The sequence below is a fragment of the Micromonospora chaiyaphumensis genome, from assembly GCF_900091435.1.
Classification (GTDB): Bacteria; Actinomycetota; Actinomycetes; order Mycobacteriales; family Micromonosporaceae; genus Micromonospora; species Micromonospora chaiyaphumensis.
Map to the genome: position 1 here is coordinate 1 of NZ_FMCS01000017.1, position 55641 is coordinate 55641.

The following is a 55641-nucleotide window of genomic DNA, read 5'->3' on the forward strand; positions in this document are numbered from 1 at the left end:
AGGCCGAGACCTGCACGGTCTGCGCGGCCTCGGTCAGCGGCATGTCCTGCCAGCCGTCGACCTGCTTCAGGCCCTTCAGGAAGGCCAGGGTCGAGTACTCGGGGTCGGTGATCTGCTCCGGCGTGCCCCAACCCGAGCTCGGGCGCTGCTGGAACAGGCCCAGCGAGTCGTGATCGTTCTTGTCGCCGAGGTGGCCGAGGTTCTCCAGCTTCGACTCCTGCAGCGACGTGGCGATCGAGATGACCGCGGCCCGCTCCGGCAGACCGGCCTTCTTCGTCGCCGCGATGATCGCCTTCGCGTTCGCGGTCTGCTCACCGTTCAGGTCGATCTTCGACTGAGCGCCCTGCACCGTCGCGACCGCGACCGGCCTGCCCTCGACGGGGCGGGCGTCGGCGTGAGCGGCGACCGGACCGGCGAACACGCCACCGGTGAAAGCCAGACCAGCAATACCCAGCACGCTCTTACGCAGCATCGAGTTCATGACAAAGCTCCTTGGGGGTTGGCGCACACGCCGATGGGGGTCGGCCGTGCGCAAGCACCGTCAGGCGCTCAAAGAAAGTCTTGGGGGATCATCCAGCGCGCGGGGCTTAGGCCTCTTCGTCGCGCCGGGACCATGTACAACGACCGGCGGCCCACCATCATTCCGGGCCCGGCACACCCACCTTGATTGGCGGGGCGGTTCCCGGAGGGGCCGGTCACCCCGCTGGGCGGGGCGCCTTCCTCGGTCGTGCACCGGGTACAACGACCCCCGCCCACCCACCATTCCACCGCCGGGGTGCCACCGGTCACCCCCACGAAACGGACACACCGCCCAGATCACGACGGTCGGTGGAACACCATGGGTGGATCCGGGCCCCGGAGACACCCACAGCGTTCCACTCACCGCCCGAGGGACGGCGCGAAACGGACAATCCGCCGGGGCTCAGACCGGTCGGTGGAACGGTGTGGAGGTATCCCGGCCGCGGAGACCTCCATGGCGTTCCACTTAGCCGCCGGGTGATGGCAGGCAACGGACATTCCTCGCGCCACCCCGCGATGGGACGTGATCGACACCAGGTCGCCGGGATGGCGGTGACCACGCATGCGGGACACCGCCACCTCGGCGAGGTGGAGTGGATCAAGGCTCGGCTTCTGCCGTCGGCAGATCCGCTCACCGTGAACATCGCTCACGGAAGGGCGCCGGCGGGGCAGGGTGGGACGCATGAGAGTTCTGATGCTGGGCGGTACGGGATTCGTCGGTGGGGCCGTGGTGACAGAGGCGGTGCGCCGCGGCTGGTCGGTGACGGTGTTCAACCGGGGGCTGCACGGCAGCGCGCCCGAGGGCGTACACCGGTTGCGGGGTGACCGCACAGCGCCGGACGGGCTGGCGGCCCTCGCCGGCGGCGAGTGGGACCTGGTGGTCGACACCTGGGACGGCGCGCCCCGGGCGGTCCGTGACGCGGCGCGCGCCCTGGCCGGCGCCGTGCCGCACTACGTCTACGTCTCCAGCGGCTCGGTCTACGCGCCGCCGGTCGGGCTGGGCACCGCCGAGGACGCGCCGGTCTTCGAGGCCGGGGCGGACGCGGGTGACGGGGACTACCCGCAGAACAAGGCGGGCGGGGAGCGGGCCGCCGTGGAGGTGTTCGGCGACCGGGCGCTGCTGGTGCGGGCCGGGCTGATCCTCGGGCCGGGCGAGGACATCGGGCGGCTGCCCTGGTGGCTGCACCGCGTCGCCCGGGGCGGGGAGGTGCTGGCTCCCGGCCCGCGCGACCTGCCGGTGCAGTACGTCGACGCGCGGGACCTGGCGATCTGGTTGCTGGACCGGGGGAGTGAGGGCGCCGGTGGGGCGTACAACGTGGTCAGTCGGACCGGGCACACGACGATGGGTGAGCTGCTCGACGCGGCCGTGGCGGTGACCGGCGCGGACGCGACGCTGCGCTGGACGGACCCGGACGCGCTCCTGGCGGCGGGCGTCGAGCCGTGGAACGACCTGCCGATCTGGATCCCGCTCGGGCACGAGTACCGCTGGTTGCAGGAGCGGGACGTCGAGCGGGCCCACGCCGCGGGCCTGGCCTGCCGGCCGGCGGCCGAGACGGTCGCGGACACGTGGCGCTGGCTGCGCGAGGTGGGCCAGGTGCCGGCCCGGGCGGGACGTCCGGCGCGGGCGCCGGTCGGCCTGGCCCCGGAGCGGGAGGCGGCCCTCCTGGCCGCCCTGCGGGCCTGACCACCGGCAACGAAGACCGGCGACGACGCCCGACGACGACGGGCGATGCCGACCGGCGCGACCGCCGGCCGTCAGCGCACCACGGGCAGGTCGAGCACGGCGTCGACCGGCCGGCGCGGGGTGGTGCGGCCGGGCTGGCCGTACCCGATCCGCATCACCATCTGCGGTGTGCCGAACCGGCCCAGGGACAGCCGCAGCGCCTCCCGCGCCCCGGGCACCTCGATCGGCTGGGAGAGCATCGACACGGCCAGGCCGGCGTCGGTCGCGGTGAGCAGCACCCGTTGCAGGGCCTGCCCGGCGACGATCTGGTCGGTGGCGGTGTTGCCGGTCGAGCCGAGCACGGCGACCAGCGGTTCCGGCTCGAAGTCCCGGCCGGGGGCGCGGTTGCGGCCGCCGAAGCCGCGCTGCGGCAGCAGGTCCTGCGGTTCGCTCTGCGGCCCGCCCGCGGCGGCCGGCACGCCGTCGGGGGACGGCTCGGAGCGGATCCACCGGGTCCGCTCGGTGACGTACGCGGAGTCACGCTCCAGCACCCGGTGCGCGCTGCGGGCGATCTCGGCGAAGGCGTTGACGGCCGTGGTGCCGATGACGAGTTCCAGCCAGCACTGCTCGGCGCGGGCGGCCTCGACGAGGCGCCAGCGCGCGTCGGCGGGGACCGGATCGGGCCAGAAGGGCGCGCGGTTGCTGAACCGGCGGGCGATGGCGCGGTGCAGGCTCTGCTCGGCCGGGGTGGGCCGGCGCGGCACGTCGGGGACGAGCCGCGCCACCACGTCCGGGTCGCCGGGGTACGGGCGGAGCCGCACCGTGGCCGGTGTGCCCGCCGTGGCGAGGGCCAGCCGCAGGTTGCACAGGGCCGCCCCGCAGGCGATCCGGGTGCCCCAGCCGCTCGGGTCGCTGGCGGGCAGCCGGCGCCGCGGGTCGACGGCGAGTTCGATCCCGCCGTCGACGAGGCGGAACCGCCACGGCTGGGTGTTGTGCAGCGACGGCGCGCGCACCGCGTCCGCGGCGGCTTTTCGCAGCTGGTCGACCGTGTAGCCCGTGGTCATGGCTGGCTCCCTCCGTGCGGGCCGCCCTGCCGGCCGGTCCGTCTCCACCGTCCGTCACCGGGTGGGGCGGCGAGCAGGGCCGGAGGTCCCCACCTGGGCGGGTCCGTCTGCCCGCCGCGGCCGCGTGCCGGTCGGGACCTTCGGCCCGTGCGGGACCTCCGGGCGGGAGGGTAGAAAGGACGGATGATCCGGGTGTTCCTGCTCGACGACCACGAGGTCGTCCGTCGTGGCCTTGCCGACCTGCTGCAGAGCAGCGGCGACATCGAGGTGGTCGGCGAGTCCGGCTCGGCGCAGGAGGCGTCCCGCCGCATCCCGGCGCTCCGCCCCGACGTGGCGATCCTCGACGCCCGGCTGCCCGACGGCAACGGCATCGACGTGTGCCGGGACATCCGCGCCGTGGACTCGTCGATCAAGGGACTGATCCTCACCTCGTACGAGGACGACGAGGCGCTCTTCGCGGCGATCATGGCCGGTGCCGCCGGTTACGTGCTCAAGCAGATCCGCGGCACCGACCTGGTGGACGCGGTCCGGCGGGTGGCGGCCGGGCAGTCCCTGCTCGACCCGGCGATCACCACCCGGGTGCTGGAGCGGATCCGCAGCGGCGTCGAGCAGCCGCGCGAGCTGAAGTCCCTCACCGAGCAGGAGCGGCGGATCCTGGAGTACGTGGCCGAGGGGCTCACCAACCGGGAGATCGCGGGCAGGATGTTCCTCGCCGAGAAGACGGTGAAGAACTACGTCTCCAGCGTGCTGGCCAAGCTCGGCCTGGAGCGGCGTACGCAGGCCGCGGTGCTGGCCACCCGGCTGCTCGGCAAGAGCCACTGAGTCCGGGCGTCCCGCCCGGTCAGTCGCGCAGCGGGACGCTCCAGCGCAGCTCGGTGCCGTGCGGCGCCACCCGGCCGAGCTGGAAGTCGCCGCCCAGCCGTTCGGCCCGCTCGCGCAGGTTCACGAGGCCGCTGCGGGCCGCCTCCGGGTCGCAGCCCACACCGTCGTCGGTGACCGTGACGCTCACCCAGCCGGCGTCGACCTGCACCCGCACCGACACCCGGTCGGCCCGCGCGTGGCGTACCGCGTTGGAGAGCGCCTCGCGGAGCACGGCGGTGAGTTCGGGGCGGAGCTGGTCCGGGACGGCACTGTCGATGGGGCCGACGAGGTCCAGGCCGGGCCGGTAGCCCAGGGACTCGGCGGCCGCCTCGATGGCCTCGCGGATCTCGGTGCGCAGCGCTGCGCTCATGGGGGTGCGCAGCTCGAAGATCGTGCGGCGGATGTCGCGGATGGTGGCGTCCAGGTCGTCGACCGCCTGGTTGATCCGCTTGGCCACCTCGGGGCGGGCGTTCATGGCGCCGCTCTGCAACTGCAGGCCGGTGGCGAACAGCCGCTGGATCACCACGTCGTGCAGGTCGCGGGCGATCCGCTCGCGGTCCTCCAGGACCACCAGCAGTTCCCGTTCCTCCTGGCCCCGGGCCCGCTCCATGGCCAGCGCGGCCTGGCCGGCGAAGCTGCCGAGCAGGGCCACGTCGTCCTCGGCGGCGGGACCCCGGTCGGGCCGGTGCGCGACGACCAGCACGCCGTGCAGGGTGTCCGCGGCGGCGAGGGGGGACACGACGGCCGGGCCGGCGACGACCGGGTGCGGCCAGGGGGCCGCCTCGGCGAGGTTCTCCAGCAGCTCGTGGCGGCGATCGGTGACCGAGCCGGCGAAGGTGGTCTCGCCGGCGGGCAGCACCGCGCCGATCAGCTTCCGGGCGGTACTGCCGTCGGCGCCGTCGACCACCTCGACGGTGAAGTGGCGCTCGTCCTCGTCGTAGAGCAGGACGAGGGCCAGCACGGCGTCGGCGACCTCGCGGGCCCGCCGGGCGACAAGGGTCAGCGCGTCGGTGCGGCGGACCTCGCCGAGCAGCACCGAGGTGATCTCGGCGGTCGCGGCCAGCCAGCGTTCCCGCCGGTGGGCCAGGGCGTAGAGGCGGGCGTTCTCGATCGCCACACCGGCCGCCGCGGCGAGCGCGACCACGATCTCCTCGTCGTCCTCGGTGAATTCGGCGGCGCCCTGCTTCTCGGCCAGGTAGAGGTTGCCGAACACGTGGTCCCGGATGCGTACGGGGACGCCGAGGAAGCTGTGCATCGGCGGGTGGTTCGGGGGGAAGCCGTAGGACCGGGGGTGCCGGGTGATGTCCGGCATGCGCAGCGGGCGGGGGTCGTCGATGAGCAGGCCGAGCACGCCACGCCCGTGCGGCAGCTCACCGATCTCGGCGTGCAGCTCGTCGCTGATGCCGTGGACGATGAAGTCGTGCAGCAGCCGGTCCGCACCGATCACACCGAGCGCGCCGTAGCGGGCGCCGACCAGCTCGCAGGCCGACGCCACGATCCGTTGCAGGGTGCTGCGCAGGTCGAGGTCGGAGCCGATGCCGACGACCGCGTCGAGCAGGGCGCGCAGCCGCTCCCGGTTGGTGACCACCTCGCCGACCCGGTCCAGCATCTCCTGGAGCAGCTCGTCGAGCCGCACCCGGGACAGCGGCGTCAGCCCCAGCGAGGGGGTGACGTTCTCGTTGCGTGGATTCGGTGCGCTGGCCACCGGGCGATGCTATCGCCCGGTGGCCGCCGGGCCGAAGATCCGTCAGGAGAGCTGGCCGCGCACCGCCGACGTGTCGACGGTCTGCGCGACGTCCAGCCGCGGGGTGTGCGGGGGGCCGGCGTGCGTCGGGTCGGCCAGACCGAGGCGCATCGAGATGTACGGGAAGCCGAGGCCGGACAGCATCTGCCGGAGCGTCTGGCGGGTGCTGTCGACCTCGACCACGCCGGAGAGCGGCACCAGGGAGACGCCGTGCCGGGTGGCGGTGAGCCAGGCGGCGGAGAGCGCCTCGCCGGCGCGCAGCCAGCTGTCCGGCTCGTCCTCGGTGCCCCAGAGGATCCCGTAGACGGCGGCCCGGTCGTGCCCCTCACCCACCGGCAGCGTGCCGTAGCCGAAGTCGCGGGCCGGAACGGTGGTCTCCGGAGCCCGCTCCGGCACGACCTCCGGCGGCAGCCCGGTGCCGGCGCGGGCCCGGCTGGTCCAGTACGCCAGCTCCTCCAGCAGGTCCGGGCTGTCCCTCTCGACGGCGGCCGCCTGCTGGGCGGCGGCGGCCAGCTCGATCTTCTGGTCGTCGTCCAGCACCTGCAGGTTGACGCCCTCCCGGGTGGCCGCCCGGTCGATCTCGCCCAGCACGGAGGTCGGGATCGGCTCGTCGCTGACCGGCCGGCGGTCGGTGTGGCGGACCTGCATGCACTGCACCGTGCGCATGGCGTCCGGGTCCGCGCCGGTGGGCTTGAACCCGGTCAGCCGGGCGACCAGATCGGGCTGGCCGGGGTCGGGCACGCGCTCCACCACCGGGGTCCAGCCCTCGGCGGCCAGCGCCACCCGGGCGTGGTGCAGCGCGACGCCGCAGCTCAGCACCAGCAGCCGGCCCTCCGGGTCCAGGACGCTGAGGTGCCGCTCCCGGACCACGCGCAGCTCCAGCGTGTCGGGCAACACCGTCCAGTGCCACGGCTGCGTGTTGTGCACCGAGGGAGCATGGCCGGCCATTCCGGCGGCCTCCGCGAGGGCGGTGGTCAGCGGGCGGTCCGTGGCCGGCTTCTCGTGGCTCATCGTCACGACCTTCCTGTCTCTCCCCATCGTGCCCCACGCCCGGGTCACCCGGGTGGGGTTGCCCGCTCCATCCTCGGCCATGTCCGCGGTGGTCGCACGCGTCCGACGTCCCGCGCGCACGGGCCCTTCGACCCGTCGGATCACCCAGGTCTGCCCTACCCGGGCCGCTGCGACGCGGAGACGGCCGCGGGCCAGCTCAGCGTTCGCGGACCACCGCGACCGGGCACTGGGCGTGCTGGATGAGTTGCTGGCTGACCGAGCCGAGCAGCATCCCGCGCAGCCCGCCCCGGCCCCGGCTGCCCACGACCACGAGCTGGGCCGACCGGCTCTCCTCGACCAGCAGCGCGGCGGGGCTGCCCGGGTTGGCCACCACCTCGACCGGCACGTCCGGGAAGGCCTCCCGCCAGGGGACCAGGTCCGCCTCGGCGGCGGCCCGCTCGGTGGCGGCGGCCTCCTCCGGGTCGAAGCCCGGCGGCACCCGCCCCTCGCCGGGCGGCTCCCAGACCCGCAGCGCTCGCAGGGGCACGTCCCGCTGGGCGGCACGCTCGACGGCGAAGCCGAGCGCCTGCACCGACGACGGGGAGCCGTCCGTGCCGACGACCACCGGACCGGACGTGGCCGGCCGGCCGTCCCGGACCACGATCACCGGGCAGTGCGCGTGCGCCGTGACGCTGACGGCGGTGGAGCCGGTGAGCAGCCCGGCGAAGCCGCCGTGGCCCCGGCTGCCGAGCACCAGCATCCCCGCCTCGGCGGAGCGCTCCTGGAGGACCAGCGCGGGCGGGCCGTCGAAGACCTCGCCGTGCACGGTCAGCCCCGGCCGGTCCGCGGCGGCGTCCGCCGCCGCCCGGCGGACCAGGTCCTCGACCTGCCGCCGGGCGGTCTCGTCGGGCCAGACGCCGGGCGCCACGCCGGGACCGATCCAGCCGGCCACGGTCAGCCACTCGAAGACGTACGCCAGCCGGACCGGCCGGCCCGAGCGGCCCGCCTCGTCCAGCGCCCAGTTCAGGGCCACCGTCGCGTCGGCGGAGCCGTCGTAGCCGACCAGGATCTCCTCGCCGTTCATGCCCCGCTCCGCACGGCCGGGTCGGTCTCCCGGATCCAGCGCCACTCGGCGACCCGGGGGTCGTCCTCGCCGTGCTGCCGGGTGTAGTCGCGGCAGGACTGCCGGAGGTCCACCATCTCCTGGCGCAGGTGGGCGGCGCGCGAGCGCAGCCCGGGCAGCCGGTCGATGACGTCGATGACCAGGTGGAAGCGGTCGAGGTCGTTGAGCATCACCATGTCGAACGGCGTGGTGGTGGTGCCCTCCTCCTTGTAGCCGCGCACGTGGAGGTTGTCGTGGTTGGTCCGGCGGTAGGTGAGCCGGTGGATCAGCCACGGGTAGCCGTGGTAGGCGAAGATGACCGGCTTGTCGCGGGTGAAGATGGTGTCGAACTCGCTGTCCGGCAGGCCGTGCGGGTGCTCCGACGGCGGTTGCAGGCGCATCAGGTCGACCACGTTGACGAGCCGGACCTTGAGGTCGGGCAGGTGCTGGCGGAGCAGGTCGGCCGCCGCGAGCGTCTCCAGGGTCGGCACGTCGCCGGCGCAGGCGAGCACGACGTCGGGCTCGCTGCCGTCGTCGGTGCTGGCCCAGTCCCAGATGCCCAGGCCGCGGCGGGTGTGCTGGATGGCCTCCTCCATGGTCAGCCAGTTGGGCGCCGGCTGCTTCCCGGCCACCACCACGTTGATGTAGTGCCGGCTGCGCAGGCAGTGGTCCATGGTGGAGAGCAGGGTGTTGCCGTCCGGCGGCAGGTAGACCCGCACCACCTCGGCCTTCTTGTTGACCACGTGGTCGATGAAGCCCGGGTCCTGGTGCGAGAAGCCGTTGTGGTCCTGCCGCCAGACGTGACTGGAGAGCAGGTAGTTCAGCGACGCCACCGGCGCGCGCCACGGGATCTGACGGGTCACCTTGAGCCACTTGGCGTGCTGGTTGACCATCGAGTCGACGATGTGGATGAACGCCTCGTAGCTGGTGAAGATGCCGTGCCGGCCGGTCAGCAGGTAGCCCTCCAGCCAGCCCTGGCACAGGTGCTCGGAGAGCACCTCCATGACCCGGCCGTCGGGGGACAGGTGGTCGTCGCCGGGGAGCCGGCTGCCGACGAATGCCCGGTCGGTGACCTCGAAGACGGCACTGAGCCGGTTCGAGGCGACCTCGTCGGGGCCGAACAGGCGGAACGTCTCCGGGTTGCGGGTGATCACGTCGCGGACCCAGGGGCCCAGCGCGCCGGTGGCGCCCGCCATCGGCGTGCCCGGTTCCTTGACGTCGACCGCGTAGTCACGGAAGTCCGGCAGCTCCAGGTCGCGCAGCAGCCGGCCGCCGTTGGCCACCGGGTTGGCGCTCATCCGCCGGTCGCCGGTGGGTGGCAGGTTTGCCAGGTCGGGGACCGGCGCGCCGGTGGCGTCGAACAGTTCCTCCGGCCGGTAGCTGCGCAGCCAGCGCTCCAGCTCGGCCAGGTGCGCCGGGTTGTCGCGTACCCCGTCGATGGGCACCTGGTGGGCGCGGAAGGTGCCCTCGACCTGCTTGCCGTCGACGTCCGCCGGGCCGGTCCAGCCCTTCGGCGTACGGAGGATGATCATCGGCCAGCGGGGGCGCTCGACCTCGCCCCCCGTGCGGGCCCGGCGCTGGATCTCGGCGATCTCGTCGACCACCCGGTCCAGGGTGGCGGCGAGGGTCTGGTGCACCCGGGCCGGGTCGTCGCCCTCGACGACGTACGGCTGGTAGCCGAAGCCGCGCATCTGGTCGAGCAGGTCCTCGGCGGGGATCCGGTCGAGCACCGTCGGATTGGCGATCTTGTAGCCGTTGAGGTGCAGGATCGGCAGCACCGCCCCGTCCCGGGCCGGGTTGAGGAAGACGTTGGACAGCCAGCTCCCGGCCAGCGGCCCGGTCTCCGCCTCGCCGTCGCCGATCACGCAGGCGACCAGCAGGTCCGGGTTGTCGAACGCGGCGCCGTACGCGTGGCTCAGCGCGTATCCCAGCTCGCCGCCCTCGTGGATCGAACCCGGCACCTCCGGCGCCACGTGGCTGGGGATGCCGCCGGGGAAGGAGAACTGGCGGAACAGCCGCTGCATGCCGGTCTCGTCGCGGGCGATGTGGTGGTAGAGCTCGCTGTAGGTGCCCTCCAGCCACGTGTTGGCCACCAGGGCGGGGCCGCCGTGGCCCGGGCCGGTGACGAAGATGGCGGATAGGTCCCGGCCGACGATGATCCGGTTGAGGTGCGTGTAGAGGAGGTTGAGGCCGGGGCTGGTGCCCCAGTGCCCGAGCAGTCGGGGCTTGATGTGCTCGGGCTTCAGCGGCTCACGCAGCAGCGGGTTGTCGAGCAGGTAGATCTGCCCGACGGTGAGGTAGTTGGCCGCCCGCCAGTAGGCGTCGAGCCGGCGCAGCTCGTCCTCGGTCAGTGGGCTGTGCAGGTCCAGAGCGGTGTCCATGCTGCGTTAGCCTCTCGCGGCTCGGGGTCTTCTGCCACCCGGGAGCGGATCGGCCGCCCCCGGCACGTCCAGCCTCGTCCCTCGGCCGGCGCGTCGATCAGGGCCGTAGGTCCCGGACCGGGCGGGCGTCATGACCCGTCCTCGTCGTCGGGGTCGAGTCCACGGACGACGATCACCGGGGCCGGCGAGTGATAGAGCAGCGTCTGGCTGACCGCGCCCAGCATGCCCCGCAGCGGCTCGTCACCGCGCGCCCCGACCAGCGCCACCTGTGCCGAGCGGGACTGTTCCAGCAGGACGGCACCGGGATCGCCGCTGATCGTGTGGCACTCGACGGCCACCCCGGGATGCCGGGCACCGTACCGGGAGACGGCCTCGTCGAGCAGGCCGTCGTCGCCGTCGGGGTGGTGGCTGGGCTCCGTCACCCGGATGGCGAGCAGCCGGGTGCCGCGGCTCTCGGCGCAGTCGAAGGCGTACGCCAGGGTGGCGTGCGAACTCTCCGACCCGTCGAAGCCGACCAGCAGGGGCCCCTGCGGGGGCGGCTCGATCCGGGCCACCAGCACCGGGCAGCCGGCCCGGGCGGCGAGCTGCACGGCCGGCACGTCGGCGGGTACGCAGGACGCGCAGCCGGCCATGCCGCCGTCGCCGACCGCCAGCAGGAACGCCGAGTCGGAGGCGCGGACCAGCCCCTCGATCGGGTCGCCCTCGACGATCTCGTCGGTGACCGGCAACCCCGGCGCGGCCTCGGCGGCCACCCGCCCGGCCTTCTCCAGCAGCTCCTCGGCGGCCGCACGCGGGCCGCTCACCGAGAACGACTCCAGGGCTGCCGCCCAGTTGAAGGCGTGCAGCAGGTGCAGCGGCCGGTCGTGCGCGGCGGCCTCACCGGCGGCCGTCCGGACCACCTCGAGGTCCTCCGCCGAGCTGCCCACGCCGACCACCACCGCGCCATGGGTGGGTGCGGGCATCCCGGCTCACCTCCCGACCGCGCTCTCCTCACCCACGGTAGTCGTGCGGGTGTCCGCCGGGACCCGGTCGGCGGAACTGGCGTCGACGGGAGGGATCAGCGTGGGCTGGGCAGGGCCGGGTGGACGCGGACGACCACGGCCGTGGCGTTGTCCTCGCCGCCCTCGGCCAGGCTCGCGGCGAGCAGGGCCGCCGCGGTCCGGGCGGGGTCGCGGCGCGCCGCCAGCAGGTCGCGCAGCCGGTGGTAGCCGAGCTGGTCGCTCACCCCGTCAGTGCAAAGCAGCCAGGTGTCGCCGCTGCGCAGCGGCACGGCGAGCAGGTCCGGCTCGGGCTTGTCCGGGTGGCCGACGTAGCGCAGCAGCTGGTAGCGGGCCCGGGCGGCCTCCGGCGAGTCGGGCGGCCACCAGCCGTGCAGCAGGCCGAGCCAGGCCATGCTGTGGTCGACGGTCACCAGTTCGAGCAGCCCGTCGCGCAGCCGGTACGCCCGTGAGTCGCCGAGCTGGACCAGCCAGCCCTGCCCGCCGTCGGGCTCGGCGACCAGGGCGGTGAGGGTGCAGCCGGTCAGCCCGGCCAGTCCCGCCCCGGCCCGGCGTACCCGGAGCTGGGTCTCGGTCGTGGCGGCGCGCAGCCGGGCGGCGTCGACGGCCGGCCAGCCGGCGCGGACCTGCGCCACGAAGGTGGTCATGGCGGTGGTGCCGGCGACCCGGCTGCCCTCGCCGTCGCCCATGCCGTCGGCGACCGCGGCCAGCGGCAGCTCCGGGTCGACGTGCAGGACGTCGAAGTTCTCCGCGTAGCGGTGCCCGACCACGCTGCCCCCGGCGATCTCCAGGGTGAGCCGGCCGACGGTCAGCCGGCGGGTGGCCTGGACCGGCTGGTCCAGCGGGCGGCGGCGGAACACCAGCGGACCGTAACACCGGTCGGGGTCGCGGCTCGGCAGGTCGCGGTGACGTGTCGGATTGTCAACCGGGGTTGACAAAGGGCCTTCCGTCAACCAAAGTTGACAACATGAGTCAGGCGACGGAACTCGCGGCGGCGGCCGGCAGCACCGACCCGAAGGTCGGGCTGCGGGCGGTGCTCGCCCTGCGCCGGCTGCTCGAACGGCTGGAGGTGGTCCAGGTGGACAACGCCCGACGGCAGGGCTGGTCCTGGCAGGAGATCGCCGACGCCCTCGAGGTCAGCCGGCAGGCGGTCCACAAGAAGCACGCCGGGCGACCGGCGGTCCGCGGAAGCTGGGAGGCGTGATGTTCGAACGGTTCACCGACCGGGCCCGCGCGGTGGTGCACCACGCGGTCGACGAGGCGCGCACCGAGGGCCGGCGCCCGGTCGGCACGGAACACCTGCTGCTCGGCGTGCTCGCCGACGGCGACAACCTGGCCGTCCGGGTGCTCTCGGCCGGCGGCATCCGGGCCGAGGACCTGCGCGCCGCCGTGGCCCGGCACACCGCGCACGGTGTCGACGGCCTCGGCGCGGCGGACGCGGCGGCGCTGCGCGAGATCGGCATCGACCTCGCCGCGATCGTCGCGCGGATCGAGGAGTCCTTCGGCCCGGACGCGCTGCGCGAAGCGGCCCCGGCGCCCCGCCGGTGGTGGGGTCGCCGCCCCGACAGCGGCCGGTTCTCCCCCCGCGCCAAGAAGGTGCTGGAGCTGTCCCTGCGGGAGGCGCTGCGGCTGCGCCACCGCCACATCGGCACCGAGCACATCCTGCTCGGGCTGCTGCGGGAGGGCAACGGGCTGGCCGCGCTCGTGCTCACCGAGGCCGGTGCGGACCTCGACGACCTGCGCCGCCGGGTCGAGGCGGCGCTGCGCACGGCGGCCTGAGCGGCCCGGCCGGCCGCCGCCACGGGTCCGGCAGCGGATCAAACCTGTTTGCGGTCCTCGCAACGTCGGCCGGTGTCGGGTCGCTGAGCCGCCCCGCTTGCTGCACACTTGCGCCGTGGACGGTGGAGACGAGAAGAGCCCGTTGACCGCGGACAACCCCGCACCACGCTCGGCCGTGGTGGTCAACCCGACCAAGGTGACCGATCTCGACAGGTTCCGCCGGACGGTGGACGGCGCCCTCACGGCCGCCGGCTGGCCCGCGCCGGCCTGGTACGAGACCACGGCGGAGGACCCGGGCCGGGGCCAGACCGAGGCGGCCGTCGAGGCCGGCGCCGAGGTGGTCTTCGCCTGCGGCGGCGACGGCACCGTGATGGCCTGCGTGACCGCGCTCGCCGGCACCGACGTGGCGCTCGCCGTGCTGCCCCAGGGCACCGGCAACCTGCTCGCCGCCAACCTCGGCCTCTCCGGCGACCTCGCCGCCGGGCTGGAGGTCGCCGTCGAGCGCGGCGTACGCCGGCTCGACGTGGGCGCGGTCGGCGACCGGTGCTTCGCCGTGATGGCCGGGATGGGCTTCGACGCGCAGATGCTCGACTCCACCTCCGAGACGACCAAGAAGCGGTTCGGCTGGCCGGCCTACGTGGTGGGGGCGGCCAAGCACCTGCGGGACCGGCCCATGCGGGTCTCGATCCGCATCGACGGCGGGCCGTCGCTGCGCCGGCGCGCCCGTTCGGTCCTGGTCGGCAACGTCGGCCGGCTCCAGGGCGGGGTACGCCTGCTCACCGACGCCGAGCCGGACGACGGCTGGCTCGACGTGGCGGTGCTGACCCCGCGGACGCTCGGTCACTGGCTCGCCCTCGGCTGGGCGGTGCTGCGGCGGCGGGGCAGCGTGCCCCGGATGGAGGTGTTCCGGGCCCGGAAGGTCGAGATCACCAGCAACCGGGCCCAGCCCCGGCAGCTCGACGGCGACCTCATCGAGCCGGGCCGGTCCCTGAAGATCGAGATCCGGCCCGAGTCGCTCTGGCTCTGCGTGCCGCGGCCGGCGCGCCACCCCGACCTGTCCGTCGACGCCGACGCGGCCGCCGAGCGCGGCGAGCGGCTGGTCGAGGAGGCCCGGCATGAGTAGCACCAAACTGGTCCCCGAGACCCGGCTGATGGCGAAGGAGGAGCTCTCCGCCGACGACGCCTGGCACACCCTGCGCCGCCACGGCGGCTGGCACCTGCTCCGGGACGCCTTCATCCGGTTCCGCTACGGCGACGGCTTCAGCCACTCGCGGGCCCTCGCGCTGCAGCTCTGCCTCGCCGTGGTGCCGTTCCTCATCGCGCTCACCGGCCTGATCACCGACCTCGGCGTCGACGAGGGCGGCAAGGTGGTCGCCGACACCGTGCTGGCGATCACCCCGGGCCAGAGCGAGTCGATGGTGCAGGAGCTGCTGGCGGACACCGAGCGCACCGAGGACGCCGGTGAGCTGGCGCTGACCCTCGGCCTGCTGACCGGCCTCGTGGCGCTCACCACCACGATGGCGCAGATCGAGCGGGGCGCGAACCGGATCTACGGCGTCGAGCGGGACCGCCCGGCCCTCTTCAAATACCTGCGGGCCGCGGTCCTCGCGCTGGTCGCCGGCGTGCCCGCGCTGGCCGGGTTCCTGATCCTCGTCGGCGGCCGGGCCATGGGCGACTCGGTCCGGCGGCACTACGAGTGGGGCGACCTCGCCCACGGCGCCTGGGACGTGGTCCGCTGGCCGCTCAGCCTCGGCCTGACCGTGCTCGCCGTGGCGGTGCTGTTCCGGCACGCGCCCCGGCGTAACCAGCCCGGACTGTCCTGGCTCTTCTTCGGCGCCGGCATCGCCACCGCGCTCTGGTGGCTGGCCAGCCTGCTGCTCGCCGCCTACGTGAAGTACAGCGGCGGATTCGGGCAGACGTACGGCGCACTGACCGGCATGATGGCCCTGCTGATCTGGGCCAACCTGACCGGGATGGCGCTCTTCGGCGGGCTGGCGTTCGCCGCCCAGTTGGAGGCCATGCGGATCGGGGTGGAGGAGCCCGCCCAGCCCGACCTCTGGGAGCCGGAGGCCGAGCGCGAGGAACTCCTCGACACCGGCGACATGACCGCCCTCTGACGTCGCACCGGCCTCCGGCGTGTACGCGGAGTCCGAATCGGGTACCGCACGCCTCGCAGCAGACGAGGGAGGTGCGGGGTGACCGCGGTCAAGGAGGCGACGCGCCGCCCGCTCGGCCATTTCGCCGAGCGGAGCCTGGCGGGCCTGCTCGTCGTGGCCGGCGCGGGAGTCGGTTTCGGCGTGCTGCTCATGCTCGTCCGGTTCCACTGGGGCCCGCTCTACCGGGCCGACCACGAGGCGGCCGAATGGTTCAACCACCTCGTGGCGCCGCACCACCCGCTGGTCACCGTGCTCCAGGCGGTCACCGACCTGGGCGGGCGGCCGGTGCTCATCTGGCTGGTCACCATCGCGGTGGTCGGCCTGCTGATCCGCCGCCAGTCCCGGCTGGCCGTCTACCTGATCATCACCGGGGCGGGCGGGCTGATCCTCGACCCGTCGCTCAAGGCGCTGGTGGGCCGGCTGCGCCCGGTCGTGGACGTGCCGGTGGCCCACGCACCCGGCAACAGCTTCCCGAGCGGCCACGCGCTCGGCTCGTTCGTCGCGTACGGGGCGCTGCTGCTGGTGTTCCTGCCGGCCGTGGCGCCGCGCTGGCGCAAGCCGGCCATCGCCGTCGCCGGCCTGCTGGTCGTCCTCATCGGGCTGACCCGGATCGCGCTGGGCGTGCACTTCGTCTCGGACGTGCTGGGCGGCTGGCTGCTCGGCGCGGCCTGGCTGGGCGTGACGGCGTACGCCTTCCGGCTGTGGCGGCGCGAGCGCGGCCGGCCGGTGCCGCCGCTCACCGAGGGCCTGGAGCCCGAGGCGGGGGAGGAGATCACGCCCGCCCCGGCCGAGGAGCACGTGCTGGAGCACCCCCGCTCGTCCGTGGCCGAGCTGCTGGTGGGCTGGGTGCTCGTGTTCGGCGCCCTCTACGCCTTCGGCATGTACGTCAGCTACCACGCCAAGGGCACGATCTTCGACACCCTGGACACGGAGGTGCCGCAGTGGTTCGCCGACCGGCGTACCGACGCGCTCACCGACCTGAGCTGGTGGTGGAGCAAATTCGGTGACACCCACGCCATCCTGCTGGTCTCGCTGGTGTTCTGCCCGATCGTGCTGGCGATCTGGAAGCGGTGGCGGCCGGTGCTCTTCGTGGTGCTGGCGATGTTCGGGGAGCTGAGCCTGTTCCTGGCGACGGCCCGGGTGGTGGAGCGGCCCCGCCCGCCGGTGGAGAACCTGGACGGGCAGATGCCCACCTCGTCCTTCCCGTCCGGGCACATCGCGGCGACCATCTGCCTGTGGACCGCCATGGCGATCATCGTGCTGCCGCGCACCGACCGCTGGTGGCGCTGGCTCTTCGTGGCCATGGCCGTGATCATGCCGGTCGGGGTGGCCACCTCCCGGATGTACCGGGGCATGCACCACCCGACGGACTTCATGGGCGCGATCCTGCTCGGCGCGCTCTGGCTCACGCTGCTCTGGTGGGTGGTCCGGCCGAACGCGGACGTGCGCCAGGGCAACCGGCCGGCCATCGAGTCGGAGCAGGTGCACGAGCTCGACGACGAGCTGGCGAAGGCCGGCCGGGAGGACTGATCGGGCGCCGATGCTGCGGGCGATGACCTGGAACATCCGGACCGGCGGGCGGGACCGCGACGGCACCGACCGCCGGGACCGGATCGCCGCCGTGGTCGCCGACCAGCGCCCCGACCTGCTGGCCCTCCAGGAGCTGCGCGGCCTGGACTCCGACGGCGGGCTCGCCGAGCTGGCGGAGCGGGTGGGCATGGCGCCGCACCTGGCCCGGTCCTGTTTCGGGCAGCCCGTGGCGGTGCTGGTCCGCCCGCCGCTGCGGGTGCTGCGGGCGAGCCGGGTGCGCCGCCCGTTCCACCACGCCGCCGCGCGCGTCGAGGTGGCCACCGCGGCCGGCCCGCTGACCGTGTTCAGCACCCACCTGAACCCGTACTCGGGCGGGCGGCGGCGGATGGAGGCCGACTGGCTGGCGGCGGCCGTGCGGCGGACCGGGGGCGACCTCGCCCTGCTCGCCGGTGACCTGAACACCCTGGAGCCGGCTGTCGACCACACCGCCCGGCTGGCCGGCCTCGCCCCCCTCTACCGGCGGCGGCACGTGCGCCGCGACGGCCGTACCGTCGACACCCGCGCGGTGGCCCGGCTGCTCGACGCGGGCCTGGTCGACCTCTGGCCGCGCGCCGGCGGCGGCGAGCCGGCCGGGCTGACCGTGCCGACCCGGCACGGCGGGGCGGAGTTCGCCGGGATGCGGCTGGACTACCTGCTCGCCACCCCGGCGCTGGCCGCGACCGCCCGCGCGGTCCGGGTGGTCCGCGGCGGCGACGCGGACAGCGCCTCCGACCACTACCCGGTCGTCGCCGACCTGGCGCTGGCGCCCGGCTGACCCCGCACTGTCCGACGGCGCCCGGTTCAGACGAGCAGGTTCAGCAGCACGGTCAGGACGACCGACGCGACGATCGAGAAGAGGATCATCAGCAGGCAGCCGAGGCCGCCGCCGACGGGCCGGATCTCCGTGTTTCCGATGCGCATGGACTCACCTTCGCAGGACGGGCGCCAGCAGGTCGCGGATCGCGTCGGCGACCTGGCCGGGCGCGGTGGTGGCCACGTTGTGCGCGGCGCCCGGCACGGCGGCCGTCCGGGCGTCCGGCACCAGGCGGGCCGCCTCCGCGCGCCAGCCGGCCGGGACGACGGTGTCGCGGGTGCCGGTCAGCACCAGAGTCGGCGCGGTGACCCGCACCAGGTCCGCCTCGATCGTGTTGCGCACCGAGTGGGACAGGGTGGCGAACACCCGCCACGGGCGGGCGTCGAGGACGTCGCGCAGCAGGATCGGCGCCTGCCACTTCGCCTCCCACAGCGTGTCCAGCAGCCACCGGCCGATCTGGCCGCGCCGGGAACGGGCGGCCGGGTCGCTGGTCGGGCCGGCCAGCACCAGCGCCCGGACCAGGTCCGGGCGGCGGGCGGCGAGCGCCGCGACCACCTCCGCGCCGAACGAGTGGCCGAGCAGGCAGACCGGCCCCAACCGGTACGCGGCCAGCCACTCCGCCAGGAACGCGGCGTGCCGGGCCACGTCGTACGCCGTGCCCGGCCGCTCGGTGAGCCCGAAACCGGGCAGGTCCGGCACGTACACCGGGTGGGTGGCCGACAGGGCCACCGCCAGCGGGGTGAGGTAGCGGTGCGAGACGGCGAGGCCGTGCACCAGGACCACGGGCGGCCCGTCGCCGCCCGGGTCCGCCGCCCGGCGGGTGTGCGTACGCAGGCCGTCGATCAGCCGGAACTCGCTGGTGAGGCCGGCGGCCGGGCGGGGTGCGGCCAGGGCCAGCCGCAGCTCCGCCGGCCCGAAGCGCCCCGGTGGCGAGGGCCGGACGGCGGGACCGGTCACAGCTCGCGGAGCCGGGGCAGCAGCTCCTCCTGCGCCCAGTCCAGGAACATCGGCTGGCTGTCCGCGCCGACCTGGACCAGCGCCACATGGGTGAACCCGGCGTCGACGAACTTCTTGAACGCCTCGACGTGCCGGTCCACGTCCGGCCCGCAGGGGATCCCCTCGGCCACGTCCTCCTCGCGGACGAACTGGGTGGCCGCGGCGAAGGCGTCCGGGCCGGGCAGGTCGGCGTTGACCTTCCAGCCCAGGCCGAACCAGCGGAACTGGTCGTGCACGATCTTGCGGCACTCGGCCTCGTCCGGGCCGTAGCAGATGGCCACCTGCCCGTAGCGGGGCCGGCCCGCGCCGCCGGCCTCCTCGTACATCTCGACCAGGTGCGGCAGCGGGTCGGTGGCGATCATGGCGTCGGCGTAGTCGGCGGCGAGGGTGGCGGACTGCCGGCCGGAGGCGGCCACGGCCATCGGCACCGGGCGTTCCGGCCGGTCCCAGACGTAGGCGTCGGGCACGTCGAAGTGGTTGCCGGAGAACGTCAGCGTCTCGCCGTTGAGCAGGGGCCGGATGATCTGGAGCGCCTCCTCGAACATCTCGTGCCGCTGCTGCACGTGCGGCCACCCGCCCACCACGTGCTCGTTGAGGTTCTCGCCGGCGCCCAGGCCGAGGGTGAACCGCCCGTCCGACAGCACCCCGATCGTGCTGGCCTTCTGCGCCACCACGGCCGGGTGGTAGCGCCGGATCGGGCAGGTCACGAAGGACATCAGCTCGGCCCGGCTGGTGGCGTGCGCGACCGCACCGAGCACCGACCACGCGTACGGGGAGTGGCCCTGCGAGTCCAACCAGGGGTAGTAGTGGTCGGACATCACGAGGTGGTCGAAGCCGGCGGCCTCGGCGCGGACGGCGTGGTCGACCAGCTGCTTGGGGCCGGCCTGTTCGCACATGAGGGTGTAGCCGACGTTGACCATGGCACAGCTCCTTCCGGGCGGATCGTCCTCGGATACCCCGCGCAGCGGCGGTCAACCCTGGTGTCCGCTTCGGCGGCCGCCGTCTTGACGCGGGTGCGGATGCTGCCGGCAGTCGGGCTTAACCGGTTCAGACTCCGGTGGCGCACCATCCTGTGGTGGGGATGACCGCCCCTGCGGCGGCCCATGGCGACATGGGTCGGCGCAGGGCGCCGCCCCGAACGGCCGCTCTGCTTAACCGGTTGCCTTCCGCGATCCATCGCCCTACGCTGATGCCTGCGTCCGCCGGGAGTCGGGCGGCGGCTGCCGGGCTCAGCCGCCACGCCCCTCGTCACCATCACCGCACCCCTTGGGCACGGGGCAGACCTCCCTGAGGACAGCCATGAAGAAACTGCTCTCCGTCGCGGGCGCCGCCCTGCTGACGGTCCTCGCCGCCGTCTTCGCCTTCGGGCAGCCGGCCCACGCCGCCGCCGGCTTCTCCGTCGCGAACGGCCGGCTCTACGACGCCAACGGCACCGAGTTCGTCATGCGTGGGGTCAACCACGCGCACACCTGGTACGCGCAGCAGACCACCTCGTTCGCCAACATCAAGGCGCTGGGCGCGAACACGGTCCGGGTGGTGCTGGCCAGCGGCGACCGCTGGCCGAAGAACAGCGCGGCCGACGTCGCCAACGTCATCTCGCTCTGCAAGGCCAACCGGCTCATCTGCGTCCTGGAGGTGCACGACACCACCGGGTACGGCGAGCAGAGCGGCGCCATCACCCTGGACCGGGCGGTCGACTACTGGCTCAGCGTTGCCAGCGCGCTCCAGGGCCAGGAGAAGTACGTCATCGTCAACATCGGCAACGAGCCGTACGGCAACCAGGGCTACGGCACCTGGGCCACCGACACGGCCAACGCGGTCAAGCGGCTGCGGGCCGGCGGCCTGACCCACACGATCATGGTGGATGCCCCGAACTGGGGCCAGGACTGGTCGTTCACCATGCGCGACAATGCCGCGTCGGTCTTCGCCGCCGACCCGCAGAAGAACACCGTCTTCTCGATCCACATGTACGGCGTCTTCGACACCGCCGCCGAGATCACCGACTACCTGGGCCGGTTCCGCACCGCGCGGCTGCCCATCGTGGTCGGCGAGTTCGGCTTCAACCACTCCGACGGCAACCCCGACGAGGACACCATCCTGGCGTACAGCCAGGCCAACGGGATCGGCTACCTCGGCTGGTCGTGGAGCGGCAACGGCGGCGGCGTCGAGTACCTCGACATGGTCACCAACTTCGACCCGAACCAGTTGACCACCTGGGGTCAGCGGATCTTCAACGGCGCCAACGGCATCAAGGCCACCGCCCGGGAGGCCTCGGTCTACGCCGGCACGTCGCCGAGCCCGACCACCAGCCCGACGACCAGCCCGAGCCCGACGACCAGCCCGACCGGCGGCCCCACCCCACCGCCGGCCGGCTGCACCGCCGTCTACACAATCGTCAACTCCTGGCAGGGCGGCTTCCAGGGCGAGGTCAAGGTGACGGCCGGCGCCGCCGTGATCAGCGGCTGGACGACGAAGTGGACGTTCGCCAACGGCCAGACCGTCAGCCAGTCCTGGAACGCCGCGGTCAGCGGCAGCGGCGCCGCGTACACCGCGCGCAACGTGGACTGGAACGGCCGGCTCGGCGCCGGCGCCAGCACCTCGTTCGGCTTCCTCGGAACCTGGAACGGCAGCAACGCGATCCCCGCGGTGACCTGCACCGCGAGCTGAGCACGACCGGTGGCCGGGTCCGCGCGGACCCGGCCACCACCCCTGAACCACCACCTCCCCGTCCTGGTCGGCGAGGAGCAGGGCGATCATGCTGGCGGCGCTCCTCGCCGGTGTCGGCCTCGGCCGGGTCGTGCACTGAGCGATCAGCGCAGGGCGTGGAGGGTCAGCGCGGCCAGCGAGGGCGCGTCGACGATCTCGCCGGCCAGCACCATGGACCGGATCTCCGCGTCGGTGAACCGCCGGTGCACCATGTCCTGTTCGGTCACCTCCCGGTCCGGTTCACCCTCGACCAGCCCCGTCGCCAGGTAGACGTCGAAGCCCTGGGTCGAGAACCCGTACGCCTCGAAGAGGTGCCCGAGGTGGGTGACCGTCTCGGCGCGCAGCCCGGTCTCCTCCGCCAGTTCCCGGCGGGCCAGGTCGGCGGTGCTGCCGCCGGCTCCGCGTCCCCAGCTGCCCTGCGGGAACTCCCACGCCCGCCGGCCCACCGGGTAACGAAACTGCTCCACCAGCCAGAAGCCCTCGGCCCAGCGGGGCAGCACCAGGGCGAAGTCCGGCTTCTCGACCACCCCATAGATGCCCGTCGAGCCGTCCGGCCGCCGGACGCGATCCTCCCGCACGGTCATCCAGGGGTTGGTGTAGACGGTCCGGCTGTCCAGGCGCTCCATCACATGATGATCCCAGCCGGGACCGCGTCGGTCAGCCCCCGCTCGCCAGCCGGGCCGCGCGCATGAGCAGGTAGTCGTGTTCGGGGCGGCTCGTGGTGCGGCCGGCGGCGGCCCGGTAGTGCCGCGCGGCCGCGTCCCGGTCGCCGGCCATCTCGTGCAGGTGCGCCCGGGCCGCGTCGAGCCGGTGGTGCTCGGTCAGCCGGGGGTCGGCGGCCAGCGCCTCCAGGGCGGCCAGCCCGGCGGCCGGACCGTGCACCATCGCGGTCGCGACCGCCCGGTTGAGCGACACCACGGGGCTTCCGGTCAGTCGGTCCAGCACCCCGTAGAGGGCGAGGATCTGCGGCCAGTCGGTCCGCTCCGCGGTCGGTGCCTCGTCGTGCAGGGCGGCGATGGCGGCCTGGAGCTGGTAGGGCCCGACGGGCCCCCGGGCCATGGCCCGGGTGACCAGGGCGGTCCCCTCGGCGATCGCGGCGGCGTCCCACCGGGAGCGGTCCTGCTCGGCCAGGGAGATCAGCTCGCCGGACGCGCCGGTCCGGGCGGCGGCCCGGGCCTCGGTGAGCAGCATCAGGGCGAGCAGCCCGGCCACCTCGCTGTCGTCGGGCAGCAGCGCGTGCATGGCGCGGGTCAGCCGGATGGCCTCCTCGGAGAGGTCGACCCGGCGCAGGTCGTCACCGAGGCTCGCGGTGTGCCCCTCGGTGAAGATCAGGTAGAGCACGTGCAGGACGGCGGCCAGCCGGGCCTGCCGTTCGTCCTCGGCCGGCATCCGGAACGGCAGGCCGGAGGACCTGATGCGCTGCTTGGCCCGGCTGATCCGCTGCGCCATCGTGGCCTCGGGGACGAGGAAGGCGCGGGCGATCTCGGCGGTGCTGAGCCCACCGACCGCGCGCAGGGTCAGCGCGATCGCGGACGGCGTGGACAGCGTCGGGTGGCAGCAGAGGAAGAGCAGCACCAGGGTGTCGTCCCGGTCCGCGGTCAGCGGTTCGTCGGCGGCCGGCGCGGTCCGCCGGTCGTCACCACCGCGCCGGGCGGCCCGGTCCTCCCGGTCGCGGCGGGCCGCCTCGCCGCGGACCAGCTCGATCATCCGCCGGTACGCGACCTGGACGAGCCAGCCGCGCGGATTGTCCGGCAGCCCTTCGGCGGGCCACTGGGTGGCCGCGGCCAGCAGGGCCTCCTGCACCGCGTCCTCGGCCGTGGCGAAGTCGCCGAACCGGCGGGCGAGCACGCCGAGGACCTGCGGCGCGAGTTCGCGCAGCAGGTCCTCGACGGTGTGGTCCGGTACGCCCAGGGGTCACAGCTCCTGCGGCGGCGCCGACATGACGGGGTGCACCTCGATCGGCATGTTCAGCGGACGCCCGCCCGGCCCGGGCGCGGTGGAGATGTGTGCCGCGATCTCCACGGCCCGCTGCGGCGTCTCGCAGTCCACGATCCACCAGCCGGCCAGGAACTCCTTCGTCTCGGCGAACGGCCCCTCGGTGACCACCGGCGCGCCGTTCTCGCCGGCCCGGACGATCCGCGCCTGCTGCGGCCCGCCCAGACCCTCGCCCTGGACGAACTCCCCGTCGGCGACGAGCTTCGCGTTGACGTCCCCCATGAACCCGATGTGCGCCCGGATCTCCTCCGGCGTCCAGGTGTCGATCGAGGGGAAGTCGGTCCCGGCGGCGCTGAACTGCATCAGCAGCATGTACTTCACGATTCGCTCCTCACGCCCGAGCACCGATTCTCGGTGCTTCCACCCTCCGGTAGAAGCTGCCACCCCGCTTCTCGACATCCGTGGGGAAGAAATTTCCGCGTCAGCCGGTCGCGCAGGAGACGGTGGGCCAGGTCCGGTTGCCGTTGTGCTGGATGGTGACGCCGAAGGTGTTGCCGCCGCCGTTCGGCCGGGCGACCATCGTCTGGGCGTTGGGCCAGGTGGCGGTGGCGTTCCAGACGTTGATGATCTTAGCGGGGGACGGCACGTTCATGGTGACCGTCCAGGTGCTGGCGCCGGACACGGTGACGGTGAGGTTGTAGCGGTCGCTCCACTGCTGCCCGGCCGAGAGCGTCGCGGTGCAACCGCTCCCGCCGCCACCGCCACCGCCACCGTCGGGCGCCACGGCGCGGCCGGTCACCGGCGAGATCATGCCGGCGCACAGGCCACGGCCGGCCAGCCCCTGGGCAATACGGGGGATCGCGGCCAGCGTGTTGGCGGGCCAGTCGTGCATGAGGATGACCTGGCCGTTGGTGAGCCGGGCGTTGGCCTGCACGATCGCGTCGACGCTCGCCCCGTTCCAGTCCTGCGAGTCGACGTCCCAGATGATCTGGGTCAGGCCGTACCTCGCCAGCACCGACTGCACGGTCGAGTTGGTCTCACCGTACGGCGGGCGGAACAGCTTCGGCGTGCCGCCGCCGGCGTTGGCGATGGCCTGCTGGGTACGCGAGATCTCGGATTCGATCTGCGCCTGGCCCAGCTGGGTCAGGTGCGGGTGGGTGTAGCTGTGGTTGGCGACCCACATCCCGGCGCTGACCTGCGCCCGCACCTGAGCCGGGTTGGCGGCCGCGTACTGGCCCTGGTTGAACATCGTGGCCCGCAGCCCGTTCTGCCGCAGCGCGGTGAGCAGGGCCGGGGTGTTGCTGGACGGGCCGTCGTCGAACGTCAGCCCGACGTACCCGTTACAGGCGGCGGCCCGGGCCGGGGCGGCCGTGACGGTGAGCGTGACGGCCAGGCAGCCCGCCGCGACCAGGGCGGCCGCGGCTAGTCCCGCGGCCAGGGATCGCGTCGACGGTGTTCTGCTCCACATGCGGCTGTGCCCTCCTCGTGGTGGTGGGTCGGCCGGACCTCACATCGATGGACGTCGAGGTCTGTCGGCGGCGCCAGTATTTGCCCGCCGTCGACACGGAGTCAAGAATTTCCGGAAGTGCGGCACGCGGCAGCGCACGCCACGGAGGTGAGCGAGCCCGATGCGGACGGCTCGGCGGCCGGAAGTTTCGAGTCCCTTCCGGCCGCCGCCTGAACCGCCCTCAGCCCGCCGCCGTGACCTCCAGCAGCAACGCCTGCTCGGGGTGCAGCGCGGGCAGTTGCACGCCGACCGACCCGAGCACGGACCCGCTCAGGGTCACCCCGGCGTCCGAGGCCAGCCAGGCCGGCGGAACCAGTTCCAGCAGGGCCGGCTCCGGCACCCCGGCCGGCGGCCGCACGCGGTAGCGCCGCGCCGGGTCCAGCCCCGGCAGCCGCACCGCGCCCGGCACCTGCGCCGCCGAGGTGGCCAGCCGCGAGACCGCGTACACGGCGTGGGAGCCGTCGTGGGCGACCACGCCGTGGGCCTGGACGGCCGGGTCCGGGTGGTCGACCCGGACCACCCGGCCACCGTGCAGCAGCGGGCGGAGCCGCTTGTGCAGCGCCACCCAGGCGGCGAGCTCCGCCCGCTCGGCGGCGCCGATCCCGCTGATGTCCCACTCGATGCCGTGGTGGCCGAAGAGTGCCGTGACCGCCCGGAAGCCCAGGTCGTGGACCCGGTGGGTGGTGTGCGAGCGCTCCGGTCCGATGTGGGTGCCGATCAGCTCGGGCGGCAGCAGCAGGCCGGTCCAGCGCTGGATCGACAGCCGCTCCAGGGCGTCGTTGCAGTCGCTGGCCCACACCCGGTCGGTGCGGCGCAGGATCTCGAGGTCGACGCGGGCGCCGCCGGAGGAGCAGCTCTCGATCTCCACCTGCGGGTGCCGGGCGCGCAGGTCGTCGAGGAGCCGGTAGACGGCGACGGTCTGCGCGTGCACGCCCGGCCGGCCGCCGTGCCCGGCCTCGGTGAGGTCCCGGTTGTGGTCCCACTTCAGGTACGCGATGCCGTCGTGCTCGCTCAGCACCGCGTCCAGCCGGCCGAGCACGTGGGCGTACGCGTCCGGGTGCGCCAGGTCGAGCACCTGCTGGTGCCGCCACTCGGGCGGCAGCCGGTCGGGCGCCTGCAGCACCCAGTCCGGGTGGGCCCGGAACAGGTCCGAGTCCGGGTTGACCATCTCCGGCTCGACCCACAGACCGAACTGCATGCCGTGCTTGCGGACGTGGTCGATGAGCGGTTGCAGCCCGCCCGGCCAGACCTCGTCGTCCACCCACCAGTCGCCGAGCCCGGCCCGGTCGTGCCGCCGGCCGCGGAACCAGCCGTCGTCCAGGACGAAGCGTTCCACGCCCACCTCGGCGGCGCGGTCGGCGAGACCCTTCAGCCGGTCGAGGTCGTGGTCGAAGTAGACCGCCTCCCACACGTTCAACGTCACCGGGCGCGGGCCGCGGGGGTGCTCCGGCCGGGCCCGCAGGTGGGTGTGCAGCACGTCGCTGAGCCCGTCCAGCCCGTCGGCGGAGTGCACCGCGTAGAGCAGGGGAGTGGCGTACTCCTCGCCCGGGCCGAGCAGCAGCTCGCCGGGGGCGAGCAGCTCACCGCCGCCCAGCGTGGCCTCGCCGGTCGGCCGGCGCTCGGCCACCGTGACGTGGTCGCCGCTCCACGCCGTGTGCACCGCCCACACCTCGCCGTGCCCGAAGCCGAACGCCGGGGTGCCGGCCACCAGCAGCAGGGTGGCGTCGTGGCCGGTCCGGCCGTGCCGCCCCTCGCGCACCCAGGCGCCCATCGGCCACGGGTGCCGCTGCGGCGCGCGCTCCCGGCACCAGCGCCCGGTCAGGTCGAGCAGCTCGGTGGCGACCGCCGGCACCGGCAGCACCGGCGTCAGCTCGCGTACCTCGTAGGGCCGGTCGCCGTCGTTGCGCAGCCGGTGCCGCACGGTGAGCAGCCCCGCCGGGGTCAGGGTGATCTCGACGGTCAGCGACAACCCGGCGCCCGGGTCCGCGGCCCGCACGGTCACCCGCGCGGCCCCGGCCCCGCCGCGGTCCCGCTCCTCGCCGGATACGCGCACCGCGTCCCCGCCACCGCCACGCGGGTCGTCGACGTCGATCGCGTCGAGGCGGAAGGCGGTCGACCAGTCCCGGCCCTCCCGGTGCCCGGCCAGGCCGGGCCGGCCGCTCCAACCGGCGCTCGCCTCGGGTAGCAGCGACAGCACGGTCGGCGCGTCGAAGCTGCTCGGCACGACCGGCGGGACGGTGGCGTCGACCAGCGCGGGCAGGTCGTCGGCGGGCAGCGGTCCGAGGTCGGCGCCCCAGTGCACGACCCGGGGCAGGCCGGGGCCGCGCGCGTCGAGCACCAGGCTGGTCCGCGCGCGGCGCAGGTGGACGATGGTCATCCCTTGCTGGCTCCCAGGGTGAGGCCCCGGACGAACTGCTTCTGCAGGAGGAAGAAGATCACCAGGGTGGGGATGGCGACCAGCACGGAGCCGGCCGAGACGAGGTTGTTGTCGGTGAAGAACTCGCCGCGGAGGTTGTTCAGCGAGCTGGTCACCGGGAACTTGTCGCCGGTGCGCATGAGCACGGTGGCCCAGAAGAACTCGTTGTAGATCCAGGTCACCTCCAGCGTCGCGAGCGCGGCCAGGGCCGGCCGGCACAGCGGCATGGTCACCTGCCAGTACTGCCGCCAGACGCTGGCTCCGTCCACCATGGCCGCCTCGTACAGCTCGTGGGGCAGGGCCTTCATGTAGTTGCTCAGCACGAAGACGCAGAAGCCGCACTGGAAGGCGACGTTGACCAGGATCAGCCCCCAGTAGCTGTCGTAGAGCAGCTCCGAGTCGCTCATCCAGGCCGGCAGCGGGATCTCGGTGAACATCCGGAACAGCGGGATGAGCAGGGCCTGCTGCGGCAGCAGGTTCGCCGCGGTGAAGAGGCCCAGCAGGACGATGTTGAGCTTCCAGCTGAACCGGGCGATGACGAACGCCACGCAGGAGGCCAGGAAGAGGGTCAGCAGCACCGCCGGGACGGTGATGTAGACCGAGTTGAGGAAGTGCTTGCCGAACTCGGCGGTCTGCCACGCGGTGACGTAGTTGTCGAGGGTCCAGCCACCGAACGAGACGTAGCCGTGGGTGGCGGTGTACTCGTACGAGCGGAGCGAGGTCAGCACCGCCCAGAGGATCGGGAAGAGCCAGCCGATCGCCACCGCGGCGAGGAAGACGTGCAGGACCACCCGGGCGGGCCGCAGCGGCCGGCGGCGGGCGTGCGGCGCCGCGGTGTCCGGTTCACGGGTCAGGGTCGCGCTGCTCATCGCCGGTCCTCCCGCATCACGGTGAACAGGTACAGGGTGATGAAGACCAGGGAGACGACCAGCATGATCGTCGCGAGGGCCGAGCCGAAGCCGATCCGGCTGGCCTCGCCCACCACGTTGGCCGTGACCAGCGCGGAGATCAGTTCCAGCCCGTTGCGCCCCTTGTTGATGACCCAGACCAGGTCGAATGCGCGCAGCGACTCGATCACCGTCACCACCAGCACGATGATGTTGATGGGTCGCAGCACCGGGAAGACGACGCGGAAGAAGGTGCTGACCTCCGACGAGCCGTCCACGGCCGCGGCCTCGCGCAGGGACGGGTCGACGCCCTTCAGACCGGCCAGGTAGAGCAGCATGATGTAGCCGACATGCCGCCAGCCGGCTGCGAAGAGCACGGCCCAGATGTTGACGTTCGGGTCGCCGTACCAGTCGGTCTGGGTGCCGAGCAGCGCGTTGAGCAGGCCCTGGTCGCGGCTGTAGATGAGCTGCCAGACGAAGCCGATCAGCGCCAGCGAGAGCACCACCGGCAGGTAGAGCGCGGTCTGGTAGAACCGGCTGCCGCGCAGTTCCTTGTCGAGCAGCACGGCGAGGAACATCCCGAACGGAGTGGCGACCACGAAGAGGGCGGCCAGCCAGAGCAGATTGTTCTGGATCGCCGGCCCGAACGGCGGGTAGATGTTCACCACGTCGTCGTAGTTCTTGAGGCCGACCCAGTCGATGTCGGCGAGCGGACCGATGCCGTCCCAGTTGGTGCCGGAGAGCGCCACGGTGGCCAGCGCCGGTAGCCAGACCAGGGCCACCACGAGCAGCAGCGGCACGAGCACCATCAGCGTGATCACCACGCGGTCGGTGCCGGACAGGAGCCGTAGCCGGCGGCCGCGACCACGCGGTGCGGTGGTCGCGGCCGGTGGCGGCACGGCGCGGTCCGCTTGGACCAGGGGCAGGTCGGACACGATGTCCTCCCCCTTTCCGCCGTCAGCTGGTGAAGATGGACTTCTTCTGGTTCTCGATGCTGGTGAGCAGGCCGCTGATGTCCTTCGGGTCCTTGATGAACTGCTGCAGCGCCGGGATCATCACGGTCGAGGCGAAGTCGGGCCGGGTGTCCCGGTCGAGGAACTGGGCGATCTCGGTGGCGGACCCCACCAGCTCGGCGGCCTTCTTCTTCAGCGCGGTGTAGCCGCTGGTGTCGCCGCCGGTGTTAGCCACCAGAGTGCCGGGGTCGCCCTTCACCATGATGTTCGCGGCGTCGACGCCACCGATGTACTCCAGCAGCTTCTTGGCGTTGGCCTCGGACTTCGGCTTCCGGGCCATCATGTAACCGTCGATCGGCGCGTCCAGGGCCTTGGCCCCGATGGTCGAGTCGATCTCGGGGAAGGTGAAGAAGTCGATGTCGTCCTGCTCGTTCTCGTTGAACTGCTGGGCGACGAAGAGGCCGAGCAGGTACATGCCGCTCTTCTTCTGCTGCAGCGACTGGGCCGCCTCCTGCCAGGTCCGGCCCAGGGAGTCCGGCTGGTGCAGCGGCAGCAGCCCGGCCCAGGTGTCGAAGACCTTCTTCACCTTGTCGGAGGTCCACGCCTCCTTGCCGGCCATCAGGTCGACGTGGAACTGGTAGCCGTTGATCCGCAGGTTGAGGATGTCGAAGGTGCCCATCGCCGGCCAGCCGTCCTTGTCGGCGAAGGCGATCGGGTTGAGGCCGTCCTTCTTCATCTGCGCGCCGAGTGAGTTGAAGTCGTCGAGCGTCTTCGGCACCTGGTAGCCGCGCTGCTGCCACACCGACTTGCGGTAGAAGACCGCCCACGGGTAGTAGGAGGCCGGCACGAAGTACTGCTTGCCGTCGTCGCCGGTCGACGCCTTCTTGAAGGCGTCGGAGAACCCGGAGAGCTTGCCCCAGACGTCGCTGACGTCGCCGGCCAGGCCCTTGGCCGCGAAGAACCGCATCCGGTAGCCGGCGAACCAGGTGAAGACGTCGTCCGGCTTGCCCTGCAGGTAGTTGTTGATGTTCTCCTGGAACGTGTTGTGGTCGACCGTGTTGATGTTGACGGTGACCCCCGACTTGCTCTGGAAGCCGGCCGCCAGCTTGGCGAGGACGTCCTTCGGGGTCGGGTCCGAGGCGTTCGAGCCGACCGACACGGTCTTCGACCCGGCGCCGGAGTCGGAGTCGGAATCGCCGCAGCCGGCGAGCAGTCCCGTGCCGAGCAGCGCGCCCGCGCCGGCCGCGCCGGCGAGCAGTGAGCGGCGGTTCAGGCCGGCGACGGACGGGGGTACGAGCCGGGCGAGGTACTCGGCTTCGGTACGTGGACGGGACATTGTTCCTCCTGCGTGGAAGAGGTGCGCTGCGCCCAAGGGCCGTGATTGGTGGCGGGGATCGGTGTTCGTGGCGGCCGGCGTAGATCCACCGTGAATCCACATGTCCGAACACAAACAGCCGGTGGCGGTTGAAGCTACCCCTTGGTTCGGCGCTGTCAAGAGGGCAGAAGGACAGCGATAACCCAGTTGTGACACGGGGAAGCGACGGTAAACGTTGGAATTTCTGTCGATGTTGGAAAGTGTTGACTTGGGTGCCGTTCGGGGGCACCCTCTGCTCTCATGCGGAACTGGCACGGCGAGCGGATCTGGTACGGCGCCGACTACAACCCGGAGCAGTGGCCCGAGGAGACCTGGGCCGAGGACGTCGAGCTGATGCGCCGCGCCGGGGTCAACCTCGTCTCGGTCGGGATCTTCTCCTGGGCCCTGCTCGAACCCGCTCCCGGCCGCTTCGAGTTCGGCTGGCTGGATCGGGCGCTCGACCTGCTGCACGACGGCGGGATCAACGTCGACCTGGCCACCGCCACCGCCAGCCCGCCACCGTGGTTGGCCCACCGCCACCCGGAGACACTGCCCCGCCGCGCCGACGGCACGATCCTCTGGCCCGGCGGTCGGCAGGCGTACTGCCCCAGCTCGCCGGTGTTCCGGGAGCGGTCGCTCGCCCTCGTCGAGGCCGTCGCCGGCCGGTACGCCGACCACCCGGCCGTCGTCATGTGGCACGTCTCCAACGAACTGGGCTGCCACAACGTGCACTGCTACTGCGACGTCAGCGCCGAGGCGTTCCGCCGCTGGCTCCGCGAGCGCTACGGCGACCTGGACGCGCTCAACGCCGCCTGGGGCACCGCGTTCTGGAGCCAGCGCTACCACGACTGGGCCGAGGTCAACCCGCCGCGCAGCGCACCCACCTTCGCCAACCCCACCCAGCAGTTGGACTTCCTGCGCTTCTCCTCCGACGAGCAGCGCGCCCAACTGCGCGCCGAGCGCGAGGTGCTGACCCGGCTCACCACCCAGCCGGTCACCACGAACTTCATGATCGGCACGGGGATCAAGTACCTCGACTACCACTCCTGGGCCGCCGACGTGGACCTGGTCTCCAACGACCACTACCTCACCGCCGCCGACCCGCAGCCGCAACTCGGCCTGGCGCTGGCCGCCGACCACACCCGCGGCGTCGCCGGCGGTGACCCGTGGCTGCTCATGGAGCACTCCACCAGCGCGGTGAACTGGCAGCCGCGCAACGTCGCCAAGACCCCCGGCCAGCTGCGCCGCAACAGCCTCGCCCACGTGGCGCGCGGCGCCGACGGGGTGCTGTTCTTCCAGTGGCGGGCCTCCCGGGCCGGCGCGGAGAAGTTCCACTCCGCCCTGGTCCCGCACGCCGGCCCGGACACCAAGGTGTTCCGCGAGGTCTGCCGGCTCGGCGCCGACCTCCAGGCCCTCGCCGAGGTGCGCGGCAGCCGGGTCGATGCCGACGTGGCGATCCTCTTCGACTACGAGGCCTGGTGGGGCGCCGAACTCGACTCCCACCCCAGCGTCGACGTCACCTACGCCGACCGGCTCACCGCGCTGCACGGCGCGCTCTGGCGGGCCGGGGTCACCGCCGACGTGGTGCACCCGTCCACCGACCTGTCCCGCTACCGGCTGGTCCTGGTGCCCACCCTCTACCTGGTCCGCGACGCCGACGCCGACGCGCTGCGCCGCTACGTCGAGGCGGGCGGGAGCGCACTCGTGACCTACTTCAGCGGCATCGTCGACGAGCACGACCACATCCGGCTCGGCGGCTACCCGGGCGCCTTCCGCGACCTGCTCGGCGTGCGTACCGAGGAGTTCTTCCCGCTCCGGGCGGGCGAGTCGGTCCGCCTGGACGACGGCGCCACCGCCGACGTGTGGACCGAGTGGCTGCACGCCGAGGGCGCCGAGGTGCTCGCCGCGTACGCCGACGGGCCGCTGCCCGGGGTGCCGGCGCTGACCCGGCAGGCGGTGGGCGCGGGCGCGGCGTGGTACCTCGGCACCCGGCTCGACGACGCCGGCACCGACCGGCTGGTCGCCCGGCTGCTCACCGAGGCCGGCGTCCGCCCGGCGGCCACCGCGCCGGAGGGCGTCGAGGTGGTCCGCCGCCGGTCCGGCGACCGGAGCTGGCTGTTCGTCATCAACCACACCGACACCGAGGCCCGGCTGGCGGTCGCCGGCGCCGAACTGCTCGGCGGCGGCCGGTGCGACGGCGAACTGGTGGTCTCGGCGGGGGAGGTGGCGGTGGTCCGCGAGGAGACTCGGGCCCGTCCCGCGTGATGCCGCGTACCGTGCCGCCCGCGCGCCTGAAGGAGGTCTGATGCTCGCCCAGCAACGGCAGAGCGCCATCCTGGAGCTGATCCGCCAGCGCGGCGGCGTCCGGGTCAGCCACCTGGTCAGCCGCTTCGGGGTGTCGGACATGACCATCCGGCGGGACCTGGAGGTGCTCGCCGAGCGCGGCCTGGTCGACAAGGTCCACGGGGGAGCGACGCTGGCCGGTCCCGGCTCGGCCGAGGAGCCGGGCTTCGCGGCCAAGTCGATCCGGCAGCAGGCCGAGAAGCGGGCCATCGTCGAACGGGCCGCCGGCCTGGTCGAGCCCGGCATGGCGATCGCGCTGTCCGCCGGCACCACCACCGCCGCCCTGGCCGCGCGGCTGGCCGACGTGCGGGGGCTGACCGTGGTCACCAACTCGATCCCGGTCGCCGACGCCCTCTACCAGAACCCGCGCGCCGACCAGACGGTCGTGCTCACCGGCGGTATCCGTACGCCGTCGGACGCGCTGACCGGGCCGGTGGCCGAGGCGGCCATCGCCGCGCTCAACGTCGACCTGCTCTTCCTGGGCGTGCACGGGATGAGCCCGCGTACCGGGTTCACCACCCCGAACCTGCTGGAGGCGGCCGTCAACCGGCGGCTGATCGGCGCGGCCCGGCGGCTCGTGGTGCTCGCCGACCACACCAAGTGGGAGACCATCGGCATCGCCACCATCGCCCCGCTGGAGGACGCCGACCTGCTCATCACCGACAGCGGGCTGCCGCCGGAGGGGCGCCGGCAGATCGGCGAGCAGGTCGGCGAACTGATCGTGGTCGACGTCGACTGACCACCGCCGCTTTCAGCCACTTCACAGCCGCCCAGGTTAGGGTGCCCTTGGCGCGCTCCACGGTGGAGCGCGCCGACGGTGGGAGCGGAGTGGCGATGGTCTTCAAGAAGATGCTGAGCGCGTTCGGCGTGGGCGGCCCGAGCGTCGACACGGTGCTGACCAACCCCAACACCCGGCCGGGCCTGACCCTGGACGGGCACGTGAACCTGGTCGGCGGCGACGCGCCGGCGAGCATCGAGCAGATCACCGTCGGCCTGGTCACCCGGGTCGAGATCGAGGGCGGCGACCACGAGTACGCGGGCGTCATGGAGTTCCACCGGATGCCGGTGAGCGGCGCGCTGCAGCTGGCGCCGAAGCAGCAGCTGTCCATCCCGTTCCAGCTCCCGGTGCCGTGGGAGACCCCGGTCACCGACGTGTACGGCCAGCGGCTGCACGGCATGACCATGGGCCTGCGGACCGAGCTGGCGGTGGCCCGGGCCGTGGACAAGTCCGACCTGGACCAGGTGGCCGTGCACCCGCTGCCGATCCACGAGCGCATCCTCGACGCCTTCCAGGCGCTCGGCTTCCGCTTCAAGCACGCCGACCTGGAGCGCGGCCACATCCGCGGGGTGCAGCAGACGCTGCCGTTCTACCAGGAGATCGAGTTCTTCGCCGCGCCGCAGTACGCCCCGGTGACCACCGAGGTCGAGCTGACGTTCGTCACCAGCCAGCACGGCGTCGAGGTGATCCTGGAGTGCGACAAGCGCGGCGGTTTCCTCACCCCCGGGCACGACGCCTTCGGTCGTTACTCCGTCCCGCACAGCGACGCCGGCCGCACCGACTGGGTACAGGTGGTCGACGGCTGGCTGCGCGAGACCACGTCGCGCTACGGCAACCTGCGCGCGCACGGCTTCGGCGCCCCGCACGGGCACCACGGCCACCGCGGCCCGGGCATGGGCGGCATGGTGGCGGGCGCCGCGCTCGGCGTGGCGGGCGGCCTGGTCGCCGGTGAGCTGATCGAGGACGCCTTCGAGGGGGACTTCGGCGACTTCGGCGAGTGACGGCACACGACGATGCCCCCGGGGTCATCCCCGGGGGCATCGTCGTCTCAGGAGTGGCTCCGGTCAGTGCCGGGCCTTGCGCTCCTCACCGCTGCGGAAGTTGCTTCCGGCCTTGGCCAGACCGCGGCTGCCCAGGTAACCGATGGTCAGCAGCGTGATGAAGAACCAGGCCTGCGGCGCGCGGAAGATGTCCACGCCCACCGAGTTCTTGCCGACCAGGTAGGACGCCACCAGCACGGCCGCCACGGACGCGACATAGACCCAGAATTCGGTCGTCGCGAACGACGGCTTGGTCTCCGTGCCGGGCGACTGGATCGCCTGCCGCTGACCGTCGTGCATCATCGGCATCGGGCGCGTCGGCGTCTCCTGCATCGCGGCCCGGTTGGACATGTCCTGTGCCGGCCGGTTCATCGGCCGGGCGGATGCAGCCTGCGTGCTCATCTGTCCTCCTCAGGATTGATGAGTCGTTCTCTGCATACCTCCCGCCCCGCTGCCGCAGGTCGGCCACGGCGCGGTTCGCGCACTGTGGCGGGGGCACCCTCCGTCTACCCCCGGCCCCGAGCCGGTAACGCCCGGTCCCGGCCGAATAGGAGTGGCCGCCGGGGGTCACCCTGCGACCGCCCGGCAACCGGACATCCGGGCACGGACCCGGCACGCTCACGGCCGGTCGGATCGCGGAGCCGAGCCCCGGTTTCAGCCGCCGGGCGACGGGCACGCAAGGAGGATCCCGAGAAATCTGCGAGGTGGTTCACGTGCGTGAGGACGACATGCGGCAGCAGGCCGCCCGGCGGGCCGAGGAGCGGGTCGCCGGCGGCGTCTACGGCGAGGGCGCGCTCGACGAGGTCACCGTGCCGCAGACCGACGTGCTGCGGGTCATCCAGGAGGAGGACCCGGACGACCCGGCGCACGCCCCGGTCGACCCGAACGTGTTGCGCGACGGCGGCCCGACCCGGGGCCAGGGCGCGGTCACCACGACCGGCGGCACCGCCGGCCCGGCCAGCGCCCGGCGGCTGGCCCGCCAACCGGAGCAGCACCGGGGCACCGTGGCGCCGACCACCACGGGCGACGCCACCACCGGTGGCCTGAGCACTCCGGCCGGCGGCTCCACGAGCGACGCCTCGTCGTCCGGCAGCCAGGTCGGCAACTTCACCAACGACCAGGCCAACCCGGGCTGACCCGGAGCAGGGAAAGGGGGGCGGCGCACGCCGCCCCCCTTCTCGTCGCGTCGATCATGAAGTTGACGGCACGAACGGAGATCCACATCGCCGCCAAGCTCATGATCGACAAGGAGGGTGGGTCGGGTGGGTCAGGTGGTGCGGAGGATGCCTAGGCGCTGGGTGGCGCGGGTCAGGGCCACGTAGAGGTCGCTGTTGCCGCGCGGGGACTCGGCGACGATCCGGTCCGGGTCCACCACCAGCACCGAGTCGAACTCCAGGCCCTTGGCCTGCTCGGTGGTGAGCACCACGACCCGGTTCGCCAGCTCCGGCTGCTCGCCGACGGTCGCCTCCGGCAGCGCGGCGACGACCGCCGCCCCCAGCTCGTCCACCCGGCCGCCCGGCACGATGACGCCCAGCCGGCCGTCGGCCAGCCCGGCCGCCTCCCGGGCCGTGGCCTCGACCAGCTCGGCCGCGAGCCGGTCCGCCGGAACGGTACGGTCCCACGGCGGTACGCCGCTGGCGCGTACCGAGCGGGGTGGGCGCAGCGCCGGGTCGATCTCGGCGAGCACCCCGGCGGCGACCGCCATGATCTCGGCCGGGGTGCGGTAGCTGACGGTCAGCTCCTCCAGCCGCCACCGGTCCGCCACGTACGGCGCCAGCGCCTCCTGCCAGGACGGCGTGCCGGCGAGCGCGCCGGTCTGCGCCACGTCCCCGACGATGGTCATCGACCGGCTCGGGCACCGGCGCATCAGCAGCCGCCAGGCCATCGGCGACAGCTCCTGCGCCTCGTCGACGATCACGTGCCCGAAGGCCCAGGTCCGGTCGGCGGCGGCGCGCTGCGCGGTGGTGAGGTTGTCGATCTCCTCCTGCCGCTCGGAGAGCCGGTCGGCGTCGATGAGGTCGGTGACGCCGAGGATCTCGCCGCCGTCCGCCTCGTCCTCCACGTCGATCGAGCGGGAACCGCGCCAGATCTCCAGCACGCCCTCGGCGTACTCCCGTTCCAGGGCGCGGATCCGCTCCCGGCGGGCCGCGGCGGCGCGCTCGTCCTCGCCGAGCAGCTCGGCGGCCTCGTCCAGCAGGGGCACGTCGGCCGGCGTCCAGCCGCCCGGCTCCCGGTGCAGCGCGGCCCGCTCGGCGTCGGTGAGCATCGGCGCGGCGGCGGCGATCCGCTCCGGCGACTCGAACAGGTCGGCGAGCAGCCGCTGCGGGGTGAGCACCGGCCACAGCTCGTCCAGCGCGGCCTGGATCTCCGGCTCGTCGCGCAACTCCCGGCGGATCTCGGCGCGGTCGGCCTCGGACAGCAGGTTCTCGCCGCCGAGCGGGTCGGCGCCGATCCGCTCGGCCACCTGGTCGGCGAGCGCGTGCACGATCTCGATGTCGAACAGCGCCCGGGCCAGGTTGTGCGGGCGGCCCGTGCGGCGGACCCGGTCCCGGGCCTGGCGCACGGTCTCCGGGTCGAGGGTGAGGACCTCCCGCTGCGGCAGTTCGATCTCCAGCGGCTCGTCCGGCACCCACTGCCGGTCGCGGACGGCGCTGGCCAGCACCTCGGCCAGCACGCCGCGCCCCTTCAGCGCCGCGGTCTCCGCCGGCTCGGTGCGGCGGGCGTGCACGCCGGGGAACAGGTCGGCCTGGGTACGCAGCAGCACGCCGGTCTCGGCCAGCGCCGGCAGCACCTGGGAGATGTAGCGCAGGAAGGTGGCGTTCGGGCCGACCAGCAGCACGCCCCGGGTGGAGAGCTGCTGCCGGTGCGTGTAGAGCAGGTACGCGGCCCGGTGCAGCGCCACCGCGGTCTTGCCGGTGCCCGGCCCGCCCTGCACCACCATGACGCCCGGGAGTTCGGCCCGGATGATCCGGTCCTGCTCGGCCTGGATGGTCTCGACGATGTCGCGCATCCGCCCGGTACGCCCGGCGTTCAGCGCGGCGAGCAGCGACGCCTCGCCGGTCACCTCCTCGTGGGCGGTGGGGGAGGCGGCGGCGATGTCCAGCACCTCGTCGTTGAGCCCGGTGACCTTCCGCTCCCGGGTACGCAGGTGCCGGCGCCGGCGCACGCCCTGCGGATTGGCGGCGGTCGCCAGATAGAAGGCGCGCGCCGCCGGGGCGCGCCAGTCCATCAGCAGCGGGTCGTAGTCGCCCGAGGTGTCGAAGATGCCGATCCGGCCGATGTACCGGCACGAGTCGTCGTCGCCGTCGAGGCGGCCGAAGCAGAGGCCGTTCTCCACCGCGGAGAACTGCTCGACCTGGTCGGCGTACATCCGCACGGTGTGGTCGCGCTGCGACCGGGCCTGCTGCGTGCCGCCGGTGGCGCGCAGCTCCTCGGTGAGCCGCCGGGCCGCCTGGTCCCGCATGCCGTCCAGCCGGTCGTAGAGCATCGAGACGTACTTCTGCTCGTGACCGATCTCGTCGTCCTGGTGCAGCTCACCCGACACGTCGGAGTGCGTTGACAAGCCGGCTCCTCATGGCTAAAATTGCGGCAGGAATGGCTCAACGAGCCATTCCTTTTTGTGTTTGAACTGAGAAAGATACCGCGCGGCAGGCCGCCGGACCAAGCCCGGCCGGCCGCCCGCGACCACGTCACACCGCAGGCTCGCACACGAAAGCGGGGCCCGGCCGGCACACGCCGACCGGACCCCGACGGGGCCGCTCCGAGCTCAGCCCTTCGCCGCCTGGTACAGCCGCTCGGGCCGCACGAGACCGGCCAGCACCCGGCCGTCGTCGGTGAGCAGCACGCTGAACAGCCTGCCGGTGAGCAGCCGGCCGCTGCCCCAGTCGCCGCTCACCCGCTCCAGCCCGCCGAGCACCTTCGCCATCATCTCCGCGTCCGGTCCGGCCGCCTCGCCCGGCTTCGCACCGGGCGCGCCGGCCGCTCCCGCCGTGTCGAGCTTCGCGACCAGCACGGTGGTCCAGCCGGTCCCGACCGTACGCACGTCCGGCCCGTCCCCGCCCCGCCGGGGACGCTGCTTGTCGGCCGGTCCGCGCGCGTCACCCGCCGGCTCCTCCTTGACCGTCACGCCGGGCGGCGGGTTGAACCGGAACTGGTCGGCGTCCGGGGTACGGAAGTCGACCTGGGTGAACGCCACCTGGAACGCCGGCTCGTCCTTGCCGTCCGCGAGCACCTCGAAGCGCAGCGGCACGTGCTCCTTCGCGTCCAGCGCGATCCGCACCTGGTGCACCAGCGAGTCCCGGTCGCGCGGGGTCAGCACCAGCTCGTACACGCTGCGGCCGGCGACGGTGGCGGAGCGGCCGACGGTGACCGCGGTGCTCGGGTCGATCGCCTCGAGCGCCCAGTCGGCGGCGTCGGCCGGCGTGGCCGGCGCGGACTCGAGGTCCTTCGCGTCCGCCGGCAGCGTCCGATGGGACGCGGTGTTGGCCCGGCTGTCCCAGCTCCAGACGTCCCGCCCGTTGCGCAGCAGGTCCCGCTCGCCCAGCGTGTCGACCAGGGCGAGCCGCTGCCGCTCCGGGCCGGCGTACCAGACCCGCAGGGTGTGGGTGCCGCTGACCAGGCTGGCCAGCTCGTTACCGGCGGCCTGCCCGACCAGCCCGGCGATCGGCGGCAGCCCGAGGTCGGCCCGCTGCACGACGGTGCCGGAGAGCCCGTCGAGGCGGGACGTCCGCAGGTCCTCCAGGAGCTGGGCGGCGGTCCGCGGCGGCAGCGCCGGGTCGGCCCCGGCGGCGAACGTGCCGACGGCCGCACCGCCCCCGATCACGGCGACCCCCGCGGTCACCGGGACCAGCCAGCGGAGCACGGCGCGGTTCTTCAGTACGGACATGGTGTGCACCTCCTGACGGTAGATGCTGCACCAGGGCCGCTGTGAGGACGCTGAGCAGATTCCCTAGGGGGTGTCACCGGGTGGCACCCTTGACCCGTGCGGGTGCTGGTGGTGGAGGACGAGACGCGGCTGGCCGCGTCGCTGCGGCGGGGCCTGCAGGCGGAGGGCTTCGTGGTGGACGTCGAGGCCACCGGCCCCGGCGGGCTGGACGCCGCCCGGCACGGCGACTACGACGCGATGATCCTCGACGTGATGCTGCCCGGCCTCTCCGGCTACGAGGTGGTGCGCCGGCTGCGCGCCGAGGAGCGCTGGCTGCCGGTGCTGATGCTCTCGGCCAAGGACGGCGAGTACGACCAGGCCGACGGTCTGGACTGCGGGGCCGACGACTACCTCACCAAGCCCTTCTCGTACGTGGTGCTGCTGGCCCGGTTGCGGGCGCTGCTGCGCCGCGGCGCGCCGGAGCGCCCGGCCGTGCTCGCGGTCGGCGACCTGCGCCTGGACCCGGCGCGCCGGCGGGTGACCCGGGCCGACGCCGAGGTGGCCCTGACCGCCCGCGAGTACGCCCTGCTCGCCTACCTGATGCGCCGCCCCGGCGAGGTGGTCTCCAAGACCGAGCTGCTGGACCACGTCTGGGACGCCGCGGTGGAGACGGCACCGAACGCGGTCGAGGTCTATGTCGGCTACCTGCGCCGCAAGATCGGCCGGGACCGGCTGGAGACGGTCCGGGGCGCCGGCTACCGGCTGGCCACATGAGGCGCCGGCTCAGGGCGCTCCTGCCCAACCTCGGGCTGCGGTCCCGGCTGCTCGCGCTCGGGGTGCTCGGCCTGGTCGTCGGGTTCGCGCTCGGCGGGGCGCTGCTGCTCGGCGCGCTCGGGTGGACGTTGCAGCGCTCCGTCGACGACGAGGCCCTCCGCACCGCGGACGCCGTCGCGCTGCTGGCCACGGAGGACGCCCTGCCCGATCCGCTGCCGGTGGCCGGCGGGCAGCTCCGCGTCCAGGTGATCGACGGTCAGGGCCGGATCCGCGCGGCCTCCATCGACGCCGACCGGCTGGTGCCGATGCTCGGCGCCGACCAGCTGCGCGCCGGACAGCGGCAGCGGCTCGTGGTGGACGGGCGGCGGGTCGGTCTGACCGGGCCGGTCCGGGTGGTGGCCGTGCCGGCGGGCACACCCGACGAGCCGCTCACCGTGCTGGTGGCCAAGTCGATGTCCGACGTACGGCACAGCCTGCACGTGGTCCGGAACCTGCTGCTGGTCGGCTTCCCGCTGCTGGTGGCCGGGCTGGCCGTGGTGGCCTGGCGGGTGGTGGGGGCGACCCTGCGCCCGGTGGAGGCGCTGCGCAGCGGTGCCGCCGAGATCACCGGCCGGGCCGGGGCGGAACGCCTGCCCGTGCCGGCCGGCCGGGACGAGATCCAGCGGCTGGCGGTCACACTCAACGACATGCTGGACCGGCTGGCCGCGTCCCGGGACCGGCAGCGGGCGTTCGTCGCCGACGCCGCGCACGAGCTGCGCAGCCCGGTCACCAACATGCGCACCGAGCTGGAGGTGGCCCGCCGGCTGGGTGCGGGGACGGACTGGCCGGCGGTGGCGGAGAACCTGCTCGCCGACACCGAGCGGCTCAGCCGGCTCGTCGCCGACCTGCTGCTGCTGGCCCGCCTCGACGAGCAGGCCGCCCGGCCGGACGGTTCAGCGCCGCACGCCGTCGGCCCGGTGGAGCTGGGCGAGCTGCTGCGCGGGGTGGCCGAGCGCTACCCGTCCCCGCCGCTGCGCCACGAGCCGCCGCCCGGCCCGCTGTGGACCGAGGGGGATCCGGGGGAGCTGCGCCGGGTGCTGGTCAACCTCGTGGAGAACGGGCTGCGGCACGCGCACGGCGAGGTGCGGCTGGCGGTCACCGGCCCGCACACCGGCCCGCCGGTGCCCCGGCAGCGGGCCGGCTCGGCGTACCACCTGGTCACGGTGACCGATGACGGGCCGGGCATCCCGGCGGCGGACCGGGAGCGGGTCTTCGCCCGCTTCACCCGGCTGGACGACGCCCGGGCGCGCGATGCCGGCGGCGCGGGCCTCGGCCTGGCCATCGTGCGGGAGCTGGTCCGCCGGGCCGGTGGCGCCGTCGAGCTGGCCGACGCCGCGCCGGGGACGGCGGCGCCGGGGCTGCGGGTGACGGTACGGCTGCCCGCGCTGGCCGACCCGGACGTGGACTGACCGCCGTCAGCGGATCCGGTCGGCGAGGTCCCGCACGGCGGTCCGGTACGGCGTCTGCGTGTGGTACGGCCAGTGCCGTTCGAGCGGCGGGGGCACGGTGTCGGCCGGGTCGATCGCCAGGCTGACCGGATCGCGGAGCCGGATGTCGACGGACCCGGCCCCGGGGACGTCACACGCCGCCGGCCCGTGATCCGGCCGGGGGAAGACGGGACCACCGACGGGGTCGGTGTCCCGCCACAGGTTGCGCCACCGCCAGTCGAGCCGGTCGCCCAGCTCGCAGAGCGTCTCCCGGCCGAGGTAGGCGGGATAGAGGCGGGTGTAGAGCCGGCTGAGCGGACAGCCGTGGGTCAGCAGCGCCACCCGGCGCAGGGCGTCCGGCGGCAGTTGCAGGATCGTGGCCGCGGCCAGGACCGAGCCGTGGCTGTGGCCCGAGATGATCACCTTGCCGCGCGCGCCGAGCGCGGACACCCGCCGGGCGAGTTCGGGGACGGCCCGGGCCGCGTAGCAGGGTGGCGCGAAGGGATGGACGGTACGGGGCCAGAAGTCCCCCAGGTCCCACAGGGCGGCCACGGTGCGGCGCGTCTCCGCCGACCGGTAGGAGCGGAAGGCCAGGATCATGAGGCCGATGACGAGCAGGCTGATGAGCCAGACCCCGCCGTCGGTGACGTAGGCGGTCAGCAGCGTGGTCTCCGCCGGGTCCCGGCTGAGCCGGGCGACGAGCTGGGTGGGCCCGACCCCGATCAGGTCGAACGCGATGGTGGCCAGCCCCAGCGAGGACATCACGAAGAACGTGACGAGGATCGGGCCCAGCTCGTCGGTCACGTGGGAGCGGGCGATGGTCTCCCGGACGACGTCGCGCCGGGACATGGCCCCGGCGGCCACGTGCGGGTAGTCCCGCGCGACGATCCCGGCGGCCCGGCGCCGCCTCCGCCGCCGGCCGACCACGAGCGTGATCGAGGCGGCCCCGGTGGCGATGAGCAGGGCGGCCAGGCCGGCCAGCGCGGCCCACCAGTAGGCGACCGGAGGGTCCAGGGGAGCGATGCCCGGGGGGTCCGGCCAGATCGGGCCGGGGAGGGCGCCGCGGTCGAGGAAGTCGGCGACCCGGAAGACCAGGGTTGCGGCGAAGGCACCCGCGACCGTCACCGAGGCCGCCGCCACGACGGGCATGCCGAGCCCGCCGAGGACCGTCCGGTTCCCGGTCGTCCGCGGCGCCACCGTGACGAGGGCCAGCACCACCAGCAGGATGCCCTGCGCCCCGAGCAGGGCACCGACCGCGCCCTCGTAGCCCGGCAGCTGACCGGGCGGGGACCGGACGTCGCGCGACAGGGCGGCGTAGCCGAGGCTCAACGCGCTCAGGCCGAGGGTGGCCGCCGACAGCGGGCGCAACACGCGGCGGACCCGCCGCCGGGTGGCCGGGACGGGCAGGCAGAGCAGCACCGTCGCGTACCCGATCAGGCCGGTGGCGGCGGCGAACAGCACCAGCCCGGCGGCACCGTCCGGTGCGGAGATCCCGGCGAGCAGGCTGGCGTCCAGCGTGCCGGCGCCGATCGCCACGTGGATCTGGCGCAGCCAGGCGGGCGTCCGCTCGTCGTCCCAGAATCCCGGCACGTCGAGGCGGTCGGGCGCCCGGGCGGCCTCCGGGTGCGGCTGGGGCGGGCGGAATCCCTCGAGGGCCCGCGTCGACCGCGCGCCGAGGCCCCAGACGGCGCGCAACGCGACCAGCGGGACGAGGGCCAGCAGGGCCAGCCGGGGGCCGGTCGGCAGGTCGCCCAGCCAGGACAGGTAGGGGCGGTTCGCGCGGCATCCGTCGTAGGGCACGCACTGCCAGCCGACCAGGTCCAGCGTCACGCCGATGACGGAGAGCACGAAGGCGGCGGTCAGCGTCCCGGCGAGCAGGCGGCACAGCACCCGGAACAGGCGGGACCGGCCGGTGGCGGCCGGGCGCAGCCGGACCGCCAGGTTGCTCAGCATGAACGGCAGCAGCAACAGCATGGACGCGGTCCGCACCGCGGCGCCGGCGGTCAGCGCACCCCAGCGGTACGCCTCGACGGCGATCCCGGGGGTGGCCCCGCCGGCCGCACCGGCCCCCGGCCGGGGCCGGTAGAAGCCCGCGTGGCTGTCACCGGCGACCCGGTCCACGATCGGATGGTCCAGGATCTTCTCCGCGGTCCCGCCGGACACCCCGTGCACTCTCAGCTCGACGGCTTCGCCCTCCGGTGCTGTGCCCACGCCGACAGGGTCACAGACCCGTGGCGGGCTCACCGCCGATACGGCACAAACGGCGGCGGACCGGCGGTCAGCGGCGTCGCTTCGTGCAGACCGGGCCGGTCCGGGCGACGGTGTCGGTGGACCAGACCAGCGCGACGGTGAAGCAGTAGTCGGTGGTGCGGTCGAGGCCGTAGGCGATGTAGTCGACCGAGCCGGCGGGCAGGGTCAGGAAGGTGCGCTGGGGCTGCCCGGAGCGGCCCCCGGCGACCACCACCGGCCCCTCGGCCCCGGCCGGGTAGGTCCAGCTCAGCACGATGCTGTCCCGCCGGTCGGTGAGGGTGAGCCGCCCGGGCGGGGTGCCGGGGGAGGCGGCCGGTGCGGCGCTCGACGGGCCGGCGGTGGGGCCGGCCGAGGAGGCGCGGCCGGTCGGCGCGGGCCCGGGGGTGTCCCGCCGGTCGTCCACCCGGGACACCCCGGCGATCACGGCGATGACGCCGAGCAGCAACGCCACCACCACCCCGGCCACGACCAGCGGCAACCAGGGCGTGGCCCGGCGCTCGGCGGCGGGGGGCCGGGGCACGTGCACCGGCAGGTAGGGCGACGGCGCCTCGGGTCCGCCGCCCCGCACCTCGCGTACGCCCGCGGGTTCGGAGTCGGCCAGCCCGACCACGGTCGGGGGCAGCGCACTCTCGCCGGGCCGCCAGGGTTCCTCGGCCGGCTCGTCCGGCGGCCACGGGTAGTCCGCGAACGCCTCGTCGTCGGCCTCGAGCGGGGTGCGGGGGGTCGGCACGTGGGCGGTCTCGGCCCGGTCCGGCGGGCGGTAGAGCGGCGTCTCGACCGGGTCGTCCAGCGTCGGCGGCTGGTAGGGCGGCAGGTCGGGCGGCCCCTCGGCGGGCGGGGGGACGCTGCCGTGGTGCGTGCCGGGGTCACCGAGGTCGTCCGGCTCGACCGGCCGCCGGGCGGCCGGCACCACCGGAGGCTCGGCCGCGTCGCAGACGTGGTCCGGGTCGGCGGCGGCCCGGGCCAGCCCGGCGACCTGCCCGGCCAGCGGATCGTCGGCGGCCAGGTGCTCCCGGCACAGCTCCTCGGCGAGCGTGAGGTGCTCGTGGGACTCGGCGTAGCGGCCGCAGTCGCGTTCCATGGCGCCGAGCTTGGCCAGCATCTTGATGCCGCTGGGGTGGCCGTCGCCGTAGACCTCGCGGTGCAGCTCCCAGGCGTCCTGCAACCGGTCGCGGGCCACGTCGCACTGGCCGCGGGCGTATTCCACGGTGGCCAGGTCGGCGTGGGCGGCCAGCACCCGCTGCGACTCCGGCCCGTCGCGGGCCGTCAGCTCGATGATGACGTCGGAGTAGAGCCGGGCGGCGCGGGCGTCGCTGCCGACCCGGTGCAGCACCGCGGCCAGGGTCGCGGCGGCGGTGACGGTGCGTTCGTCGGAGCGCCCGAACAGCCGGGTGGTCGCCGCGTACGCGAACGCCGCCCAGCCGCGCGCGGAGTGCGGCTCGCCGAGCGCCACGAGCACCCGGGCCTGGAGGCCGGCGGCCTCGGCCAGCTCGGCGGAGGCGTTGGCGGGGCGGGGATCGGCGTCGCTCAGCGCGTCGGCGAGCAGTCGCTGGGCACCGGCGAGGTCGCCTTCGGACACCAGGTGGTGCGCCTGGACAGTCAGGTCAGCGAAGCCGGAGGACACGCCCCATCGTGCTCATCCGGCGACGGTAAGTACAACCCCCGCAGTGGATCAGTTTGGTCGCGATCCGGTCAGGTGCTCGGCCAGCGTCTCGCTGATCCGCCGCAGCTGGTCCACCTGCGCCGGGCTGAGCGCGTCGAACAGGTGCCGGCGTACCCCGGCGACGTGGCCGGGCGCGGCGGCGGCCAGGGTGGCGAAGCCGTCGTCGGTGAGCACGGCGAGCTGGCCGCGCCGGTCGGTGGGGCACTCCTCCCGGCGGATCCAGCCGGCGGCCTCCAGGCGTGCGGCGGCGTGCGAGAGCCGGCTGCGGGAGGAGCCGGTGGCGTCGGCCAGGTCGCTCATCCGCAGCCGCCGGTCGGGGGCCTCGGAGAGCCGGACCAGGATCTCGTAGTACGCGTGCGGCATCCCGGCGTCGCGTTGCAGCTCGCGGTCGAGGGTGTCCATCAGCGCCCGGGAGGCGGTGAGGAACGCCCGCCAGGTCCGCTGCTCGTCGGGGTCCAGCCACCGGGTCATGACGGCCATCATAGCGCGTGTTGTTGAACGCTCAACCAAATCGCGCTACCGTCGGTGTCATGGGAATCCACCGCCTCAACCACGCCGTCCTCTACGTCCGTGACCTCGACCGCAGCGTCGCCTTCTACCGCGACGTGCTCGGCTTCCGCCCGGTGTCGATGACGCCGGACGGCTTCCGCGGGGCCGCGTTCCTCCAGGCCCCCGACTCCACCAACGACCACGACCTCGGGCTGTTCGAGATCGGCGCGGCCGCCGGTCCCTCCGCCGCGGGCCGGGCCACCGTCGGCCTCTACCACCTCGCCTGGGAGCTGGACACCCTGGACGAGCTGGGTGCCACCGCCGAGCGCCTGGCCGCCGCCGACGCCCTGGTGGGCGCCTCGGACCACGGGACCACCAAGAGCCTCTACGGCCGCGACCCCGACGGGCTGGAGTTCGAGATCGTCTGGATCGTCCCGGCCGACCTGCTCGACGACGCGGCCCTGGCCGCCCGCAAGCGGATCGGCCCGCTCGACCTCGACCGCGAGCGGCAGCGCTACGGCGGCCAGACCCGCGGCGGTGTGGGCATCTCCATTCCCGCCTGACGGCGCATTGCGGTAGAACGGCAGCATGTCGACCGACGCCGTCCTGCGCGAACTGCTCGTCCGGCAACTCGACCACTGGTTGCCCGCCGCGCTGCACCGTGCGCGGCGGGCCACCCTGGCTCTCGCGTACGCCGGGGGCGACGCCGCCGGCGCGGAGGCCGCGCTGCGGGTGGTGGCCGAGTTCGCCGACCGGCTGCGCGGCCGGCGGCTGACCGTGCTGGTGATCGCCGGCGGCGGTGAGGACCTGCCGGCGCGCCTGGGCGCGGCCGAGGCCGCCCTGCCGGCGGACGTCGCCGTGCACGTGGTGCCGGGGCGGCCGGACCGGCTGCCGGTGGCGCTCAAGGCGGCCGGCGCGGCCGGCGCCCCGCTGTTCACCGTGGTCGACGGCGGGGAGCCCGACCGGGCCCTGCTGGCCGCCGCCGCGTCCGGCCGCCCGGCCGAGGTGCTGCTGGTGACCGCGCCCGGCCGGTCGCTGCGCCCGGCGCTCACCGGGGCCGGCTTCCCGCTGGTCACCGAGGTCGAGCTGGTGCCGGCCGACGGCGGGCCGGCCCGGCTGCTCGGCTACGCCACCGGCTCCGACCGCGGCCTGGAAGCGGTCAAGGACGCCCTCTGGGCGGTCGACGAGTACGCCGGGGTGCGCTACCGCGACCCGGCCGACCCGGCGGGGCGGTTGCTCGACATCAGCCTCGACCCGGAACCCGGCCCGCTGCGCCGCGAGCTGCTGGCCGAACTCGCCCGTTCCGGCCCGCGCACGGTGACCGAGCTGCGCCGCTTCGCCGCCACCTCGACGGTCTACCGGGCCGCCGACGCCAACCGGGCGCTCGCCTCGCTGCTCGCCGCCGGCGCGGTGACCCGCGACCCCGGGCACGGCCGCCTCGGCGGCGACGTGCTGATCAGCGCCGCGTCGGGCGGGGCCGCTGGGTCATCTGCCTGACCACGATGGACGCCCCGGTGGCGAGCACCCCGATGCTGAACACCATCTGCGCGCTGACCACCACCCGAGCGATCTGCCCCTCGGCGTTGACGTCGCCGTAGCCGATGGTGGTCAGCGTGGCGAGCGCGAAGTAGAGCGCGTCGATCCGGGTGTGCAGGCCGTGGAACTCACCCGGACGGCTGTTCGCCACCACGTGGTCGGCGAGGGCGAAGACCAGCAGGCCCGCGATCAGGGCGACGGCGAGGCGGAGCAGCGCGCGGGTCTCCGCGTCGCCGGTCGGCTGGGTGGTGGCGAGCTGGCGGCGTACCTGGCCGGTGACCAGGAACGCGACAACGAGCACCAGGACGAGGGTGCCGGCGGAGCGCAGGGCCAGCCGCAGGCCGTTCGGGTCCGGCTCGACGGGGACCACGAAGTAGGCGAGCAGCAGCAGCGCGACGGCCGCCGCGGCCCGCCGCCGCTCCCGCCGGAAGGACTGGTCCGCCACACCGCGATTCTCCGTCGTGACGACGGTCCCGTCGGGGGAACGACGAAGCCCGCCCGGACGCCGAGCGGGGTGCCGGTGAACCACCGGCACCCCGCGCGACCTCGGGACGTCACGCCCGGGACTTGTCCTGCTTCCAGGAGAGCGGCCCCGGCAGGTCCACGCGGTGGGCGCGGGACCGCGAGTTCCACGACCAGCGGCCGATCTTGATGCTCCACGAGGAGAAGCCGTTCTCGGTGAAGTTCAGGATCAGCGGGCCGTACTTCTGTCGCTTGCGGAACACGATGCCCATGGCGGGCTCCTCTCGTCGTCCTCCCTGCGTCTGCGGCATCGAACATGCCCAAAAGGGCGGTTCACGAAACCCGGTCGGATCCGGTCTGGACGGTGCCCGTCCCACCCGTCACAATCTCTATCCAACGGGTAGGTGTTAAGGGGCGGTAAATGCTGGTGGTGACGGGTGGTAACAAAGCCAGCGATGCAAGTCTCACTCTATGGAAGGGCATTGACCGGCGCGGAGAACGGTCGGCAGCATGAGGTCATGTCGCAGCGGGACGAGCTTCTCCTCACCGCTCGCGTGCACGTCGACCTGGTCCGGCACGCGAGCGCGCTCTGTTGAGCTGACCGCTTCCGGTCGTCACCACTTCTCCGCTCGTCCGCTCCCGTCGCCGGCGCATCGTGGCCCGGCCGGCAGCGGCGTGCACTCGCGCCCTCCGCGGGCCCTCGCCACCGCATCGTGGACAGATCAGGAGACCTCTCCATGCCCTCCACCCGTCAGTCGCTTCGGCGTACCCTCGCCGCCGCCGTCACCCTGCTCGCCCTCACCGCCGCCACCGGCTGCGGCGCCGGCGCCGCAGCCGGCGGCAGGCAGACCACCGAGCTGCGCTACCAGGGCTCGGTCGGTCAGGTGACCCTCCCCGAACTCGCCGCCGACCTCGGCTACCTCGGCGACGTGAAGCTCAACTGGATCGGCAACGTGACCGGTGGTCCGGCCGACATCCAGGCCACCGCCACCGGCCAGACCGACTTCGGCGGTGCCTTCAACGGCGCCATCGTCAAGCTCCAGGCCGCCAACGCCCCGATCACCGCCGTGGTCGCCTACTACGGCTCCGACGCGCAGACCTTCCAGGGCTACTACGTCCTCGACGACAGCCCGGTCCACGCCCCCCGCGACCTCATCGGCAAGAAGGTCGGCATGAACACCCTCGGCGCGCACGCCGAGGCGGTGCTCAAGACCTGGCTCACCAAGGGTGGCCTGACCCCCGCCGAGATCGCCAAGGTCGAGCTGGTCGCGCTGCCGCCGGTCAACATCGAGCAGTCGCTGCGGCAGAAGCAGATCGACGTGGCGGTGCTCGGCGGCGTGATCCGCGACAAGGCCGTCGCCGCCGGCGGCGTCCGCACCGTCTTCACCGACTACGAGCTGCTCGGCGCGTTCAGCGGGGGCAGCTACGTCTTCCGGGACGACTTCATCAAGCGCAACCCGGAGACCGTCCGGGCGTTCGTGAGCGGGGTGGGCAGGGCCATCGAGTGGGCCCGCACGCAGCCCCGGCAGACCGTCATCGCCCGGCTGGAGGCCATCATCGCCAAGCGCGGCCGCAACGAGGACCCGTCGCTGGTGACGTACTGGAAGTCCAGCGGCGTCGCCGGCAAGGGCGGTCTGATCAGCGACCGGGAGTTCACCACCTGGATCGACTGGCTGGCCGAGTCCGGCGAGCTCAAGGGGGACCGCCCGAAGCCCGCCGACCTCTACACCAACCGGTTCAACCAGTTCGCCGCCGACGGGGGTGGCGCGTGAGCACCGACAAGATCCTCTTCGACCGGGTGACGAAGGTCTTCCCGAGCCGGCGGGGCGGCGGCGCGGTCACCGCGCTCGACGAGCTGACCCTCGGGGTACGCCCCGGCGAGTTCCTGGTCGTCGTCGGCCCCAGCGGCTGCGGCAAGTCCACCCTTCTCGACCTGCTCGGCGGGCTCGCCGCCCCCAGCGGCGGCCGGGTGCTGGTCGACGGCCGCCCGGTGACCGGGCCCGGCCTGGACCGGGGCATCGTCTTCCAGCAGTACGCGCTGCTGCCCTGGCGCACCGCCGCCGGCAACGTCGCGTTCGGACTGGAGGCCAAGGGCGTGCCGCGCGCCGACCGCGCCGACCTGATCGCCCACCACCTCGAGCTGGTCGGGCTGGCCGGGTTCGCCGACCGCTACCCGCACGAGCTGTCCGGCGGCATGAAGCAGCGGGTGGCCATCGCCCGCAGCCTCGCGTACGACCCGGACGTGCTGCTCATGGACGAGCCGTTCGCGGCGCTCGACGCGCAGACCCGCGACTCGCTCCAGGACGAGCTGGTCCGGATCTGGCAGGCCACCGGCAAGACCGTCGTCTTCATCACCCACGGCATCGACGAGGCCGTCACCCTGGGCCGGCGGGTCGCCGTGATGACCTCCCGCCCCGGGCGGATCAAGGAGGTCATCGACATCGAACTGGGCGACCGGGAGGCGCAGGAGGACCTGCGCTCCACCGACGCGTTCCGCCACCACCGACACCAGATCTGGACGCTGCTGCGCGACGAGGTGCGGGCCGCCCAGTCCGCCGTACGAGAGGAGGCCCGCGTTGGTTGACATCGCCGAACGCCCCGCCCGCCCGGCGGCCCGGCCCGCCGTGCCCGCCGCGGTCCCCGCCGCCGCACCCGCCCTGCCCGGACGGCTGCTCGGGCTCGGCGGCCGGGCCCTGCACCGCAGCGTCGCACTGCTGGCCCTGGCCGCGGTCTGGGAGACCGCACCCCGGGTCGGGCTGGTCGACCGGGTCTTCCTGCCCCCGCTGTCCGAGGTGCTCACCGCCTGGTGGACGCTGCTGCGCACCGGGCAACTCGCCGACCACGTCGGCGCCAGCCTGACCCGCTCGCTCACCGGGCTGGCCCTGGCCGTGGCCGCCGCCATCCCGCTCGGCCTGCTGATCGGCTGGTACCGGCCCCTGGCCGACCTGCTCAGCCCGCTGCTGGAGGTGTTCCGCAACACCGCCGCGCTCGCGCTGCTGCCGGTCTTCGTGCTCATCCTCGGGCTGGGCGAGACCTCCAAGATCGCTCTGGTGGTCTACGCCTGCTCCTGGCCGATCCTGCTGAACACCATCGCCGGGGTGAAGGGCGTGGACCCGCTGCTGGTGCGCTCGGCCCGCTCGATGGGGCTCAACCACCTGCGGCTGTTCCAGAAGGTGATCCTGCCGGCGGCCGTGCCGACCATCTTCACGGGCGTCCGGCTCGCCGGGGCGTACTCGATCCTCGTGCTGGTCGCGGCCGAGATGGTCGGCGCGAAGGCCGGCCTCGGCTACCTCATCAACTACGCGCAGTACAACTTCGCGATCCCCGACATGTACGCCGGGATCATCACGATCTCCGCCATCGGCCTGGTCGTCAACCAGCTCCTCGTCGCCGGGGAACGCCGTTTCTCCACCTGGCGCGTCGACGTCACCGCCTGAGAGGAAACCCCATGTCCCGAACCCTGCACCTCAACGCGTTCCTGATGGGTGTCGGCCACCATGAGGCGGCCTGGCGGCACCCGCGCACCGACCCGCGCCGGGTCGCCGACGTCACGCACTTCCAGGAGCTGGCCCGGATCGCCGAGCGCGGCACCCTCGACTCGGTGTTCCTGGCCGACGGGCTCGCCGTCGGCCCGGCCGTCCGGCACAACATCCAGGCGGTCTTCGAGCCGCTCACCCTGCTGGCCGCGCTGGCGACCGTCACCGAGCACATCGGCCTGATCGCCACCGCGTCCACCACCTACAACGAGCCGTTCAACCTGGCCCGGAAGTTCGCCTCGCTGGACCACCTCAGCGGCGGCCGGGCCGGCTGGAACATCGTCACCTCGGCGCAGGCCCGGGAGGCCCGCAACTTCAACCTGGACGACCACCCGGCGCACGCCGAGCGGTACCGCCGGGCCGCCGAGTTCGTCGACGTGGCGATCAAGCTCTGGGACAGCTGGGAGGACGACGCGCTGGTCCTCGACGCCGCGGCCGGCATCTTCGCCGACACCGACCGGGTGCACGAGATCGCGCACGCCGGCGAGCGGTTCCGGGTGCACGGCCCCCTGAACACCCCCCGCCCGCCGCAGGGCCGGCCGCTGCTGGTGCAGGCCGGCTCGTCCACCGACGGCATCGCGTTCGCGGCCCGCTACGCCGAGGCCGTCTTCACCGCCCAGCAGACCCTCGCCGACGGCCAGGCCTTCTACGCCGAACTGCGGCGGGCCACCGCCGCCGCCGGCCGCGACCCCGACGGGGTGAAGGTGCTGCCCGGTATCGCGCCGGTGATCGGGGGTACGGAGTCCGAAGCCCGTGCCCTCGCCGACGAACTGGAGGCGCTGATCGTGCCCGAGCACGCCCTCGCCCAGCTCTCCGGCATGACCGGTCTCGATCTCACCGGCCTGCCGCTGGACGGGCCGCTGCCCGACCTGCCCGACGTCACCGCGGTGCAGTCCCACCAGAGCCGCTACCAGCTCGTCGTCGACCTGGCCCGGCGGGAGCAGCTCACCATCCGGCAGCTCATCGGCCGGCTCGGCGGCGGCCGCGGGCACCGCGTCGTCGCCGGTACCCCCGAGCAGATCGCCGACCAGATCGAGCTCTGGTTCACCCAGGGCGCCGCCGACGGCTTCAACGTCATGCCACCCCTGCTGCCCCACGGACTGGAGGCCTTCGTGGACCACGTCGTACCGCTGCTGCGCAGGCGCGGGCTGTTCCGGCACGAGTACACCGGCCGCACCCTGCGCGAGCACTACGGGCTGCCCCGCCCGGCCAGCACCTGGGCCGACCGCGAGCTGGTGACCGCGTGACCACCGTGGACCGCCCCGGGGCCGGCACCGTCGAGCTGCGCCCGGTCGACGCCGACACGTTCCGCGGCCTGCTGCGCCGGCAGGCCTCCACGGTCACCGTGGTCACCACCCCCGGCCTGCACGTCGGCCGGCGCCTGCCGTCGCTGCCGCCGGCCGGCTTCACCGCCACCTCGTTCACGTCGGTGTCGCTGGACCCGCCGCTGGTGTCGTTCTGCCTCGGCCGCGAGTCGTCGAGCTGGCCGACCGTGGAACGGGCCGAGCACGTGGCCGTGCACCTGCTCGCCTCCGGGCAGCAGGAGGTCGCCAGGATCTTCGCCACCAGCGGCATCGACCGGTTCGCCGCCCACCCCGGCTGGGAGGCCGGCCCGTTCGGGGTGCCGCTCATCGCCGACGCCCTGGCCGTGCTGCTCTGCCGGGTGGTCCGCCGGGTCGAGGCCGGCGACCACACCCTCGTGCTCGCCGAACCCCTGGCGCTCGGCGCGGGCGAGGACGGTGACCCGCTGGTGCACCACCGCGGCGGCTACACCACCACGCTCGGCGCCTGGCCGGAGACGTGGTGAGCGCGGCCGCCACCGACCTGCTCGCGCTCGACCGGGCCGCCCAGGACCTGCTGTTCCGGGCGGCCCGCACGGCCAACACGTTCACCGACGAACCGGTCGACGAGGAGCAGGTGCGGGCCATCCACGACCTGGTCCGCACCGGCCCGACCGCGATGAACGCCCAGCCGCTGCGGGTGCTGCTGCTGCGCTCGGCGGCGGCCCGGGCCCGGCTGCTGCCGTACCTCAGCGCCGGCAACCGGGACAAGACGGCGAGCGCGCCGCTGACCGCGGTGCTCGCCGCCGACGTCGACTGGCACGACCGGCTGCCCGAGCTGTTCCCGCACCGGCCCGGCGCGCGGGACTGGTTCACCGGCGACCCGGCCGGCCGGGAGGCCCAGGCCCGGCTCAACGCCGCGCTCCAGATCGGCTACCTGCTCATCGGGGTACGCGCCGCCGGGCTGGCCGCCGGCCCGATGGCCGGGTTCGACACGGCCGGGGTGGAGCGGGAGTTCTTCCCGGACGGCCGGCACCGGGTGCTGCTGCTCATGAACATCGGCCGGCCGGGGCCGGACGCCTGGCGGGAGCGGCTGCCCCGGCTCGACTACGCCGAGGTGGTCCGCACCCTCTGAGGCGTCAGCGGGGCTCCCAGGCGTCGGGGCGGGCGATCAGCTTGCGCACGTGGCCGGGGAGCTTCCCGCTGGCCATCTCGGCCAGGCTCACCTCGTCGACCACCTGCCGGACGGCGGCGCGGACGGCCACCCAGAGGCGGGGCAGGTTCTCGGCCGCGCCCTCGTACTGCGTCTCCTCGGGGCGCAGCCCGCGGACCCCGGCGAGGGGGCCGTCGACGGCGCGCAGGATCTGCCCGATGGTGACGTCCCGCGGCGGCCGGGCCAGGGTGTAGCCGCCCTCGGCGCCGCGCTGGGCGCGGACGATCCCGGCCCGGCGCAGGTCCGCGAGGACCGCCTCGAGGAACTTGCGGGGCATGTCCTGCTCGGCCGCGATGGCCTGGGTGGACAGCAGGGTGGGGTACGCGGTCGCCAGGCTCAGGGCCGCCCGGACCGCGTAGTCACCGCGCGCGGAGATCTGCACAGTGCCATCATGCCCGGCCGGCGGGCGCGGGGGAGTCGGCGGGAGGGCGAGGGCGCACCATGCGGACGGGCAGGGGTTGCTCCCGGGCGGCCCGGAACGCCCCCGGGCTCACCCCGACCTCGCGGGTGAAGAAGCGACCGAAGTTGGTCGGCTCGGGGAAGCCGAGCCGCCGGCCGATCCGGGCGATCGGCTCGTCGGTGGCGGCGAGCAGCCGGCTGGCCTGCAACGCCACCCGCTCGTCGATCACCTGCTTGGCGCTGCGGCCGGTCACCGCCAGGCAGGCCCGGGTCAGGGTACGCACCGAGCAGCCGAGCTGGGCGGCGTAGTCCTCCACCCGGCGGGTGTGCCGGTAGCCGCGCTCGACCTCCCGGCACAGCCGCCGGAAGGTCTCCGTCTCGGCCCGCGGCGTCTCCCGCTCCCCGGCGGCCGGCAGCAGGCTCAGCCGCAGCAGCAGCACGGCGAGCTGGTGGCGCAGCAGCGCCGCCGCGGCCGGGACACCGGCGTGCCGGCCGGCGTCGACCGCCAGCTGGGTCACCTCGCTGATCACCGCGTCCTCGTCCTCGCCGGCGAGCTGCCGGTAGGCCGGCACCGCGTCCGGGTCGACGTCCAGGCCGCGCAGCGTCTCCGGGCCCCAGCGCACCAACGTCGCGTCGAGCTGCGGGCCGAGGCACCGCAGCACCTGACCGGGGCGGGCCCGCAGCAGCGTGCCCGGGCGGCAGGGCAGCGCGCGGAAATCCAGCTCGGCGCTGCCGTGACCGTGGGTGACCAGGATCAGCAGGTCGGCGTCGAGGAGGACGGGCCGGGACCAGCCGGACGCGCGTGCCAGGTCGGCGAGCGCACCGGTGACGATCCCGTCGGCGTCGACGCGCGGCGTCGACCGGTCGGTGCGGGTGGCCGGGGAGGGCTGACCGGTAGTGACCATCGTCCCGACGGTAACCGGCCGGTGCGCACCTTGCATCTCGACGGTTTCGGCCGGTCTTGTCGGCACTGAGCTGGGACGGTTAGGTTACCGATCGGTAGTGCCCGGGTCGCCCGACCGGCCCGCGGCCCCGCACACCGGCGATGGGATGGGCATGACGGATCTGTTCTCGGTCGAAGGCAAGACGGTGCTGGTCACCGGCGGCTCACGGGGGATCGGCCTGATGATCGCCCAGGGCTTCGTCCGGGCCGG

The 55641-nt window shown here is 73.8% G+C and carries 52 protein-coding genes and 2 pseudogenes (1 of these 54 only partly in view); 26 read left to right on the forward strand and 28 right to left on the reverse strand.

What is annotated here, in order from left to right:
• On the reverse strand, nt 1-481 hold a 481-nt coding region (locus GA0070214_RS30395), incomplete at its 3' end, for a hypothetical protein (protein WP_091270045.1).
• Between the two features lie 720 nt (nt 482-1201).
• Here GA0070214_RS30395 and GA0070214_RS30400 point away from each other — a divergent pair.
• Nucleotides 1202-2203: a Rossmann-fold NAD(P)-binding domain-containing protein gene (locus tag GA0070214_RS30400; protein ID WP_091269971.1), complete on the forward strand. Its 1002-nt coding sequence runs from the start codon at nt 1202-1204 to the stop codon at nt 2201-2203.
• A gap of 71 nt (nt 2204-2274) precedes the next feature.
• Here the strand turns inward: GA0070214_RS30400 and GA0070214_RS30405 are convergent, their stop codons facing one another.
• On the reverse strand, nt 2275-3246 hold the full coding sequence (locus GA0070214_RS30405; protein WP_091269972.1) for an Acg family FMN-binding oxidoreductase: 972 nt from the start codon (nt 3244-3246) through the stop codon (nt 2275-2277).
• 183 nt (nt 3247-3429) lie between these two features.
• On the opposite strand from GA0070214_RS30405, the gene GA0070214_RS30410 reads away from it, so the two are divergent.
• The gene (locus GA0070214_RS30410) at nt 3430-4068 is read left to right on the forward strand and encodes a response regulator (protein WP_091269973.1); all 639 of its coding nucleotides are present in this window, start codon (nt 3430-3432) and stop codon (nt 4066-4068) included.
• A 19-nt stretch (nt 4069-4087) separates the two neighbouring features.
• Here the strand turns inward: GA0070214_RS30410 and GA0070214_RS30415 are convergent, their stop codons facing one another.
• The 6 genes from GA0070214_RS30415 to GA0070214_RS30440 all read right to left on the reverse strand — a co-directional run bounded on the left by GA0070214_RS30415 (nt 4088) and on the right by GA0070214_RS30440 (nt 12182).
• Nucleotides 4088-5761, reverse strand: coding sequence for a sensor histidine kinase (locus GA0070214_RS30415; RefSeq protein WP_208602965.1), 1674 nt, complete (start codon nt 5759-5761; stop codon nt 4088-4090).
• A gap of 93 nt (nt 5762-5854) precedes the next feature.
• Nucleotides 5855-6862: an Acg family FMN-binding oxidoreductase gene (locus GA0070214_RS30420; protein WP_091269975.1), complete on the reverse strand. Its 1008-nt coding sequence runs from the start codon at nt 6860-6862 to the stop codon at nt 5855-5857.
• Nucleotides 6863-7058: 196 nt separating this feature from the next.
• Nucleotides 7059-7925, reverse strand: coding sequence for a universal stress protein (locus tag GA0070214_RS30425; protein WP_091270046.1), 867 nt, complete (start codon nt 7923-7925; stop codon nt 7059-7061).
• On the reverse strand, nt 7922-10324 hold the full coding sequence (locus tag GA0070214_RS30430) for a phosphoketolase family protein (protein ID WP_091269976.1): 2403 nt from the start codon (nt 10322-10324) through the stop codon (nt 7922-7924). The genes GA0070214_RS30425 and GA0070214_RS30430 overlap by 4 nt, the downstream gene beginning before the upstream one ends.
• Before the next feature lie 128 nt (nt 10325-10452).
• Nucleotides 10453-11286 (reverse strand): universal stress protein, encoded by an 834-nt coding sequence (locus GA0070214_RS30435; RefSeq protein WP_091269977.1) that lies wholly within the window; start codon nt 11284-11286, stop codon nt 10453-10455.
• A gap of 95 nt (nt 11287-11381) precedes the next feature.
• Nucleotides 11382-12182, reverse strand: coding sequence for a PP2C family protein-serine/threonine phosphatase (locus GA0070214_RS30440; RefSeq protein ID WP_091269978.1), 801 nt, complete (start codon nt 12180-12182; stop codon nt 11382-11384).
• 107 nt (nt 12183-12289) lie between these two features.
• Between GA0070214_RS30440 and GA0070214_RS30445 the strand changes: the two genes are divergently transcribed.
• The 7 genes and pseudogenes from GA0070214_RS30445 (at nt 12290) to GA0070214_RS30470 (ending at nt 17601) form a co-directional block, all read left to right on the forward strand.
• Nucleotides 12290-12526, forward strand: a complete 237-nt coding sequence (locus GA0070214_RS30445) for an HTH domain-containing protein (RefSeq protein WP_089010418.1) — start codon at nt 12290-12292, stop codon at nt 12524-12526.
• Nucleotides 12526-12729, forward strand: a pseudogene (locus tag GA0070214_RS33110) (Clp protease N-terminal domain-containing protein); the annotation flags it as partial. The gene GA0070214_RS30445 and the pseudogene GA0070214_RS33110, both read left to right, overlap by 1 nt.
• 144 nt (nt 12730-12873) lie before the next feature.
• A pseudogene (locus GA0070214_RS33115) lies at nt 12874-13101 on the forward strand (Clp protease N-terminal domain-containing protein); the annotation flags it as partial.
• A gap of 115 nt (nt 13102-13216) precedes the next feature.
• Entirely contained in the window at nt 13217-14224 is a 1008-nt protein-coding gene (locus tag GA0070214_RS30455) for a diacylglycerol/lipid kinase family protein (protein WP_091269980.1), read from the forward strand.
• The gene (locus GA0070214_RS30460; RefSeq protein WP_091269981.1) at nt 14217-15218 is read left to right on the forward strand and encodes a YihY/virulence factor BrkB family protein; all 1002 of its coding nucleotides are present in this window, start codon (nt 14217-14219) and stop codon (nt 15216-15218) included. Before GA0070214_RS30455 ends, GA0070214_RS30460 begins: the two co-directional genes overlap by 8 nt.
• A gap of 78 nt (nt 15219-15296) precedes the next feature.
• Nucleotides 15297-16787: a phosphatase PAP2 family protein gene (locus tag GA0070214_RS30465; RefSeq protein ID WP_091269982.1), complete on the forward strand. Its 1491-nt coding sequence runs from the start codon at nt 15297-15299 to the stop codon at nt 16785-16787.
• 10 nt (nt 16788-16797) lie between these two features.
• The gene (locus tag GA0070214_RS30470; protein WP_091269983.1) at nt 16798-17601 is read left to right on the forward strand and encodes an endonuclease/exonuclease/phosphatase family protein; all 804 of its coding nucleotides are present in this window, start codon (nt 16798-16800) and stop codon (nt 17599-17601) included.
• A gap of 150 nt (nt 17602-17751) precedes the next feature.
• Here GA0070214_RS30470 and GA0070214_RS30475 read toward each other — a convergent pair whose 3' ends face one another.
• Both GA0070214_RS30475 and GA0070214_RS30480 read right to left on the reverse strand, forming a co-directional pair.
• Complete coding sequence (locus tag GA0070214_RS30475) at nt 17752-18597, reverse strand: alpha/beta fold hydrolase (RefSeq protein WP_091269984.1); 846 nt, start codon at nt 18595-18597, stop codon at nt 17752-17754.
• A complete protein-coding gene (locus GA0070214_RS30480; protein WP_091269985.1) occupies nt 18594-19556 on the reverse strand; it encodes a TIGR03557 family F420-dependent LLM class oxidoreductase in 963 nt (320 codons plus the stop codon). The genes GA0070214_RS30475 and GA0070214_RS30480 overlap by 4 nt, the downstream gene beginning before the upstream one ends.
• A gap of 379 nt (nt 19557-19935) precedes the next feature.
• Between GA0070214_RS30480 and GA0070214_RS30485 the strand changes: the two genes are divergently transcribed.
• A complete protein-coding gene (locus tag GA0070214_RS30485; protein ID WP_091269986.1) occupies nt 19936-21303 on the forward strand; it encodes a cellulase family glycosylhydrolase in 1368 nt (455 codons plus the stop codon).
• Nucleotides 21304-21446: 143 nt separating this feature from the next.
• On the opposite strand, the gene GA0070214_RS30490 is transcribed toward GA0070214_RS30485, so the two are convergent.
• The 8 genes from GA0070214_RS30490 to GA0070214_RS30525 all read right to left on the reverse strand — a co-directional run bounded on the left by GA0070214_RS30490 (nt 21447) and on the right by GA0070214_RS30525 (nt 30376).
• Nucleotides 21447-21968, reverse strand: coding sequence for an NUDIX domain-containing protein (locus GA0070214_RS30490; RefSeq protein WP_091269987.1), 522 nt, complete (start codon nt 21966-21968; stop codon nt 21447-21449).
• A gap of 31 nt (nt 21969-21999) precedes the next feature.
• On the reverse strand, nt 22000-23190 hold the full coding sequence (locus tag GA0070214_RS30495; protein ID WP_244167922.1) for an RNA polymerase sigma factor: 1191 nt from the start codon (nt 23188-23190) through the stop codon (nt 22000-22002).
• Between the two features lie 66 nt (nt 23191-23256).
• On the reverse strand, nt 23257-23649 hold the full coding sequence (locus GA0070214_RS30500) for a YciI family protein (protein ID WP_208602966.1): 393 nt from the start codon (nt 23647-23649) through the stop codon (nt 23257-23259).
• 109 nt (nt 23650-23758) lie between these two features.
• The gene (locus GA0070214_RS30505) at nt 23759-24745 is read right to left on the reverse strand and encodes a polysaccharide deacetylase family protein (RefSeq protein ID WP_091269990.1); all 987 of its coding nucleotides are present in this window, start codon (nt 24743-24745) and stop codon (nt 23759-23761) included.
• Between the two features lie 220 nt (nt 24746-24965).
• The gene (locus GA0070214_RS30510) at nt 24966-27161 is read right to left on the reverse strand and encodes an alpha-galactosidase (protein ID WP_091269991.1); all 2196 of its coding nucleotides are present in this window, start codon (nt 27159-27161) and stop codon (nt 24966-24968) included.
• Nucleotides 27158-28069, reverse strand: coding sequence for a carbohydrate ABC transporter permease (locus GA0070214_RS30515; RefSeq protein WP_091269992.1), 912 nt, complete (start codon nt 28067-28069; stop codon nt 27158-27160). The genes GA0070214_RS30510 and GA0070214_RS30515 overlap by 4 nt, the downstream gene beginning before the upstream one ends.
• Nucleotides 28066-29022, reverse strand: a complete 957-nt coding sequence (locus GA0070214_RS30520; RefSeq protein WP_091269993.1) for a carbohydrate ABC transporter permease — start codon at nt 29020-29022, stop codon at nt 28066-28068. Before GA0070214_RS30520 ends, GA0070214_RS30515 begins: the two co-directional genes overlap by 4 nt.
• A gap of 22 nt (nt 29023-29044) precedes the next feature.
• Nucleotides 29045-30376, reverse strand: coding sequence for an ABC transporter substrate-binding protein (locus GA0070214_RS30525; RefSeq protein ID WP_091269994.1), 1332 nt, complete (start codon nt 30374-30376; stop codon nt 29045-29047).
• A 279-nt stretch (nt 30377-30655) separates the two neighbouring features.
• Between GA0070214_RS30525 and GA0070214_RS30530 the strand changes: the two genes are divergently transcribed.
• The 3 genes from GA0070214_RS30530 (at nt 30656) to GA0070214_RS30540 (ending at nt 34516) form a co-directional block, all read left to right on the forward strand.
• A complete protein-coding gene (locus tag GA0070214_RS30530) occupies nt 30656-32659 on the forward strand; it encodes a beta-galactosidase (protein ID WP_091269995.1) in 2004 nt (667 codons plus the stop codon).
• A 40-nt stretch (nt 32660-32699) separates the two neighbouring features.
• Nucleotides 32700-33476, forward strand: coding sequence for a DeoR/GlpR family DNA-binding transcription regulator (locus tag GA0070214_RS30535; protein WP_091269996.1), 777 nt, complete (start codon nt 32700-32702; stop codon nt 33474-33476).
• A 95-nt stretch (nt 33477-33571) separates the two neighbouring features.
• Complete coding sequence (locus GA0070214_RS30540) at nt 33572-34516, forward strand: sporulation protein (protein ID WP_091269997.1); 945 nt, start codon at nt 33572-33574, stop codon at nt 34514-34516.
• Nucleotides 34517-34579: 63 nt separating this feature from the next.
• On the opposite strand, the gene GA0070214_RS30545 is transcribed toward GA0070214_RS30540, so the two are convergent.
• Nucleotides 34580-34957, reverse strand: a complete 378-nt coding sequence (locus GA0070214_RS30545; RefSeq protein WP_091269998.1) for a hypothetical protein — start codon at nt 34955-34957, stop codon at nt 34580-34582.
• A 311-nt stretch (nt 34958-35268) separates the two neighbouring features.
• On the opposite strand from GA0070214_RS30545, the gene GA0070214_RS30550 reads away from it, so the two are divergent.
• A complete protein-coding gene (locus tag GA0070214_RS30550; protein WP_091269999.1) occupies nt 35269-35691 on the forward strand; it encodes a hypothetical protein in 423 nt (140 codons plus the stop codon).
• 131 nt (nt 35692-35822) lie between these two features.
• Here the strand turns inward: GA0070214_RS30550 and GA0070214_RS30555 are convergent, their stop codons facing one another.
• Nucleotides 35823-38042, reverse strand: coding sequence for a HelD family protein (locus tag GA0070214_RS30555; protein WP_208602967.1), 2220 nt, complete (start codon nt 38040-38042; stop codon nt 35823-35825).
• A gap of 279 nt (nt 38043-38321) precedes the next feature.
• Complete coding sequence (locus GA0070214_RS30560) at nt 38322-39440, reverse strand: LolA family protein (protein WP_091270001.1); 1119 nt, start codon at nt 39438-39440, stop codon at nt 38322-38324.
• Nucleotides 39441-39536: 96 nt separating this feature from the next.
• On the opposite strand from GA0070214_RS30560, the gene GA0070214_RS30565 reads away from it, so the two are divergent.
• Nucleotides 39537-40193, forward strand: a complete 657-nt coding sequence (locus GA0070214_RS30565) for a response regulator transcription factor (protein ID WP_091270002.1) — start codon at nt 39537-39539, stop codon at nt 40191-40193.
• On the forward strand, nt 40190-41641 hold the full coding sequence (locus GA0070214_RS30570) for a sensor histidine kinase (RefSeq protein WP_091270003.1): 1452 nt from the start codon (nt 40190-40192) through the stop codon (nt 41639-41641). The genes GA0070214_RS30565 and GA0070214_RS30570 overlap by 4 nt, the downstream gene beginning before the upstream one ends.
• A gap of 6 nt (nt 41642-41647) precedes the next feature.
• Here GA0070214_RS30570 and GA0070214_RS30575 read toward each other — a convergent pair whose 3' ends face one another.
• From GA0070214_RS30575 to GA0070214_RS30585, 3 genes are all read right to left on the reverse strand, one after another.
• Nucleotides 41648-43870, reverse strand: coding sequence for a hypothetical protein (locus GA0070214_RS30575; RefSeq protein ID WP_091270004.1), 2223 nt, complete (start codon nt 43868-43870; stop codon nt 41648-41650).
• Nucleotides 43871-43937: 67 nt separating this feature from the next.
• Nucleotides 43938-45533 (reverse strand): tetratricopeptide repeat protein, encoded by a 1596-nt coding sequence (locus GA0070214_RS30580; protein ID WP_091270005.1) that lies wholly within the window; start codon nt 45531-45533, stop codon nt 43938-43940.
• Between the two features lie 48 nt (nt 45534-45581).
• Nucleotides 45582-46052 carry a MarR family winged helix-turn-helix transcriptional regulator gene (locus GA0070214_RS30585; RefSeq protein ID WP_091270047.1) on the reverse strand — a complete coding sequence of 157 codons (471 nt, stop codon included), beginning with the start codon at nt 46050-46052 and terminating at the stop codon, nt 45582-45584.
• A 50-nt stretch (nt 46053-46102) separates the two neighbouring features.
• Between GA0070214_RS30585 and GA0070214_RS30590 the strand changes: the two genes are divergently transcribed.
• Nucleotides 46103-46624 (forward strand): VOC family protein, encoded by a 522-nt coding sequence (locus GA0070214_RS30590; RefSeq protein ID WP_091270006.1) that lies wholly within the window; start codon nt 46103-46105, stop codon nt 46622-46624.
• Between the two features lie 25 nt (nt 46625-46649).
• On the forward strand, nt 46650-47558 hold the full coding sequence (locus GA0070214_RS30595) for a hypothetical protein (RefSeq protein ID WP_091270007.1): 909 nt from the start codon (nt 46650-46652) through the stop codon (nt 47556-47558).
• Here the strand turns inward: GA0070214_RS30595 and GA0070214_RS30600 are convergent.
• Nucleotides 47518-48042 carry a potassium channel family protein gene (locus tag GA0070214_RS30600; protein WP_091270008.1) on the reverse strand — a complete coding sequence of 175 codons (525 nt, stop codon included), beginning with the start codon at nt 48040-48042 and terminating at the stop codon, nt 47518-47520. The two genes, GA0070214_RS30595 and GA0070214_RS30600, sit on opposite strands and share 41 nt — an antisense overlap.
• Nucleotides 48043-48151: 109 nt before the next feature.
• A complete protein-coding gene (locus GA0070214_RS30605) occupies nt 48152-48331 on the reverse strand; it encodes a DUF4236 domain-containing protein (protein ID WP_091270009.1) in 180 nt (59 codons plus the stop codon).
• Between the two features lie 246 nt (nt 48332-48577).
• Between GA0070214_RS30605 and GA0070214_RS33090 the strand changes: the two genes are divergently transcribed.
• The 7 genes from GA0070214_RS33090 to GA0070214_RS30635 all read left to right on the forward strand — a co-directional run bounded on the left by GA0070214_RS33090 (nt 48578) and on the right by GA0070214_RS30635 (nt 54010).
• On the forward strand, nt 48578-48655 hold the full coding sequence (locus GA0070214_RS33090) for a putative leader peptide (RefSeq protein WP_349881247.1): 78 nt from the start codon (nt 48578-48580) through the stop codon (nt 48653-48655).
• A 141-nt stretch (nt 48656-48796) separates the two neighbouring features.
• Nucleotides 48797-49831, forward strand: coding sequence for an ABC transporter substrate-binding protein (locus GA0070214_RS30610; protein WP_091270010.1), 1035 nt, complete (start codon nt 48797-48799; stop codon nt 49829-49831).
• Complete coding sequence (locus GA0070214_RS30615; protein ID WP_091270011.1) at nt 49828-50643, forward strand: ABC transporter ATP-binding protein; 816 nt, start codon at nt 49828-49830, stop codon at nt 50641-50643. Before GA0070214_RS30610 ends, GA0070214_RS30615 begins: the two co-directional genes overlap by 4 nt.
• Nucleotides 50636-51496: an ABC transporter permease gene (locus tag GA0070214_RS30620; RefSeq protein WP_091270012.1), complete on the forward strand. Its 861-nt coding sequence runs from the start codon at nt 50636-50638 to the stop codon at nt 51494-51496. The genes GA0070214_RS30615 and GA0070214_RS30620 overlap by 8 nt, the downstream gene beginning before the upstream one ends.
• Nucleotides 51497-51507: 11 nt before the next feature.
• Nucleotides 51508-52842 (forward strand): LLM class flavin-dependent oxidoreductase, encoded by a 1335-nt coding sequence (locus GA0070214_RS30625; RefSeq protein ID WP_091270013.1) that lies wholly within the window; start codon nt 51508-51510, stop codon nt 52840-52842.
• Nucleotides 52839-53402, forward strand: coding sequence for a flavin reductase family protein (locus tag GA0070214_RS30630; protein ID WP_091270014.1), 564 nt, complete (start codon nt 52839-52841; stop codon nt 53400-53402). The genes GA0070214_RS30625 and GA0070214_RS30630 overlap by 4 nt, the downstream gene beginning before the upstream one ends.
• A complete protein-coding gene (locus GA0070214_RS30635; protein WP_091270015.1) occupies nt 53399-54010 on the forward strand; it encodes a malonic semialdehyde reductase in 612 nt (203 codons plus the stop codon). The genes GA0070214_RS30630 and GA0070214_RS30635 overlap by 4 nt, the downstream gene beginning before the upstream one ends.
• Nucleotides 54011-54014: 4 nt before the next feature.
• Here the strand turns inward: GA0070214_RS30635 and GA0070214_RS30640 are convergent, their stop codons facing one another.
• A complete protein-coding gene (locus tag GA0070214_RS30640; RefSeq protein ID WP_091270016.1) occupies nt 54015-54470 on the reverse strand; it encodes an RrF2 family transcriptional regulator in 456 nt (151 codons plus the stop codon).
• 7 nt (nt 54471-54477) lie between these two features.
• Nucleotides 54478-55392 carry a helix-turn-helix transcriptional regulator gene (locus GA0070214_RS30645; RefSeq protein WP_091270017.1) on the reverse strand — a complete coding sequence of 305 codons (915 nt, stop codon included), beginning with the start codon at nt 55390-55392 and terminating at the stop codon, nt 54478-54480.
• A gap of 151 nt (nt 55393-55543) precedes the next feature.
• Between GA0070214_RS30645 and GA0070214_RS30650 the strand changes: the two genes are divergently transcribed.
• Nucleotides 55544-55641: the beginning of a glucose 1-dehydrogenase gene (locus GA0070214_RS30650; RefSeq protein WP_091270048.1), read on the forward strand. The gene runs 679 nt beyond the window's last position; the window shows 98 of its 777 coding nt (coding positions 1-98); it begins with the start codon at nt 55544-55546; the stop codon falls past the right edge of the window.

What these genes read in the sequence shown, in the direction of transcription:
- GA0070214_RS30480 (WP_091269985.1), bottom strand. Translation starts at nt 19,556, where the DNA reads ATGGTCAACGTCGGCTACACCCTCATGTGCGAACAGGCCGGCCCCAAG.
- GA0070214_RS30605 (WP_091270009.1), bottom strand. Translation starts at nt 48,331, where the DNA reads ATGGGCATCGTGTTCCGCAAGCGACAGAAGTACGGCCCGCTGATCCTG.
- GA0070214_RS30625 (WP_091270013.1), top strand. Translation starts at nt 51,508, where the DNA reads ATGTCCCGAACCCTGCACCTCAACGCGTTCCTGATGGGTGTCGGCCAC.
- GA0070214_RS30595 (WP_091270007.1), top strand. Translation starts at nt 46,650, where the DNA reads ATGTCGACCGACGCCGTCCTGCGCGAACTGCTCGTCCGGCAACTCGAC.
- GA0070214_RS30590 (WP_091270006.1), top strand. Translation starts at nt 46,103, where the DNA reads ATGGGAATCCACCGCCTCAACCACGCCGTCCTCTACGTCCGTGACCTC.
- GA0070214_RS30420 (WP_091269975.1), bottom strand. Translation starts at nt 6,862, where the DNA reads ATGAGCCACGAGAAGCCGGCCACGGACCGCCCGCTGACCACCGCCCTC.
- GA0070214_RS30405 (WP_091269972.1), bottom strand. Translation starts at nt 3,246, where the DNA reads ATGACCACGGGCTACACGGTCGACCAGCTGCGAAAAGCCGCCGCGGAC.
- GA0070214_RS30490 (WP_091269987.1), bottom strand. Translation starts at nt 21,968, where the DNA reads ATGGAGCGCCTGGACAGCCGGACCGTCTACACCAACCCCTGGATGACC.
- GA0070214_RS30525 (WP_091269994.1), bottom strand. Translation starts at nt 30,376, where the DNA reads ATGTCCCGTCCACGTACCGAAGCCGAGTACCTCGCCCGGCTCGTACCC.
- GA0070214_RS30515 (WP_091269992.1), bottom strand. Translation starts at nt 28,069, where the DNA reads ATGAGCAGCGCGACCCTGACCCGTGAACCGGACACCGCGGCGCCGCAC.
- GA0070214_RS30585 (WP_091270047.1), bottom strand. Translation starts at nt 46,052, where the DNA reads ATGGCCGTCATGACCCGGTGGCTGGACCCCGACGAGCAGCGGACCTGG.
- GA0070214_RS30570 (WP_091270003.1), top strand. Translation starts at nt 40,190, where the DNA reads ATGAGGCGCCGGCTCAGGGCGCTCCTGCCCAACCTCGGGCTGCGGTCC.
- GA0070214_RS30435 (WP_091269977.1), bottom strand. Translation starts at nt 11,286, where the DNA reads ATGCCCGCACCCACCCATGGCGCGGTGGTGGTCGGCGTGGGCAGCTCG.
- GA0070214_RS30560 (WP_091270001.1), bottom strand. Translation starts at nt 39,440, where the DNA reads ATGTCCGTACTGAAGAACCGCGCCGTGCTCCGCTGGCTGGTCCCGGTG.
- GA0070214_RS30610 (WP_091270010.1), top strand. Translation starts at nt 48,797, where the DNA reads ATGCCCTCCACCCGTCAGTCGCTTCGGCGTACCCTCGCCGCCGCCGTC.
- GA0070214_RS30555 (WP_208602967.1), bottom strand. Translation starts at nt 38,042, where the DNA reads ATGCTCTACGACCGGCTGGACGGCATGCGGGACCAGGCGGCCCGGCGG.
- GA0070214_RS33090 (WP_349881247.1), top strand. Translation starts at nt 48,578, where the DNA reads ATGTCGCAGCGGGACGAGCTTCTCCTCACCGCTCGCGTGCACGTCGAC.
- GA0070214_RS30425 (WP_091270046.1), bottom strand. Translation starts at nt 7,925, where the DNA reads ATGAACGGCGAGGAGATCCTGGTCGGCTACGACGGCTCCGCCGACGCG.
- GA0070214_RS30400 (WP_091269971.1), top strand. Translation starts at nt 1,202, where the DNA reads ATGAGAGTTCTGATGCTGGGCGGTACGGGATTCGTCGGTGGGGCCGTG.
- GA0070214_RS30470 (WP_091269983.1), top strand. Translation starts at nt 16,798, where the DNA reads ATGCTGCGGGCGATGACCTGGAACATCCGGACCGGCGGGCGGGACCGC.
- GA0070214_RS30505 (WP_091269990.1), bottom strand. Translation starts at nt 24,745, where the DNA reads ATGTGGAGCAGAACACCGTCGACGCGATCCCTGGCCGCGGGACTAGCC.
- GA0070214_RS30535 (WP_091269996.1), top strand. Translation starts at nt 32,700, where the DNA reads ATGCTCGCCCAGCAACGGCAGAGCGCCATCCTGGAGCTGATCCGCCAG.
- GA0070214_RS30510 (WP_091269991.1), bottom strand. Translation starts at nt 27,161, where the DNA reads ATGACCATCGTCCACCTGCGCCGCGCGCGGACCAGCCTGGTGCTCGAC.
- GA0070214_RS30460 (WP_091269981.1), top strand. Translation starts at nt 14,217, where the DNA reads ATGAGTAGCACCAAACTGGTCCCCGAGACCCGGCTGATGGCGAAGGAG.
- GA0070214_RS30445 (WP_089010418.1), top strand. Translation starts at nt 12,290, where the DNA reads ATGAGTCAGGCGACGGAACTCGCGGCGGCGGCCGGCAGCACCGACCCG.
- GA0070214_RS30645 (WP_091270017.1), bottom strand. Translation starts at nt 55,392, where the DNA reads ATGGTCACTACCGGTCAGCCCTCCCCGGCCACCCGCACCGACCGGTCG.
- GA0070214_RS30500 (WP_208602966.1), bottom strand. Translation starts at nt 23,649, where the DNA reads ATGCTGCTGATGCAGTTCAGCGCCGCCGGGACCGACTTCCCCTCGATC.
- GA0070214_RS30530 (WP_091269995.1), top strand. Translation starts at nt 30,656, where the DNA reads ATGCGGAACTGGCACGGCGAGCGGATCTGGTACGGCGCCGACTACAAC.
- GA0070214_RS30485 (WP_091269986.1), top strand. Translation starts at nt 19,936, where the DNA reads ATGAAGAAACTGCTCTCCGTCGCGGGCGCCGCCCTGCTGACGGTCCTC.
- GA0070214_RS30540 (WP_091269997.1), top strand. Translation starts at nt 33,572, where the DNA reads ATGGTCTTCAAGAAGATGCTGAGCGCGTTCGGCGTGGGCGGCCCGAGC.
- GA0070214_RS30545 (WP_091269998.1), bottom strand. Translation starts at nt 34,957, where the DNA reads ATGAGCACGCAGGCTGCATCCGCCCGGCCGATGAACCGGCCGGCACAG.
- GA0070214_RS30410 (WP_091269973.1), top strand. Translation starts at nt 3,430, where the DNA reads ATGATCCGGGTGTTCCTGCTCGACGACCACGAGGTCGTCCGTCGTGGC.
- GA0070214_RS30430 (WP_091269976.1), bottom strand. Translation starts at nt 10,324, where the DNA reads ATGGACACCGCTCTGGACCTGCACAGCCCACTGACCGAGGACGAGCTG.